Source organism: Kitasatospora sp. Ki12 (assembly GCF_054601375.1).
The window spans coordinates 1425403-1482251 of sequence record NZ_BAAIHT010000003.1 but is presented as its reverse complement, the minus strand read 5'-3'; the positions used below and the strand labels follow the sequence as shown (position 1 = coordinate 1482251).

The 56849-nt window shown below is 73.6% G+C and carries 51 protein-coding genes and 1 pseudogene (2 of these 52 only partly in view); 29 read left to right on the top strand and 23 right to left on the bottom strand.

Features of this window, described 5'->3' with window-relative positions; genetic code table 11:
• The 6 genes from ACYP53_RS37110 to ACYP53_RS37085 form a co-directional block, all read right to left on the bottom strand.
• A protein-coding gene (locus ACYP53_RS37110) for a nucleobase:cation symporter-2 family protein (RefSeq protein WP_459650634.1) crosses the window boundary here: on the bottom strand, positions 1-66 show its 5' portion. It extends 1410 nt beyond the left edge of the window; the window shows 66 of its 1476 coding nt (coding positions 1-66); it begins with the start codon at positions 64-66; the stop codon falls past the left edge of the window.
• Between the two features lie 266 nt (positions 67-332).
• Positions 333-1253, bottom strand: a complete 921-nt coding sequence (pucL, locus tag ACYP53_RS37105) for a factor-independent urate hydroxylase (RefSeq protein ID WP_189913739.1) — start codon at positions 1251-1253, stop codon at positions 333-335.
• A 32-nt stretch (positions 1254-1285) separates the two neighbouring features.
• Complete coding sequence (gene uraH / locus ACYP53_RS37100; RefSeq protein WP_189913738.1) at positions 1286-1621, bottom strand: hydroxyisourate hydrolase; 336 nt, start codon at positions 1619-1621, stop codon at positions 1286-1288.
• A 116-nt stretch (positions 1622-1737) separates the two neighbouring features.
• Positions 1738-2241 (bottom strand): 2-oxo-4-hydroxy-4-carboxy-5-ureidoimidazoline decarboxylase, encoded by a 504-nt coding sequence (gene uraD / locus ACYP53_RS37095; RefSeq protein ID WP_189913737.1) that lies wholly within the window; start codon positions 2239-2241, stop codon positions 1738-1740.
• Between the two features lie 226 nt (positions 2242-2467).
• Positions 2468-2851 carry a helix-turn-helix domain-containing protein gene (locus tag ACYP53_RS37090; protein ID WP_229928293.1) on the bottom strand — a complete coding sequence of 128 codons (384 nt, stop codon included), beginning with the start codon at positions 2849-2851 and terminating at the stop codon, positions 2468-2470.
• The gene (locus ACYP53_RS37085; RefSeq protein WP_189914085.1) at positions 2848-3093 is read right to left on the bottom strand and encodes a thiamine-binding protein; all 246 of its coding nucleotides are present in this window, start codon (positions 3091-3093) and stop codon (positions 2848-2850) included. The genes ACYP53_RS37090 and ACYP53_RS37085 overlap by 4 nt, the downstream gene beginning before the upstream one ends.
• Before the next feature lie 214 nt (positions 3094-3307).
• On the opposite strand from ACYP53_RS37085, the gene ACYP53_RS37080 reads away from it, so the two are divergent.
• The 14 genes and pseudogenes from ACYP53_RS37080 (at position 3308) to ACYP53_RS37015 (ending at position 18628) form a co-directional block, all read left to right on the top strand.
• Positions 3308-4156 (top strand): TIM barrel protein, encoded by an 849-nt coding sequence (locus ACYP53_RS37080; protein ID WP_459650633.1) that lies wholly within the window; start codon positions 3308-3310, stop codon positions 4154-4156.
• A gap of 57 nt (positions 4157-4213) precedes the next feature.
• The gene (locus ACYP53_RS37075) at positions 4214-5101 is read left to right on the top strand and encodes a 2-hydroxy-3-oxopropionate reductase (RefSeq protein WP_189913735.1); all 888 of its coding nucleotides are present in this window, start codon (positions 4214-4216) and stop codon (positions 5099-5101) included.
• A 382-nt stretch (positions 5102-5483) separates the two neighbouring features.
• Positions 5484-6626, top strand: a complete 1143-nt coding sequence (locus tag ACYP53_RS37070) for a glycerate kinase (RefSeq protein WP_459650632.1) — start codon at positions 5484-5486, stop codon at positions 6624-6626.
• Between the two features lie 125 nt (positions 6627-6751).
• Positions 6752-8179, top strand: a complete 1428-nt coding sequence (gene allB, locus ACYP53_RS37065) for an allantoinase AllB (RefSeq protein ID WP_459650631.1) — start codon at positions 6752-6754, stop codon at positions 8177-8179.
• 72 nt (positions 8180-8251) lie between these two features.
• Positions 8252-9298: pseudogene (gene alc / locus ACYP53_RS37060) on the top strand (allantoicase); the annotation flags it as partial.
• A gap of 306 nt (positions 9299-9604) precedes the next feature.
• Positions 9605-11065, top strand: a complete 1461-nt coding sequence (locus tag ACYP53_RS37055; protein ID WP_459650630.1) for a catalase — start codon at positions 9605-9607, stop codon at positions 11063-11065.
• Between the two features lie 305 nt (positions 11066-11370).
• On the top strand, positions 11371-12150 hold the full coding sequence (locus ACYP53_RS37050; RefSeq protein ID WP_189913730.1) for an IclR family transcriptional regulator: 780 nt from the start codon (positions 11371-11373) through the stop codon (positions 12148-12150).
• Between the two features lie 221 nt (positions 12151-12371).
• Positions 12372-13286, top strand: coding sequence for a metal-dependent hydrolase (locus ACYP53_RS37045; RefSeq protein WP_459650629.1), 915 nt, complete (start codon positions 12372-12374; stop codon positions 13284-13286).
• 159 nt (positions 13287-13445) lie between these two features.
• A complete protein-coding gene (locus tag ACYP53_RS37040) occupies positions 13446-14552 on the top strand; it encodes a PDR/VanB family oxidoreductase (RefSeq protein WP_459650628.1) in 1107 nt (368 codons plus the stop codon).
• A gap of 16 nt (positions 14553-14568) precedes the next feature.
• Positions 14569-15501 carry a M24 family metallopeptidase gene (locus tag ACYP53_RS37035; RefSeq protein WP_459650627.1) on the top strand — a complete coding sequence of 311 codons (933 nt, stop codon included), beginning with the start codon at positions 14569-14571 and terminating at the stop codon, positions 15499-15501.
• On the top strand, positions 15498-17264 hold the full coding sequence (locus ACYP53_RS37030; RefSeq protein ID WP_459650626.1) for an SDR family oxidoreductase: 1767 nt from the start codon (positions 15498-15500) through the stop codon (positions 17262-17264). The genes ACYP53_RS37035 and ACYP53_RS37030 overlap by 4 nt, the downstream gene beginning before the upstream one ends.
• A gap of 91 nt (positions 17265-17355) precedes the next feature.
• Positions 17356-17553 (top strand): type II toxin-antitoxin system VapB family antitoxin, encoded by a 198-nt coding sequence (locus ACYP53_RS37025; RefSeq protein ID WP_459650625.1) that lies wholly within the window; start codon positions 17356-17358, stop codon positions 17551-17553.
• Entirely contained in the window at positions 17546-17962 is a 417-nt protein-coding gene (locus ACYP53_RS37020; protein ID WP_189913724.1) for a PIN domain nuclease, read from the top strand. Before ACYP53_RS37025 ends, ACYP53_RS37020 begins: the two co-directional genes overlap by 8 nt.
• A 45-nt stretch (positions 17963-18007) precedes the next feature.
• Entirely contained in the window at positions 18008-18628 is a 621-nt protein-coding gene (locus tag ACYP53_RS37015) for a LysE family translocator (RefSeq protein ID WP_459650624.1), read from the top strand.
• A gap of 8 nt (positions 18629-18636) precedes the next feature.
• Here the strand turns inward: ACYP53_RS37015 and ACYP53_RS37010 are convergent, their stop codons facing one another.
• From ACYP53_RS37010 to ACYP53_RS36985, 6 genes are all read right to left on the bottom strand, one after another.
• Positions 18637-18930 carry a hypothetical protein gene (locus ACYP53_RS37010; RefSeq protein WP_459650623.1) on the bottom strand — a complete coding sequence of 98 codons (294 nt, stop codon included), beginning with the start codon at positions 18928-18930 and terminating at the stop codon, positions 18637-18639.
• 77 nt (positions 18931-19007) lie between these two features.
• Complete coding sequence (locus tag ACYP53_RS37005) at positions 19008-20195, bottom strand: XdhC family protein (protein ID WP_459650622.1); 1188 nt, start codon at positions 20193-20195, stop codon at positions 19008-19010.
• A 140-nt stretch (positions 20196-20335) separates the two neighbouring features.
• Positions 20336-21817 (bottom strand): NCS2 family permease, encoded by a 1482-nt coding sequence (locus ACYP53_RS37000; protein ID WP_459650621.1) that lies wholly within the window; start codon positions 21815-21817, stop codon positions 20336-20338.
• 291 nt (positions 21818-22108) lie between these two features.
• Positions 22109-24475 (bottom strand): xanthine dehydrogenase subunit D, encoded by a 2367-nt coding sequence (gene pucD, locus ACYP53_RS36995; protein ID WP_189913719.1) that lies wholly within the window; start codon positions 24473-24475, stop codon positions 22109-22111.
• Positions 24472-24957: a (2Fe-2S)-binding protein gene (locus ACYP53_RS36990; RefSeq protein WP_189913718.1), complete on the bottom strand. Its 486-nt coding sequence runs from the start codon at positions 24955-24957 to the stop codon at positions 24472-24474. Before ACYP53_RS36990 ends, pucD begins: the two co-directional genes overlap by 4 nt.
• Entirely contained in the window at positions 24954-25841 is an 888-nt protein-coding gene (locus tag ACYP53_RS36985; RefSeq protein WP_189913717.1) for an FAD binding domain-containing protein, read from the bottom strand. The genes ACYP53_RS36990 and ACYP53_RS36985 overlap by 4 nt, the downstream gene beginning before the upstream one ends.
• A gap of 397 nt (positions 25842-26238) precedes the next feature.
• On the opposite strand from ACYP53_RS36985, the gene ACYP53_RS36980 reads away from it, so the two are divergent.
• Positions 26239-27867 (top strand): PucR family transcriptional regulator, encoded by a 1629-nt coding sequence (locus ACYP53_RS36980; protein WP_189913716.1) that lies wholly within the window; start codon positions 26239-26241, stop codon positions 27865-27867.
• Positions 27868-28004: 137 nt separating this feature from the next.
• On the opposite strand, the gene ACYP53_RS36975 is transcribed toward ACYP53_RS36980, so the two are convergent.
• A complete protein-coding gene (locus tag ACYP53_RS36975; RefSeq protein WP_459650620.1) occupies positions 28005-29084 on the bottom strand; it encodes an alpha/beta hydrolase in 1080 nt (359 codons plus the stop codon).
• Positions 29085-29446: 362 nt separating this feature from the next.
• Here ACYP53_RS36975 and ACYP53_RS36970 point away from each other — a divergent pair, with 362 nt between their 5' ends.
• From ACYP53_RS36970 to ACYP53_RS36940, 7 genes are all read left to right on the top strand, one after another.
• Complete coding sequence (locus tag ACYP53_RS36970; protein WP_189913714.1) at positions 29447-30466, top strand: substrate-binding domain-containing protein; 1020 nt, start codon at positions 29447-29449, stop codon at positions 30464-30466.
• Positions 30463-31509, top strand: a complete 1047-nt coding sequence (locus ACYP53_RS36965) for an ABC transporter permease (RefSeq protein WP_189913713.1) — start codon at positions 30463-30465, stop codon at positions 31507-31509. Before ACYP53_RS36970 ends, ACYP53_RS36965 begins: the two co-directional genes overlap by 4 nt.
• A 41-nt stretch (positions 31510-31550) precedes the next feature.
• Complete coding sequence (locus ACYP53_RS36960) at positions 31551-32399, top strand: ATP-binding cassette domain-containing protein (RefSeq protein ID WP_189914084.1); 849 nt, start codon at positions 31551-31553, stop codon at positions 32397-32399.
• Between the two features lie 41 nt (positions 32400-32440).
• Positions 32441-33502 carry an ROK family glucokinase gene (locus ACYP53_RS36955; RefSeq protein ID WP_459650965.1) on the top strand — a complete coding sequence of 354 codons (1062 nt, stop codon included), beginning with the start codon at positions 32441-32443 and terminating at the stop codon, positions 33500-33502.
• A 229-nt stretch (positions 33503-33731) separates the two neighbouring features.
• The gene (gene ggt, locus ACYP53_RS36950) at positions 33732-35522 is read left to right on the top strand and encodes a gamma-glutamyltransferase (protein WP_459650619.1); all 1791 of its coding nucleotides are present in this window, start codon (positions 33732-33734) and stop codon (positions 35520-35522) included.
• A gap of 178 nt (positions 35523-35700) precedes the next feature.
• The gene (locus ACYP53_RS36945; protein WP_189913711.1) at positions 35701-36504 is read left to right on the top strand and encodes an exodeoxyribonuclease III; all 804 of its coding nucleotides are present in this window, start codon (positions 35701-35703) and stop codon (positions 36502-36504) included.
• Between the two features lie 224 nt (positions 36505-36728).
• Positions 36729-37316 (top strand): hypothetical protein, encoded by a 588-nt coding sequence (locus tag ACYP53_RS36940; RefSeq protein ID WP_189913710.1) that lies wholly within the window; start codon positions 36729-36731, stop codon positions 37314-37316.
• Between the two features lie 92 nt (positions 37317-37408).
• On the opposite strand, the gene ACYP53_RS36935 is transcribed toward ACYP53_RS36940, so the two are convergent.
• Entirely contained in the window at positions 37409-38116 is a 708-nt protein-coding gene (locus tag ACYP53_RS36935; protein WP_189913709.1) for a lysoplasmalogenase, read from the bottom strand.
• A 340-nt stretch (positions 38117-38456) separates the two neighbouring features.
• Here ACYP53_RS36935 and ACYP53_RS36930 point away from each other — a divergent pair, with 340 nt between their 5' ends.
• Complete coding sequence (locus ACYP53_RS36930; RefSeq protein WP_189913708.1) at positions 38457-40313, top strand: DUF2398 family protein; 1857 nt, start codon at positions 38457-38459, stop codon at positions 40311-40313.
• A 129-nt stretch (positions 40314-40442) separates the two neighbouring features.
• On the opposite strand, the gene ACYP53_RS36925 is transcribed toward ACYP53_RS36930, so the two are convergent.
• The 4 genes from ACYP53_RS36925 to ACYP53_RS36910 form a co-directional block, all read right to left on the bottom strand.
• Entirely contained in the window at positions 40443-40622 is a 180-nt protein-coding gene (locus ACYP53_RS36925) for a hypothetical protein (RefSeq protein WP_459650618.1), read from the bottom strand.
• A gap of 125 nt (positions 40623-40747) precedes the next feature.
• A complete protein-coding gene (locus ACYP53_RS36920) occupies positions 40748-42373 on the bottom strand; it encodes a BCCT family transporter (protein WP_189913706.1) in 1626 nt (541 codons plus the stop codon).
• Between the two features lie 115 nt (positions 42374-42488).
• Positions 42489-42920, bottom strand: coding sequence for a MerR family transcriptional regulator (locus ACYP53_RS36915; RefSeq protein ID WP_459650617.1), 432 nt, complete (start codon positions 42918-42920; stop codon positions 42489-42491).
• A 42-nt stretch (positions 42921-42962) separates the two neighbouring features.
• Positions 42963-43739, bottom strand: coding sequence for an alpha/beta fold hydrolase (locus ACYP53_RS36910; RefSeq protein WP_459650616.1), 777 nt, complete (start codon positions 43737-43739; stop codon positions 42963-42965).
• Between the two features lie 172 nt (positions 43740-43911).
• Between ACYP53_RS36910 and ACYP53_RS36905 the strand changes: the two genes are divergently transcribed.
• Complete coding sequence (locus ACYP53_RS36905) at positions 43912-45309, top strand: sulfite oxidase (RefSeq protein WP_459650615.1); 1398 nt, start codon at positions 43912-43914, stop codon at positions 45307-45309.
• A gap of 186 nt (positions 45310-45495) precedes the next feature.
• Here ACYP53_RS36905 and ACYP53_RS36900 read toward each other — a convergent pair whose 3' ends face one another.
• Positions 45496-46146, bottom strand: a complete 651-nt coding sequence (locus tag ACYP53_RS36900; protein ID WP_229928290.1) for a TetR/AcrR family transcriptional regulator — start codon at positions 46144-46146, stop codon at positions 45496-45498.
• 137 nt (positions 46147-46283) lie between these two features.
• Positions 46284-47192 (bottom strand): acyl-CoA thioesterase, encoded by a 909-nt coding sequence (locus tag ACYP53_RS36895; protein WP_308437522.1) that lies wholly within the window; start codon positions 47190-47192, stop codon positions 46284-46286.
• 148 nt (positions 47193-47340) lie between these two features.
• On the opposite strand from ACYP53_RS36895, the gene ACYP53_RS36890 reads away from it, so the two are divergent.
• Positions 47341-48699, top strand: coding sequence for an SWIM zinc finger family protein (locus tag ACYP53_RS36890; RefSeq protein WP_459650614.1), 1359 nt, complete (start codon positions 47341-47343; stop codon positions 48697-48699).
• The gene (locus ACYP53_RS36885; RefSeq protein ID WP_459650613.1) at positions 48696-51431 is read left to right on the top strand and encodes a DUF6493 family protein; all 2736 of its coding nucleotides are present in this window, start codon (positions 48696-48698) and stop codon (positions 51429-51431) included. The genes ACYP53_RS36890 and ACYP53_RS36885 overlap by 4 nt, the downstream gene beginning before the upstream one ends.
• A gap of 85 nt (positions 51432-51516) precedes the next feature.
• Here ACYP53_RS36885 and ACYP53_RS36880 read toward each other — a convergent pair whose 3' ends face one another.
• The 3 genes from ACYP53_RS36880 to ACYP53_RS36870 form a co-directional block, all read right to left on the bottom strand.
• Entirely contained in the window at positions 51517-52722 is a 1206-nt protein-coding gene (locus tag ACYP53_RS36880; RefSeq protein WP_459650964.1) for an MBL fold metallo-hydrolase, read from the bottom strand.
• Positions 52723-53046: 324 nt separating this feature from the next.
• On the bottom strand, positions 53047-53499 hold the full coding sequence (locus ACYP53_RS36875; RefSeq protein WP_189913699.1) for a MaoC family dehydratase: 453 nt from the start codon (positions 53497-53499) through the stop codon (positions 53047-53049).
• Between the two features lie 59 nt (positions 53500-53558).
• A complete protein-coding gene (locus ACYP53_RS36870; RefSeq protein WP_189913698.1) occupies positions 53559-54014 on the bottom strand; it encodes a pyridoxamine 5'-phosphate oxidase family protein in 456 nt (151 codons plus the stop codon).
• A 308-nt stretch (positions 54015-54322) separates the two neighbouring features.
• On the opposite strand from ACYP53_RS36870, the gene ACYP53_RS36865 reads away from it, so the two are divergent.
• The 3 genes from ACYP53_RS36865 to ACYP53_RS36855 form a co-directional block, all read left to right on the top strand.
• Positions 54323-55174 (top strand): hypothetical protein, encoded by an 852-nt coding sequence (locus ACYP53_RS36865; RefSeq protein ID WP_459650612.1) that lies wholly within the window; start codon positions 54323-54325, stop codon positions 55172-55174.
• 137 nt (positions 55175-55311) lie between these two features.
• Positions 55312-55935, top strand: a complete 624-nt coding sequence (locus ACYP53_RS36860; protein WP_189913696.1) for a hypothetical protein — start codon at positions 55312-55314, stop codon at positions 55933-55935.
• On the top strand, positions 55929-56849 hold the 5' portion of the coding sequence (locus ACYP53_RS36855; RefSeq protein WP_459650611.1) for a hypothetical protein. It continues 27 nt past the right edge of the window; the window shows 921 of its 948 coding nt (coding positions 1-921); it begins with the start codon at positions 55929-55931; the stop codon falls past the right edge of the window. The genes ACYP53_RS36860 and ACYP53_RS36855 overlap by 7 nt, the downstream gene beginning before the upstream one ends.

Genomic DNA, 56849 nt, shown 5'->3' with positions numbered 1-56849 from the left:
GTCCGGGCCAGGGGGTCTTGCAGGGGTGGAACCGCCGTCTGTACTGCTGGTGCTGCTGGGTGCCATGTCGAGCCCCTCTTGTGCCCGTGGCTCCCGGCGCGCCCGTGGCGCTGGAGACCCCCCGAGGACGGGACGGCGGAGCAAGGATTCCCCGGGGTGCTTCTCCAGTGCCCCGGGCCGGCCGCCGCGAGGCAGGCACGAACTCCGGTTGGTGGGGGTGGAGAAACAGGTGGTGCTGATCATGCGGGTGGTGCGGCCCGCCCGGGCTCGACCGGCCCGTGGGGGCCGGAGGGTGCGGCGATTCCGGGCGGAGTCCATGGAGGCGGGAGGGGTCAGACGACCGGGATGACCGGGACGACGCCCTCGCGGTGCACGGTGCCCTCGATCAGGCCGTACATGCGGTCCGCGGCGTAGTAGACCTCGTTCTCGTTCTTGAGGCCGAAGGGCTCCAGGTCGACGAGGAAGTGGTGCTTGTTGGGCAGTTCGAGGCGTACCTCGTCCACCTCGGCGCGGTTGTTGAGGACCCGGGTGCCCATCGCGTGCAGGGTCTGCTGCAGCGAGTAGGAGTAGGTCTCGGCGAACGCCTCCAGCAGGTGGCGGCGCACGTGGGTGTAGGAGCGGTTCCAGTTGGGCTGGGCCTCGCCGTCCTTGCCGCTGTAGTTGTACTTCCAGCGGGCGGTGACCTGGGTGGCGAGGATGCGGTCGTACGCCTCCTGCAGGGTGGTGTACTTGTCCTTGATGTAGCCCCAGAACTCCGAGTTGGTGGAGTTCAGCACCACGAGGTCCTTCAGGCCGGAGATGACCTGGACGGACTCGCCGTCGTAGAAGATCTCGGTGGTGCGGACCTCCTGGCCGTTGCGGACGAAGGAGTGGCCGACCTCCTCCGAGCCGATGAAACGGGCCGAGCTGTCCGGCGTCCGGATCCGGTCCCAGGAGTACTCCTCGATCCGGATCCGGGCGCCGTGCACGACGCCGCGCTCGGTGTCGTCGACGAAGTGGCGGGCCAGGACGATGCCGAAGGCCTCGGCCGACTCGATGCCGTACTCCTTGGCGAAGGCGTAGACGGTGTTCTTGGTGGTGTCGGTGGGGAGGCAGTTGGCGTTGGACCCGGTGAGGTGGACGTCCTCGAACTCACCCTGGAGGGAGACCGAGACGTTCAGGTCCTTGATCTCGTGCCGGGTGGAGTCGCGGTAGATCCGGACGATGCGGTTCTCCGCCTTGCCGTACTGGTTCTGACCGAGCACGTGGGCCATGACGTGGCTCCTAGAGCTTCCAGGTCGGTCTACTAGCTTCCGCGGTAGACCGAGTATCCGAACGGGTTGAGCAGCAGCGGCACGTGGTAGTGGTGCTGTTCGGGCGCGACCGTGAAGACGATCGAGACCTCGGGGAAGAACGGCGGCTCCGTCGACTTGAGCGCGTAGTACGCGTTGGTGTCGAAGAGCAGCCGGACGACCGAGCCCGCCTCCACGGCCGGCAGGTCCTTGACCCGGCCGTCGGAGTCCGTGGCGGAGGTGCCGAGCACCTGCCAGCCACCCTCGGTGTGCAGTGCGAGCTCGACCGGGACACCCTCGGCCGGGCGGCCGAGGCTGGTGTCGAGCACGTGGGTGGAGATGCCAGTCATGGGTGAAGTGACCTTACTGATGGCAGATGTGATGGTGCGTCATATCGCGTTCGACATGCCCGGCGGTCGACCGCGACGAAACCACGACGGTACGTCAGGAATGTGTCGGTGACGTGTCAGGAACCGTCGAGCAGGCGGCCGAGCCGGATGTCGTTGATCTTGCGCAGCTCCCCGCGGACGATCTCCGCCTCGGTGGCGGCGTCGTTGGGGTGGCGTTCGCGCAGGGCGGCGAGCATGCCGGTCGCGGTGCGGCCGGTCGCGCAGATCAGGAACACGTGGCCGAACTTCGCCTCGTAGGCGGCGTTGGCCTCGCGCAGTTCGTCGAGGACCGCTCGGTCCACGCCCTGGATTCCGGCCTGCTCGCGCTCGGAGGTGGCGTCGCCCGCCTTGGGCGTGCCGATCCGGGCGTGGCCGGCCATCGCGTCGCGCAGGTCCCCGGCCGTCAGTGACGCCATGGCCGCCGCGTTGGCGGCGAACAGGGACTCGCGGTCGGACCAGGGCTTGGCCGCCGCGACCGCGGCGGCCCAACGGGGGCTGGAGCATACCTCCAGCAGGATCGCCTCCAGTTCCGCGGCATCGGCCGCGGCCAGGGCGTCAAGGGCGTGGGGGTGGTTGGTCACGGGTGGACCTCCTGAAGAGTGGTGCCACCCGGAAAAGCTAGATCGACCCCACCCGGCCGTCAACACTTTGTTGAACGGTTGGTGGTTACGTTTTGAACCGGCCCGCGCTGCCGGGCCCTTTCGTGTGCGATTCGCCAAGTGTGCCCCGCCGAGGGCCGGTCCAGACTGGCCGTACCGGCGGGGTCACCCGTTCGGAAGGTCTCCGTCGAGGGCGCCGGGGCGGCTCTCAGGAGGTCTTCGAGCCGTCCTGGCGGTTCAGGTAGTTGTACACCGTGAACCGGCTGACGCCCAGGGCCGAGGCGACCGTCTCGACGCCGTGGCGGACGGTGAAGGCGCCGCGCTCCTCCAGCAGGGCGACGACCCGCTGCTTCTCCAGCCGGTCCAGCTCGGCCAGCGGGCGGCCGTCGAACTGGCGGGCCATCTCGGCCAGCAGCCGGTCCAGCGCACTGCTCAGGTGCGGCAGCCGGACGGCCAGGGCCGGCCGGCCCTCCCACTCCAGGACGACGTCCTCGGCCTTCGCCTCGCCCAGCGGGACGGGCGTCGCGCCGACCGCGTCCAGCAGCGGCTTCACCGCCGCGGCGAGCTGGTGCTCCACGTGCTGCTCGGTCACGGCGTACCGCCCTCCTCGCCCAGGACGCTCACCTGGACCGAGATGCGGGTCGCCCCGGCGTCCAGGGTCTCCCGGAGCAGCCTGGTCACCGCGTCGAGGACCTGCTCGGCCTCGCCCTCGGCGCCGGTGCCGAACGGGCCGACCGACACGGCCAGGCCCGCCTCGTCGACGACCTTGCGGGCCGCCGCGGCGTGCTCGGGGAACGTGTCCAGTTCGAACGGTTCTGTCGTGAACTCCACCATCAATCGCACGGCATCACTGTATCGAGCGGGGGTGCGGGCGGGCAGGGGCTGGGCGATCGGACGGGTGGTTCCCGGTGTCGGCGCACCCCACGGGCGTCTTCAACAAAATGTTGCGGCGCCCTTGACACGTCCTTCAGTGTCCGGAGATGCTTCCACCACACAGAATCCCTCTTCCGGATCGTGGAAGTTGCGGATGACGGAAGAGAGATGAGAGGTGAGTGACGTGACGGCCGCTGCCAAGCACCGCTACACGGTCAACCTGTCGATCCTGTTCGGCGAGCTGCCCCTTCTGGAGCGCCCCGCCGCGGCCGCCGCGGCCGGCTTCACCGCCGCCGAGCTCTGGTGGCCCTTCGGTGAGGAGCACGACCCCTCCGCGGCCGAACTGGACGCGCTCCGCAAGGCGTTCACCGACTCCGGAGTACGGCTCACCGGGCTCAACTTCCTGGACGACCTGAGCCGGGGCGCCCGCGGTACCGTCTCGGTGCCGTCCGAGCGGGACCGCTTCCGGGCCAACGTCCCGGTCGCCGCGGAGCTCGCCGCCTCGCTCGGCACCAAGGCGCTCAACGCGCTCTACGGCAACCGGGTCGAGGGCGTGGACCCGGCCGAGCAGGACACGCTCGCCCTGGAGAACCTGGTGATCGCGGCCAAGGCCGCGCACGAGGTCGGCGCGATCCTGCTGATCGAGGCCCTGAACGCGGCCGAGTCCCCGGACTACCCGCTGGTCTCGGCCGACGCCGCGGTCGAGGTGGTCGACAAGGTCAACGCCGCCACCGGCCTGGGCAACGCCAGGTTCCTGTGCGACCTCTACCACCTGGCCAAGAACGGCGAGGACCTCGCCCGGGTCATCGACACCCACGCCGACCGCATCGGCCACGTGCAGATCGCCGACAACCCGGGCCGCAACGAGCCCGGCACCGGCGGACTGGACTTCGAGGACCTGTTCGCCCGGCTCACCGCCGCCGGCTACACGGGCCCGATCGGCCTGGAGTACCGCCCCTCCACCGGCGTCAGCGCCGACAGCTTCGGGTGGCTGCCGCGCGAGCTGCGCGGCGCCCAGGCCTAGGCCCCCGAGCGCCCACAAGCCTCCCCACCCCACGAACGACGTAAGGAACTCGACGCGATGAGCCGCAAGATCGCCTTCATCGGCCTCGGCATCATGGGCAGCCCGATGGCCGCCAACCTGGTCAAGGCCGGCCACCACGTCACCGGCTTCAACCTCACCCAGCCGCAGATCGACGCCCTGGTCGCGGCCGGCGGCCACGGCGCCGCCTCCATCGCCGAGGCGGTGAAGGACGCCGAGGTGGTCATCACCATGGTCCCGGCCGACCCCCAGGTCGAGCAGGTCATCCTCGGCGAGGGCGGCGTGCTGGAGAACGCCGCGCCCGGCACCCTGGTGATCGACATGTCCTCGATCACCCCGCAGACCTCGATCAAGGTCGAGGCCGCCGCCAAGGAGAGGGGCGTCCGCACCCTGGACGCGCCGGTCTCCGGCGGCGAGGCCGGCGCCGTCGAGGCCGTCCTGTCGATCATGGTCGGCGGCGCCGCCGAGGACTTCGCCGAGGCCAAGCCGCTGTTCGACGCGCTCGGCACCACGGTCGTCCACGTCGGCCCGGCCGGCGCCGGCCAGACCGTCAAGGCCGCCAACCAGCTGATCGTCGCCGTGAACATCCAGGTGCTCGCCGAGGCCGTGGTGTTCCTGGAGAACGCCGGCGTCGACCTCGGGGCCGCGCTGGACGTGCTCGGCGGCGGCCTGGCCGGCTCGACCGTGCTCAACCGCAAGAAGGCGAACATGCTGAACCGCGAGTTCGCCCCCGGCTTCCGGATCGACCTGCACCACAAGGACATGGGCATCGTCACCGACGCCGCCCGCGCCGTGGGCGCCGCGCTGCCGGTCGGCGCCGTGGTGGCCCAGCTGGTCGCCTCCGCCCGCGCCAACGGCGACGGCTCCCTCGACCACTCGGCGCTGCTGCGCGGCGTCGAGCGGCTCTCCGGCCGCGAGGTCGCGTAACACCCGAGGCGTGACACCCGAGGTCACGTAACACCCCGGGGGCTCCTGAGCGGAGCCCCCGCCCCAAGCTCCTCCTGGCGGCGTGTACCCATCCGGTCGTGCCCGCGCCGTCAGGAGGCCGGACCCGACCGGCGCGCGGGCCGGGGCTCATCCGCCCGCCCGCCGGTCGAACCAGCCGGTGACGCGTAACCCCTCCCGAGGGGGCACTTCGGTCGTGCCCACGCGTCGCCTGGCCCCCTCCCCGCCGAGGGGAGCCCCCCGTACGTCGGAAGCGGGACGGGGGGAACGGCGGGGAGGGGGTCGCACCCCCCGATTCCCGGGCACATGCTTGACGCACGTCGCAGTACCGCCGCCAGACCCGTACGGAAGCGAGGACCGCACCATGCCCCCCACCCCTCACCAGGGCCATGTGGTCGTCGCCCCCGACAAGTTCAAGGGCACCCTGGAGGGCGCCGAGGTCGCGGCCCGGATCGCCGCCGGCATCCGCCGCGTCGCGCCCGGTACCGAGGTGCGGGAGCTGCCCGTCGCCGACGGCGGCGAGGGGACCCTGGCCGCCGCGCTCGCGGCCGGCTTCGACCGCGTCCCGGCCAAGGTGGCCGGCCCGACCGGCCTGCCGGTGGACGCCGCGCTCGCCGTCAAGGGCGACACCGCCGTGGTCGAGCTGGCGCAGGCCTCCGGGCTCGCCCGGCTGCCCGGCGGCCGGACCGCCCCGCTCACGGCCGGGTCCTTCGGGGTCGGCCAGCTGATCGGCCGGGCCGTGTCGCTCGGCGTCAAGCGGATCGTGCTGGGCCTCGGCGGCAGCGCCGGTACGGACGGCGGCGCGGGCATGGTGCAGGCGCTCGGAGTGCGCCTGCGCGACGCCGACGGCGCCGAACTCCCGCCCGGCGGGGCCGCGTTGCGCAGGCTCGCGGAGATCGACCCGGGGCCGCTGGCCGACGCGCTGGGCGGGGTCGAGATCGTGGTCGCCTGCGACGTGGACAACCCGCTGCTCGGGCCGCGCGGCGCCGCCGCCGTCTACGGCCCGCAGAAGGGCGCCGACGAGGACGACCTGGTGGTCCTGGAGGAAGGCCTGGCCCGGTTCGCCGACCTGGTCGCCGGGGTCACCGGCCGGGACCTCAGGGAGGCCCCCGGCGCCGGCGCCGCGGGCGGGGTGGGCTTCGCCGCCCTCGCCCTGCTCGGCGCCACCATGCGACCCGGCATCGAGCTGCTGCTCGATCTGCTGGGCTTCGACGAGGCCGTGCGTGGGGCACGCCTCGTCGTGACCGGCGAGGGCTGCCTGGACGCACAGACGCTCCACGGCAAGGCCCCCGCCGGAGTCGCCGCGGCGGCCGCCCGGGCGGGGGTTCGGGTGGCCGCCGTGGCAGGTCGGCTGGAACTCGCCGAACCCGAGTGGCGGGCGGCCGGCTTCGCCGCCGCGATCGCGCTGACCGACCTGGCCGAACAGCCGGGGGACAGCATGACCAGGGCCGCCGAGCTGGCCGAGGTGGCGGGGGAGAAGTTGGCCGGAGAGCTGCTGCCGGGCTGAGCCCTCGTACGTTCATCCATTGACGTTTTGTTGAAGGCGGGCCTAGGCTCCCCGGCAATCCCTCACCTCCCCGGGTCCGGCCCACCCCCCAACCACCCCCGACTCCCAGGTTCCGGAGGTCTCCCATGCCTTTCAGCCAACCCACGGTGATCCGCTCCCGGCGGGTGGTCCTGCCCGACGGAGAGCGCCCCGCGGACGTGCTGATCCGGGACGGGAGGATCGAGCAGGTCGTCGCCCACGGCTCGCTCGCGGTTGGCGACCGCAAGCTCGGCGACCGCAAGCTCGCCGACCGCGAACTCGTCGACCTCGGCGACACCGCCCTGCTGCCCGGCCTGGTCGACACCCACGTGCACGTCAACGAGCCCGGCCGCACCGAGTGGGAGGGCTTCGCCACCGCCACCCGGGCCGCCGCGGCCGGCGGTGTCACCACGATCATCGACATGCCGCTCAACTCGATCCCGCCCACCACCACGGTGGAGGGACTGCGGGTCAAGCGGAAGACCGCCGAGGGCCAGGCCTGGGTCGACCTCGGCTTCTGGGGCGGCGCCGTCCCCGGCAACGTCGCGGACCTCGAACCCCTGTACCGCGAGGGCGTGTTCGGCTTCAAGAGCTTCCTCGCCCCCTCCGGCGTGGACGAGTTCCCGCACGTCGAGGGCCCCGACCTGGAGGCCGCGCTGGCCGAGCAGGCCCGGATCGGCGCACTGGCGATCATCCACGCCGAGGATCCGGCCGTCCTCGCCGCCGCCCCGCAGCAACCCGGCGTCCACTACCGGGACTTCCTCGCCTCCCGCCCCGCCGACGCGGAGACCGCGGCCGTTGCCCACCTGCTCGACACGGCCCGGCGCACCGGCGCCCGGGTCCACATCCTGCACGTCTCCTCCGCCGCCGTCCTGCCGCTGCTGCGCCGGGCGCGCGAGGACGGCGTCCGGGTGACCGCCGAGACCTGTCCGCACTACCTGACCCTCGCGGCCGAGCAGGTGCCCGACGGCGACACCGCCTTCAAGTGCTGCCCGCCGATCCGCGACGAGTCCAACCGGGACGCGCTCTGGGAGGCCCTGGCGAACGGCGAGTTCATCGCCGTCGTCTCCGACCACTCGCCGTCCACCCCCGACCTCAAGCTGCTGCCCGAGTACGGCGGCAGCGGGGACTTCGCGGCCGCCTGGGGCGGGATCGCCTCGCTGCAGCTCGGCCTGCCGGCCGTCTGGACGGAGGCCCGCCGCCGCGGCCACAGCCTGTCCGACGTGGTGCGCTGGATGTCCGCCGGACCGGCCGAACTGGTCGGCCTCACCGGCACCAAGGGCGCCATCGCCCCCGGCCACGACGCCGACCTGGTCGCCTTCGACCCCGACGGCGAGTTCGCCGTCCGGGCGAGCGGCCTGCACCACCGCAACCCCGTGACCCCGTACGCGGGCCGGACCCTCACCGGCGCGGTGCGCGGCACCTGGCTGCGCGGCCGCGAGGTGGACACCGGCGCCCGGCCCTTCGGCCGGCAGCTCGTCCGGCCCGCCGACTCCCTTTCCGACAGCGCCGGCCGAACCGACAGCGCCTTCTGAACCGCCAGCGCCGTCCGAACCGACACCGCTTTCCGAGCCTTCCGAACCGACACCGCCTCCTGAGGAGAGCCAGTGACCACTGCCGACACCCCGAGCGCTCCCTTCACCGAGCTGGTCAACCTGGCCTCCCGGCTGCTCGGCGCGGGCGTCGTCGCCACCAACGAGGACACCTTCGCGGACGCGGAGAACCTGCTGGTCGCCAAGCCCGCCGAGTTCCGCCCGCACACCTTCGGCCACAAGGGCCAGATCATGGACGGCTGGGAGTCCAAGCGCCGCCGCGGCGTCTCCGCCGAGCAGCCGCACCCCACCGACCTGGACCACGACTGGGCGGTCGTCCGGCTCGGCGTCGGCGGCGTGATCCGCGGCGTCATCGTGGACACCGCCCACTTCACCGGCAACTACCCGGAGTCCGGCTCCGTCGAGGCCGCGTCCGTACCCGGCCACCCCTCGCCCGAGGAGCTGGCGGACGCCGAGTGGACCGCGATCGTGCCGCGCACCCCGCTGCGGGGGAACACCGCCCACGAGTTCGCCGTCGAGGACGCCACCCGCTACACCCACGTACGGCTCAACATCTTCCCGGACGGCGGCGTGGCCCGGCTGCGGGTGCACGGCGAGGTGCTGCCCGACCCGCGCGAACTGGACGGCCTCACCTTCGACCTGGCCGCCCAGGAGTACGGCGGCGTGGCCGAGGCGGCGTCCGACCGCTACTTCTCCTCCCCGCACAACCTGAACGCTCCCGGCCGCGCCTCCGTCATGGGCGAGGGCTGGGAGACCCGGCGTCGGCGCGACAAGGCCAACGACTGGGTGCAGATCGCCCTGGCCGGGGGCGGCGAGGTCCTGGCCGCCGAGGTGGACACCACCCACTTCGTCGCCAACGCCCCCGGCTGGGCCGACCTGATCGGCTTCGACGCCTCGACCGGGGCGGACCCGGCCGACGGCGAATGGTTCGAGCTACTGCCGCGCACCCGGCTGCAGCCCGACACCCGGCACCGCTTCCGGCTCGACCCGGGCCGCCCGGTGACCCACGTGCGCATCAACGTCTACCCGGACGGCGGGCTCGCCCGCCTCCGGCTCACCGGCCGCCTCACCGAGGCCGGCCGCGCGGCCCTCGCGCTGCGCTGGTTCGACGCCGTCCCGGCCGCCGAGGCCGCCGCGGCCCTCACCGAGGCCGGGCTGACCGCGGACGAGGCCGCCGCCCTGGCCGCCGCCCGCCCGCTGGCGGACCCGGCCGCGGCCGGCGCCGCCGTCGCGGCGCTCCGGCCGGCCGACGGCCCCGACGGCGAGCACTCCTCCCGCCGCCGCTCGGCGGTCTGGCGCCTGCTCGGCGTCTGAGGCCGCATCCGAGGCCGTACCTGAGGCCGCATCCTGACGATCGGTCAGACCCCTCTCCACGCACCGCCCTTATCGACACCTGAAGGACCCTCCATGTCCAAGATCCTGACCACGGAGTCCGGCGCCCCGATCGCCGACAACCAGAACTCGGCCTCGGCCGGCGAGTACGGCCCGCTGCTGATCCAGGACCAGCAGCTGCTGGAGAAGCTGGCCCGGTTCAATCGCGAGCGCATCCCGGAGCGCGTGGTGCACGCCCGCGGCTCCGGCGCGTACGGCTACTTCGAGGTCACCGACGAGGTCTCGCGGTACACCCGGGCGGGCTTCCTCTCCGAGGTCGGCAAGCGCACCGAGGTCTTCCTGCGGTTCTCCACCGTGGCCGGCAACCTGGGCGCCAGCGACGCGGTGCGTGACCCGCGCGGCTTCGCGCTGAAGTTCTACACCGAGGAGGGCAACTACGACCTCGTCGGCAACAACACCCCGGTGTTCTTCATCAAGGACCCGGTCAAGTTCCCCGACTTCATTCACTCCCAGAAGCGCGACCCGTACACCGGCGTGCAGGAGGCGGACAACGTCTGGGACTTCTGGGCGCACTCGCCCGCCTCGACCCACCAGATCACCTGGCTGTTCGGCGACCGCGGCATCCCGGCCTCCTACCGCCACATGAACGGCTACGGCTCGCACACCTACCAGTGGGTCAACGCCGAGGGCGACGCGTACTGGGTGAAGTACCACTTCAAGACCAACCAGGGCATCCGCTCCCTGGACGGCGGCCAGGCCGCCGAGGTGGTCGGCGCCGACGCCGACTCGCACCAGCGCGACCTGCACCAGGCCATCGAGCGCGGGGTGTTCCCGTCCTGGACCCTCTACGTCCAGCTGATGCCGGTCGCCGAGGCCGCGGACTACCGCTTCAACCCCTTCGACCTCACCAAGGTCTGGCCGCACGCCGACTACCCGCTGGTCAAGGTCGGGCGCCTGGTGCTCAACAAGAACCCGGAGAACGTCTTCGCCGAGGTCGAGCAGTCCGCGTTCTCGCCGAACAACTTCGTGCCCGGCATCGGCCCCTCCCCGGACAAGATGCTCCAGGGCCGGCTGTTCGCCTACGCCGACGCCCAGCGCTACCGCCTCGGCGTCAACCACACCCAGCTGCCGGTGAACGCCCCGCGCGCCACCGAGGCCAGCAACTACGGCCGCGACGGCCTGATGGCCGTCAACACCGCCGGCCGCGGCAAGAACTACGAGCCCAACTCGTACGACGGCCCGGCCCAGACCGACAACGCGCTCGCCGCGCCGGTCAAGGTCGACGGCCACACCGGCACCTACACCACGCCGGCCCACAGCAAGGACGACGACTTCTTCCAGGCCGGCGAGCTCTACCGGCTGATGTCGGCCGGGGAGAAGACCCGCCTGATCGAGAACATCGCGGGCTTCCTGGCGCAGGTGTCGCGCGACGACATCGTCGAGAAGAACCTCGCCCACTTCCACGCCGCCGACGAGGAGTACGGCGCCCGCCTGGCCGCCGCCGTCGCCGAGCTGCGCGCGGGCGACGAGGGCTGACCGTCGCTCACCAGGACCGGCCCCTCCCCCCGGGCAGTGGGGGAGGGGCCGGTCCTGTTTCCTGGTTTCCGGCCTGCCTGGGCCCGCCGGGGCGGGAGGGGCCTGCGGTGGCCTGCGGTGGCCGCCGGGGTCCGGGGACGCGGCTCCCGCTCCGTGATGGCCGGGTCGGGTTTCCCCAGGTCGACCGGAGGTTGCTGCACGGAATGTTCACGGATATTCACGGACGGCAGTCGTCCGAGCCGCCGGGTGGATAGGCTGGTGCGTGCCCGCGGTCGCTCCGTGGGGGGACATCGGAAGGGGACGACATGTCGACACCAGCCCCGGGTCGTCACGCCGCGCTGGACCAGGGCCCGACCGGCCCGTTCACCTCCCTGCAGCACGCCCTCAGACTGCTGGAGGCGGTCGACCGCCACCCCGACGGCGCCACCCTGGTGGGCCTCGCGCGGGAGACCTCGCTCGGATTGCCCACGGTGCGCCGGCTCGCGGAGATCCTCGAGATCGAGGGCTACCTCCAGTGCCAGGACGGCGGTTGGGTGCTCGGCGGCACCTTCGCCCTGCTCGGGCAGAACAACCGCGAGCAGTTGGTCAAGGCCCGGCTCGACCGCAAACTCGCCGAACTCCGAGACGAGTTGGGCGCCGCGGTGTACTTCACCCGGTACCACGACGGCGAGTTGTCGGTGGAGGCGGTCGCGGCGGCCGACTACGCGCCGGCCGTGCAGGAGTGGGTCGACTTCCGGGCCACCGCGCACGCCAGTGCGATCGGCAAGTGCCTGCTCAGCCAGCTGGACGCGGACGGCCGGCGCGACCACCTCTCCCGGCACCCGGTCGCCCGGCTCACCTCCCGCACCGTGACCGACGCCGACCAGCTGATGCACCGTCTGGAGCGGCAGCCGGCCACGGTGCCGGTGCTGGACATCCAGGAGTACGCGCTGGGCACGGTGTGCGCCGCCGTGCCGATCACGGCGGGCAGCACGGTCGGCTGTCTGGCCACCTCGATGCCGGTGGACAACATCCACAAGCTGAAGGCCGCCGCCGAGCTGCTGGCGGCCCGGGCGGCACCGCTGATGCTGGCGATGGCGGTCTGAGTCGTACGGCCGTCCGCCACGTGCCGTCCGCCACGTGAAGAGCCCCGCCGGGATCCGGCGGGGCTCGCGTGTTTCCCGGAAGGTTTCCGGGGGTGCCGTGCGGTGCACATCACTTATTAGACTCGATGTCGATAAGAGCCGCCGAACCCCTTGTCCCCGACGCTACCCGCGAGTACGTTTCCTGGAGCCGAGCCGCCGCCCCCAGGTCAGGAGGGCCTGCCATGCCCCGTCCCACCCCCGTCCCCGCCCTCGCCGCACCCGCCGCGCGCGTGCACGACAGCCTCGTCCTGGAGCCCCGGGACGTCCGCTTCGACTGGGCCCGGCTGCCGTTGCACTGGATCCCGGACGAGCCGATGGCCACCCACATCCTCAACGTCCTCCACCTCCTCCTCCCCGAGGGCGAGCGCTGGTTCGTCAAGGTGTTCAAGGAGGCCCTGCCGCTCATTCGGGACGAGCAACTCCGGGAGGAGGTCCTCGGGTTCATCGGCCAGGAGGCCATCCACGCGGAGGCGCACCAGGAAGTCCTCGACCACCTGCTCGGCCAGGGGCTCGACCCCCGCCCGTACGTGCGCCAGGTCGCCTGGGTCTTCCAGCGCGTGCTCGGCGAACGGCCCGGGCTGACCCCCGCGAAGCGGCGCGAGGCCCTCATCGAGCGGATCGCCGCCATCGCGGCGATCGAGCACTACACCGCCTTCCTCGGCAACTGGATCCTCAACTCCCCGGGACTGGACCGCGCCAAGGCCGACCCGACGATGCTCGACCTGCTGCGCTGGCACGGCGCCGAGGAGGTCGAACACCGCAGCGTCGCCTTCGACCTGCTGGTCCACCTCGACCCCGGGTACGGGCGCCGGGTGCGCACCATGGCGATGGCCGGCCCGCTGCTGGTCCACCTCTGGGTGCGCGGCGTGCGCTTCCTGCTGGCCGCCGACCCGACCCTCGACGGGCGGCTGCGCCCGAGCTGGCGCGAGGCGTACCGGATCGCCAAGCGCGGCCTGCTGCCCGACCCGGTCAAGTCGGTCCGTTCCGGTCTGCGCTACCTGCGCCCCGGCTACCACCCCACCCAGGAGGGCTCCTCCAGTCAGGCGCTCGGCTACCTCGCCACCTCTCCGGCCGCCCGCGCGGCCGCCGGGCTCTGACGGGTTTCAGTCGACAACGTTCAGCCGACGGATGTCAGCTGACAGAGTTCAGCAGACAGATTTCAGATAACAGATAACGTCATCTGTTATCTGTCAGCTGAAATCTGACATCCGTCCGCTGTCGCCCGTTCGCCCCCCTCCCACGCCAAGGACCGCCGGATGGACCTGCTCACCCCGCCCCCCGACCTCTACGGACGTCCCCGCGCGGACCGCTTCCTGCGAGGCCTCACCGCACTCCAGGACCGCTACGTGCAGGCCCTCGGCGGCCCCCTGCTGCGCCGCAACCCCCGCCGTCCGCTCAGCCGCCCCCTCCCGCCGCTGCAGCTGGTCGTCACAGCGCGCCGCGAACTCGCCGCCGACGTCATCGAGTTGCGGCTCGCCGACCCCTCCGGCGGCCCGCTGCCGGCCTGGCAGCCCGGCGCCCACCTGCGCCTCACCCTGCCCTCCGGCCGCGAGCGCCACTACTCCCTCAGCGGCGACCCGGCCGACCGCGCCGGCTACCGCATCGCCGTCCGGCGGCTGCCCGGAGGCGGCGGCGGGTCCGTCGAGATCCACGACACCCTGCACCCCGGCACCCGGATCACCGCCCGCCGCCCGCGCAACGGCTTCGCCTTCTGCGCCGAACCCGCCGTCCTCCTGCTGGCCGGCGGCATCGGCATCACCCCGCTGCTCCCGATGGCCCGGGAGGCGCAGCGGCACGGTCTGGACTGGCGCCTGGTGCACGTCGGCCGCAGCGCCGACACCCTCCCGTACGCGGACGAGCTGCGCGCCCTCGACCCGCACCGCGTGGTGCTGCGCACCGACGACGAGCACGGCGGCGTCCCCACCGGCGCCGAGCTGCTGGCCCACGCCCCGCGCGGCGCCGCCGTCTACTGCTGCGGCCCCGCCCCGATGCTCACCGCCGTGCAGCGGGCCCTGGACGGTGGCCCGGTGGGGTCCGGCGGGCCGGCCACCGCCCTGCACTTCGAGCGCTTCGGCGCGGCGCCGATCACCGACGGCGCGCCCTTCGCCGTCCGCCTCGGCGCCGACGGCCCGACCCTCGACGTGCCCGCCGACCGGTCCGCCCTGGACGTGCTGCGCGAGGCCCGCCCGGACCTCCCGTACTCCTGCCACCAGGGCTTCTGCGGCACCTGCGAGGTCCGGGTGCTGGCCGGCTCGCCCGACCACCGGGACCGCCGCCTCGCCCCCGAGCAGCGCGCCGACGGCGCCCTGCTGCCCTGCGTCTCCCGGGCCGCCGAGGGCGAGACCCTCGTGCTCGACGTCTAGAAGGAGAGCCCCCGCCATGGCGAACGCGACCCCCGCCTTCCGCTACACCGAGCGCGACCTCGCCCGGTTCCGCGAGACCCAGCAACTCGCCTACCACTGCGCCGAACAGGTCGCCGCGTGGATCGAGCCCGGCGTCACCGAGCGGCAGGCCACCGCCGAGCTGCGCCGCTGCCTGGTCGCCGCCGGGGTGGAGGACTTCTTCCACGTCCCCTTCGCCTGGTTCGGCGACCGTACGGCGTTCCGGCACTTCCACACCCCGCTGCAGTTCTTCGCCGGCAACCGCCGCCTGGAGGAGGGCATGCCGTACGTGCTGGACTGCGCGCCCGTCGTGGACGGCTACACCGCGGACATCGGCTACGGCGGCAAGGTCGGCGAGAACCGGATCTGGGACCGCCTGGCCGCCGACCTCAAGGTCTACCGCGAGCTGATCCTCGCCGAGGTGCGGGCCCGCAAGCCGCTCGACGAGGTGTACGCGGCGGTGGACGCGCAGCTCGCCGCGCACGGCTACGACAACCGCCACCAGGTCTACCCGGGCCGGGTGATCGGCCACCAGGTCACCCGCACCGTCACCCGCGGCCCGGCCGGGGTGAACGTCTTCGGCTTCGGCGTGCGCACCCTGCAGACCCTCGGGCGCGAGCTCATCTCCGAGCGCCTGCACGGCCGTTCGCCGCTCTGGGCGGACGGCCGCTCGTCCCGGCACGCGCCCACCCCGGGCCTGTGGGCGGTCGAGCCGCACATCGGCTTCCGCGGGGTGGGCATCAAGTTCGAGGAGCTGCTGGTGGTCACCGAGGACGACGCCTACTGGCTGGACGACGACCTTCCCCACGTGCGCCGCTGGACCACCGACGCGACGACGGAGCAGACTGCCGCCACCGAGCCGTCCGCCACCGCGCCGCACGCGGCCGACCCGACCGCCACCGCGCCGACCGCCCTGGAGGCCACCCAATGACGCCCCCGACGACGCCCCCGACGACCCCCCGGACCAGCCGCCGGACCGTCCACTCCGGCGGCCTGCCGCTCGCCGTCTTCGAGCAGGGCGACCCGGAGGCCCCCACCGTCCTCCTCGTCCACGGCTACCCCGACACCCACGCCGTCTGGGACGACATCGCCGCCGACCTCGCCCGCGACCACCACGTGGTCCGCTACGACGTGCGCGGCGCCGGCGAGTCCGGCGTCCCCGCGGACCGCGACGGCTACCGGCTGGAGCACCTGGCCGAGGACCTGTTCGCCGTCGCCGACGCGGTCAGCCCGGACCGCCCGGTCCACCTGGTGGCCCACGACTGGGGCTCGATCCAGTCCTGGGAGGCCGTCACCGCGCCGGGCGCCGAACGCCGGATCGCCTCGTACACCACGATGTCCGGCCCCAGCCTGGACCACATGGGGTACTGGCTGCGCCACCGGCTGCGCCGCCCCACCCCGCGCCACCTGGGGCAGCTGCTCCACCAGGGCCTGCACTCCTGGTACATCACCGCCTTCCACCTGCCCTACCTGGCCCCCGGCGTCTGGCGCCTCGGCCTCGCCCGGGCCTGGCCGCGGGTGCTGCGCGGCCTGGAGCACGTCACCCCGCGCGCCGACCACCCGCAGCGCAGCCTGCGCCGCGACGCGGTCCGCGGCATCGAGCTGTACCGGGCCAACTTCCGCCCGACCATGGGCAGTCCGCGCGAGCGGCCGACCGAGGTGCCGGTCCAGCTGATCACCCTCACCCGGGACCGCTACGTCGGCACCTACCTCTCCGAGGGCCTGGAGCGCTGGGCGCCGAAGCTGACCCGCAGGACGCTGCACGCCGGCCACTGGTCGGCGCTGCTGGAGAAGGGAGCCACTGTGGCCGGGATGGTCCGCGAGTTCACCGCCCGCAACGAGCCGGGGAGCGCCGACGCGGCCGCCGGCGGGGCACCCGCGCTGGACGACGGCCGGCTGGTCGTGGTGACCGGCGGCGGCAGCGGCATCGGACGGGCCACCGCGCTCGCCTTCGCCGAGGAAGGCGCCCGGGTGGTGGTCTGCGACCTCGACCTCGCGGCCGCCGAGCGCACCGCCGAACTCGCCTCGCTGATCGGCCCGGCGGCGCACGCCTACCGGGTGGACGTCTCCGACGGCGCCGCGGTGGACGCCTTCGCGCAGACCGTCGCCGCCGAGCACGGGGTGCCCGACGTGGTGGTCAACAACGCGGGCATCGGCCACTCCGGGACCTTCCTGCAGACCACCGAGAAGGAGTGGCAGCGGGTCCTGGACGTCAACCTCTGGGGCGTGATCCACGGCTGCCGCGCCTTCGGCACCCTGATGGCCGACCGCGGCCAGGGCGGCCACATCGTCAACGTCTCCTCGGCCGCCGCCTACCTGCCCTCGAAGGCGCTCACCGCCTACGCCACCAGCAAGGCCGCCGTCTTCATGCTCTCCGACTGCCTGCGCGCCGAGTTCGTCGGCCACGGCATCGGCGTCTCCACCATCTGCCCGGGCATCGTCAACACCAACATCACCCGCACCTCCACGTTCTCCGCCACCTCCTCCGCCGAACAGGCCGCCAAGCAGGCCCGCGCCGCCAAGCTCTACGCCCGCCGCGGCTTCCCCCCGGAGAAGGTCGCCACCGCCATCCTCGCGGCGGTCCGCACCGGCAAGTCCATCGTCCCGGTCACCCCCGAGGCCAAGGCCGCCCGCCTCCTCTCCCGCCTCAGCCCCGGCCTCCTCCGCCTCGCCGCCCGCCTCAACATCACCTGACCGGGCGAATATCACCGGAACGGACCAGTGGGGCCCGTGATATCAAGTATTCTCGGTATTGATATCGCAGGCCCGCTCCGGGAGGTCGACCATGGCCCGTACCGTGATAGACGTCAACGACGAACTGCTCGCTGAGGCGGCCGAGATCTTCGGTACGACGACGAAGGTCGCCACCGTCAACGCCGCACTTGAGGATGTGGTGAAGCGCCGCAAGCGCGAGGCCTTCATGGCCTGGCTCGCCGAGGGTGGGCTGCCCGACCTCACCGGGCCGGTGGAAGAGGGTGAGTGAGCGCTTCCTGATCGACAAGTCGGCCTTTGCCCGCTTCTCCAAGCCGGCGGTGAGGACGGTCCTCAAGCCCCTGATCATCAGGGGAGTGGTCGCGATCTGCGGGGCTGTCGAGCTTGAGATCATGCACAGCGCCCGGTCCAAGGCCGACGCCCTTCGGATCCGGGAAGGTTTGAGCGGCTTCGACTGGCTGCCCACCCCTGACGAGGTCTGGGACCGCGCAATCGAGGTGCAGGCCATGCTCACCACCGGGGGCAACTGGCGGGCGCCGTCGGTCGCGGACCTCGTCATCGCGGCCACTGCCGAGCGCCACGGCGCCACCGTGCTCCACTACGACGGCGACTACGACATGATCGCCGCCGTCACCGGTCAGCCGACCGAGTGGGTCGTGCCGCCGGGTACCGCGGACTGACGCCGCCCGGGGCACTGTCGGGGGGCTGTGAGAGCATCCGGGGCCATGGAGATGACAACCGCGCTGTGGTCCTTCGCCCTCGTCGTGGGGCTGCTGACGTTGACACCCGGGCTGGACACGGCCCTGGTCCTGCGGACGTCCGCGTCGGGGCGGCGGAGGCAGGCCTGGGGGGTCGTGCTCGGGATCCAGACCGGGACGCTGGCGTGGGGGACGCTGACCTCGGCGGGGGTGACGGCGCTGCTGACCGCCTCGCAGGTGGCGTACGAGGTGCTGCGCTGGGCGGGCGTCGCGTACCTGGTGTGGATGGGCGTCGGGATGCTGCGTGCCCGGGGCGCCGATGCGGCGGCCGAGGACGAGCAGCAGGAGGGCGGGTTCGGGCACGGCTGGCGACGGGGCACGCTGACCAACCTGCTGAACCCCAAGGTCGGGGTGTTCTACGTGGCCGTGCTGCCGCAGTTCATCCCCGCCGGCGTCCCGCACTTCGCCGCCGGCGTGGCGCTGACCTGCGTGCACGTCGTGGAGGGGCTGCTCTGGTCGACGGTCCTGGTGGGCTTCGCCCGGGTGTTGCGCGGCTGGCTGCGCCGGCCGGCCGCGCGCAGGCTGATGGACCGGGTGACCGGCGCGGTCGTGGTGGGGTTCGGCGTGAAGCTGGCGCTGAGCGACTGATCCGGCTCTCAGGAGCCCAGCCGCCGTAGGCCTTCCATGAGCTCGTCGGCGTTCATGCACGGGTGGATGTCGACCCTGGCGTTCGACTGGAGCCAGAACGGCTCGGCGATGGACGGGATCGAGGCCTCGTCGGCGATGTCGATGACGGCGATCATCGTGCGGTGCCCGTTGCGGGCGAAGTAGTAGGACGCCTCCGGTTTCAGCTGGGCCAGGGCTTGCTGGATGCCCTCCGCCATCTTCCCGTCGGTGATGGCCTTGTTGCCGGCCTCGGTGTCGAGTTCGATTTCCAGCAGGGCGCGCATCGTCCCGCTCCTTCCCCGGGCTCGGGGTGAGTCCGCAACTCCAGCGTCCCGCCGCCCCGGTGGCCACGCAACGTGACTCAGGCGGCGTGGCTCCGGGGCTCCCGGGGTTCGGCCGGGGCGGCGGGCAGGTCCGTGTCGTGGTGGATCGGTCCGTCCCCGGCGCTCAGCGGCAGGCAGCTGCCGCCGCGCCGGTGGGCGATGATCTCGGCGGCGACCGAGACGGCCGTCTCCTCGGGGGTGCGCGAGCCCAGGTCGAGGCCGATGGGGGAGCGCAGCCGGGCCAGTTCGGCGCTGGTCAGCCCGGCCTCGCGGAGCTTGGCCTCGCGGTCCCGGTGGGTGCGTCGCGAGCCCATGGCGCCGACGTAGCCGACCGGCAGCCGCAGGGCGCGTTCCAGCAGCGGGATGTCGAACTTGGCGTCGTGGGTGAGGACGCAGAGCACGGTGCGGCCGTCGATCCGGCCGAGCTGGGAGTCGAGGTAGCGGTGCGGCCAGTCGACGACGACCTCGTCGGCCGCGGGGAAGCGGCGGGCGGTGGCGAAGACGGGCCGGGCGTCGCAGACGGTGACGTGGTAGCCGAGGAACTTGCCGATCCGCACCACCGCGGCCGCGAAGTCGATGGCCCCGAATACCAGCATCCGCGGCGCGGGCACGTAGGACTCGACGAAGCAGGTGACGGTGCCCTGCCCGTGCTCGTCGCAGGGGCGCCCGTCCAGGCCGAGGACGAGTCGGCCGGTGCGTCCGGCCTCCAGCATGGCCCGGCTCTCGGCGACGATCGCCCGTTCCAGCGCGCCGACCGTGGTCGGGCCGACGGAGAGCGCTCCGGAGACGCCGTCGGCGGTGACGGCGAGGGTGGCGCCGAGCAGTCCGGCCGGGCCGTCGATCACCCGCGCCAGGGCCACCGGCGTCCCGTCGGCGATGTGCGCGATCCCGGCGTCCAGTCCGGGGTCGGTTCCGGGTACGACCGGCTGGACGAACACGTCGAGGATCCCGCCGCAGGTCAGGCCGACGGCGAAGGCGTCCTCGTCGCTGAAGCCGAAGCGTTCCAGCACCGGCTCGCCGCTCTCGATCGCGGCCTGGCACAGCTCGTACACCGCGCCTTCGACGCAGCCGCCGGAGACGCTGCCGATCGCCTCGCCGTCCGTGTCCACGGCCAGGGCCGCGCCGGGGTCGCGCGGAGCGCTGCCGGAGACGCCGACCACGGTGGCCACGGCGAAGGCGCGCCCGGCCGTGTGCCAGGCCTGCAGCTGCTCGGCGATGTCCTGCATGGCGCATGCTCCTTACACGGTTCGACAGTAGCGGGGGACGCCGCCGTACGGGAAACGATCCCGTACGGCGGCGGTGGTGCGTCAAGGCGGTGCAGCAGGTCCGCAGGTCAGCAGGCCGGCGCAGTGCGCCGGCGCCGGCGCTAGTGCACGCCGAGCCAGGACTTGATCGGCGTGAGCGCGAAGTACAGCACGAACACCCCGGTGAGGATCCACATCAGCACCCCGGGCTCGCGCCAGCGTCCGACCCCGGCCTTGATGACCGTGTACGAGATGACGCCTGCCGCGACGCCCGCCGTGATGCTGTACGTGAACGGCATCAGCACGCAGGTGAGGAAGGCCGGGATGGCCACCTCGCGGTCGGACCAGTCGATGTGCCGGGCCTGGCTCATCATCATCGAGCCGATCACGACGAGGGCGGCGGAGGCCACCTCGACCGGCACGATGCCGGCGATCGGCGAGAAGAACAGCATCAGCGCGAACAGTCCGCCGGTGACGGCGGAGGCGAGCCCGGTGCGGGCGCCGTCGCCGACGCCGGTGGCCGACTCGACGAAGACGGTCTGGCCGGAGGCGCCGGCCAGGCCGCCGACCGCGCCGCCGGCGCCGTCGATGAACAGCGCCTTGGACAGTCCGGGCATCCGGCCCTGCTTGTCGGCCAGTCCGGCCTCGGTGCCGACGCCGATGATGGTGGCCATCGCGTCGAAGAAGCCGGCCAGGACGAGGGTGAACACGGCGACCGAGGCGCTGATCGCCCCCATGCCCTTGCCGCCGAAGGCCCCGAACAGGTCGACGTGGCCGAACAGGCTGAAGTCAGGGGCGGAGACCGGGCTGCCGGGCCACACCGGGACGGAGTTCTTCCAGGCGGCGGCCGGTACGTTCGCGACCTGGTTGACGATCACCGCGAGCACGGTGCCGCCGGCGATGCCGATCAGGATGGCGCCGCGGACGCCGCGGGCCATCAGGACGAAGATCGCGAGCAGGGTGACGCAGAAGATCAGCACCGGCCAGCCGGCCAGCTCTCCGCTCGGGCCGAGCGACAGCGGGGTGGGGCCGCCGGTGTGCACGAACCCGGCCTTGTAGAGGCCGATCACCGTGACGAACAGGCCGATGCCGATGGTGATCGCGTGCTTGAGCGGCAGCGGGATGCCGTTCATGATCTTCTCGCGCAGTCCGGAGACCACCAGCAGGACGATCAGCAGGCCGTAGATCACGCACAGGCCCATGGCCTGGGCCCAGGTGGTGTGCGGGACGACGAGTGCGGAGACCGCGCCGGAGACCGAGAGGCCGGCCGCGAGGGCGAGCGGCACGTTGCCGACGACGCCCATCAGGATGGTGGTGACGGCCGCCGCCAGGGCGGTGGCGGTGGTGAGCGCGGCGTGGTCCAGCTTGACGCCGGTGACGTCCGCGCCGCTCAGGATGAGCGGGTTGAGCAGGATGATGTACGCCATCGCCATGAAGGTGGTGAGACCACCGCGTAGCTCGTTGGCGAGCGTCGAGCCCCGGGCCGAGATCTTGAAGTAGGCGTCCAGTGCGCTGTTCGAGCGTGCTGCCGGGGTCGACGGGTGGGTGTCGTCCTCGGCGGGTCTGTCTTCTGTGGTGCCGGGCTCCGTGGGGATCCTGGTCATGTCCACTCCCAAGTGTCAAAGGGGGTTGGGGTGGGCGAGCCGACCTGACTGCCGGTCAACGAAGCGGCGTAGGGGGACGTATCGACTCACTGAGGGGCACTTCGATGAGGGGGAGTGCCCGCGGTGCGATTGCGATTGCTGGTGCTGCTGGTGGTGCGTTCACGAATGGGTGTTCGCGAGTGGTGCGCACCGCTGCGGAGCCCCGGCGTGGGTGGGGCAGCGGGTGTGGGGTGGTGCCCCGGGGCGGCGGGGAAGACGGTCGCCGCCCCGGGGAAGCGTGAACCTCCGGGTTCAGCCGGGCTGTTCGGTGGTCAGGTGCTCCGGCCGGACGGGGATCCGGTTGAGCGCGAGTCCGGTGGCGTTGCGGATGGCGGCCACGATGGACGGCGTCGCCGAGACGGTCGGCGCCTCGCCGACCCCGCGCAGCCCGTACGGCGCGTGGGGGTCGGGCAGTTCGAGGATCTCCACCGGGATCGGCGGGGTGTCCAGGATGGTGGGGATGAGGTAGTCGGTGAAGGAGGCGTTGCGGACCTTGCCGTCCCGCACGATGATCTCCTCCATCACGGCCAGGCCGAGCGCCTGGGTGCAGCCGCCCTGGATCTGGCCGACCACGGAGAGCGGGTTGAGCGCCTTGCCGACGTCCTGGACGGCGGTGAGCTCGACCACCTTGACCAGGCCCAGCTCCACGTCGACGTCCACCACCGCGCGGTTGGCGCAGAAGGTGTACTGGACGTGGCCGAAGCCCTGTCCGGTCTCCTTGTCGAAGGCCTGGGTGGGCCGGTGGTGGTGCTCGCGGGTGAGGTCGACGGCCTCGTCGCCGAGCAGGTCCACCATGGAGACCAGGACGCCGGCGCTCTCCGAGACGACCTTGCCGCCGGCCAGCGTGATGTCCTGGTGGGTCCAGCCGTAGCGGCGGCGGCCCTTCTCGATCAGCTCCCGCCGGACGGCCTCGGCGGCCAGCTTCACCGCGCCGCCGGTCATGTACGTCTGGCGCGACGCGGAGGTCGAACCGGCCGACCCCACCTCGGTGTTGGCCGGGTGGATGGTGACCTGCTCGACGCCCAGCTCGGTGCGGGCGATCTGGGCGTGCACGGTGACGCCGCCCTGGCCGACCTCGGCCATCGCGGTGTGCACCATGGCGACCGGCTCGCCGCCGATGACCTCCAGCCGCACCCGGGCGGTGGAGTAGTCGTCGAAGCCCTCGGAGAAGCCGACGTTCTTGATGCCGACCGAGTAGCCGACGCCCCGGACGATGCCCTCGCCGTGCGAGGTGTTGGACAGCGCGCCGGGCAGCTGGCGCACGTCCAGGTGCTCGGTGTCCAGCGGCGGCGGCAGCGGCATGTCCTTGACCCGGCGCAGCAGTTCGGCCACCGGCGCGGGCGAGTCGATCTGCTGGCCGGTGGGCATGAAGTCGCCCTCCGACATCGCGTTCAGCTGCCGCAACTCCACCGGGTCCATGCCCAGTTCGGCCGCCAGCTTGTCCATCTGCGACTCGTAGCCGAACGCGGCCTGCACCGCGCCGAAGCCGCGCATCGCCCCGCAGGACGGGTTGTTGCTGTAGAGCGCGATGGCGTGCATCTTCACGTTCGGGATCACGTACGGGCCGTGTCCGAGCGAGGCCGCGTTGCCGACCACGGCCGGCGAGGCGGAGGCGTACGCGCCGCCGTCCAGCACGATCCGGCAGTCGGCGAAGACCAGCTTGCCGTCGCGGGTGGCGCCGTGCTCGTAGTGCATCCGGGCCGGGTGGCGGTGCACGTGGCCGTAGAAGGACTCGTCCCGGGAGTAGACGATCTTGACCGGCTTGCCGGTGTGCTGGGCCAGCAGGCAGGCGTGGATCTGCATCGAGATGTCCTCGCGGCCGCCGAAGGCGCCGCCGACGCCGGCCAGGGTGAGCCGGACCTTCTCCTCGGGCAGGTCGAGCACGGGGGCCATCTGCTCGCGGTCCACGTGCAGCCACTGGGTGGCGATGTAGAGGTCGATGCCGCCGTCCTCGGCGGGCACGGCCAGGCCGGACTCGGGGCCGAGGAAGGCCTGGTCCTGCATGCCGACCTCGTAGTCGCCGCTGACGATGACGTCGGCCAGCGCCCGTACCTCGTCGGTCACGCCGAGGCCCGAGACCAGCCGCTGCTCGTGGCAGACGTTGCCGTACGCGTGGGACTTGTACTCGTGCGGCTCGTGGACGTAGCCGTGCGTCTCCGGGTCGAGGCACTGCTCCTCGGTGACGATCGGGGTGAGCACCTCGTACTCGACCGCGATCTTCTTCACCGCGCGGCGGGCCGTCTCCGGGTGGTCGGCGGCGACCAGCGCGATCGCCTCGCCGTGGTACCGGATCTTGTCGATGGCCAGGGCCGGCTGGTCCTGGATCTCCAGGCCGTAGTACTTGGCGCCGGGGATGTCCTCGTGCGTCAGCACCGCGTACACGCCGGGCACCTTGAGCGCCTCGGAGATGTCCACCGAGAGGATGTTGGCGCGGGGGTGCGGCGAGCGCAGCGCCATACCCCACAGCATGTCCTCGTGCCACAGGTCCGAGGAGTAGGCGAACTCGCCCTTGACCTTCAGGTTGCCGTCCGGGCGCAGCGGCGAGCCGCCGATGCCGTCCTTGGACGCCTGGTTGATGTTCTGCAGGTTCTTCTGGCCCTGGATCGTGCGCGTGGTCATGCCGAACCCTTCCCGGCGCACTTGCGGGCCGAGGCGAGCCGCACCGCGTCCATGATCTTCTCGTAGCCGGTGCAGCGGCACAGGTTGCCGGACAGCGCCTCGCGGATGTCGTTGTCGCTCGGCTGGGCGTCGGACTCCAGCAGGGCGTCGGTCTGCACCAGCAGACCGGGCGTGCAGAACCCGCACTGGACGGCCCCGGCGTCGATGAACGCCTGCTGGACCAGGCCCAGTTCGCCGTCCTCCGCGGCCAGGCCCTCGACCGTGCGGACCTCGCGGTCCTGCACCTGGCCGGCCGCGACCAGGCAGGAGCAGACCGGGACGCCGTCCAGGTACACCGTGCAGGAGCCGCACTCGCCCTGCTCGCAGGCGTTCTTCGAACCCGGCAGGCCGACCCGCTCGCGCAGTACGTAGAGCAGGCTCTCGCCCTCCCACACGTCGTCGGCCTCGACCGGCTTGCCGTTGGCGGTGAAAGTGACCCTCATGCCGCACTCCTGATCTGCTTGCTGTAGTCGTTCCAACACCAGGTGAGGGTGCGGCGGGCCATCACGGCCAGGGAGTGCCGCCGGTACTCGGCGGTGCCCCGGACGTCGTCGATCGGCGAGGCCGCGGCCTTCACCAGCTCGCCGAACCGCTGGACCACCTCGGCGCCCAGCAGGTCGCCGGACTCCCAGAGCCCGCGCTCGGCGAGCACGTCCCGCAGGTACTCCTCGGCCTCGACGGCGCGGCGCGGCGTGGGGGCGGCCGAACCGATGCCGGTGCCGACCGTCCCGTTCTTCGGGTGGAGGGCGAAGCCGAACGCGCAGACCGCGATCACCATGGCGTTGCGGGTGCCGATCTTCGAGAACTGCTGGGGGCCGTCCGCCACCGGGATGTGCACCGCCCGGATCAGCTCGTCCGCCGCCAGGCTGTTGCGCTTCACGCCGACGTAGAACTCGTCGATCGGGATCATCCGGGTGCCGCGCACCGAGGCGGCCTCCACGAACACGTCCCGCCCGGCCGCCAGCAGCGCGGGGTGCGCGTCACCGGCCGGGGAGGCGCCGCCGAGGTTGCCGCCGACGCCGCCGCGGTTGCGGATCTGCGGCGAGCCGACGGTGTGCGCCGCCAGCGCGAGCCCGGGCAGCGGCCCGGACAGCTCCTCGATGATCCGGGTGTAGGGGACCGAGGCGCCGAGCCTGACGACGCTGCCGTCGTTGGACCATTCGGTGAGCTCGGTGATGCGGTTCAGGTCGAGAATCGCGGATGGCCGGTGCACGTCGAAGTTCATCTCGACCATGACGTCCGTGCCGCCCGAGATGGGCAGCGCGGTCGGGTACTCAGCCTTCGCCGCGAGTGCCTCGTCCCAGGTGGCGGGCCGAAGGAACTCCATGCGGGTGTCTCCTCAAGTCGTCGCCCGCCGGGTGTCCGGCGGCGTGTCGCCCAGTGAACTCCTGTGACGGGGGCCACTGGCAGTCACCGATGGCATGAAGCCCCGGCTGTGGTCCCGCCCGGCATCCTGTACGTTCCTCTAAGGAGCAGAATTTCGCAGTCCAGGTCTCCGCCGAGTGTTACCTACGACCGTAATCCGGCCGTGACGGGAGGGCTACGGGCCCGTGACGCGGCCGCCCGCTGGTACGTAACACCGAGCACGGATGTTCGGGCACACTGTGACCCCCGGACCGAAGGCCCGGCCCCCACCCTCCCCCCGATCCGACCTCCGAGCCCTCTCCAGATCCCCCCTCCAGATCCCCCCGATCTGCCCCGATCCAGCACGAAGGAGTCCGCGGATGCGTGTCCGTGACCTGCTCGCCCCCGGCGCCCCGCGACTGCGCCTGCTCGCGGCCGAGGAAGAGCTGGACCGGCAGGTCAGCGGCGTGATGACGACGGACCTGCAGGACCCCGGCCGGTACCTGCACGGCGGTGAACTGGTGCTCACCGGCATGCTCTGGCGCACCGTCCCGGCCGACTCCGAGCGCTTCGTGCGGACCATCGCGGCCGGCGGCGCGGTCGCCCTCGCGGCCGGCGAGGCCGAGGTCGGCCCGGTGCCCGAGGACCTGGTCGAGGCCTGCCGCCGGCACCGGATGCCGCTGTTGGCCGTCCCCGACGACATCGCCTTCGGCACCGTCACCGAGTTCATCGGCCGCCAGGTCTCCGCCGACCGCGCCGCCGACCTCGCCGCCCTGGTCGACCGGCACCGGCTGCTGGTCTCGGCGGCCGGCGGCGGCGGCCTGGACGCGGTGCTGGACCTGCTCGGCGGCGACCTCGACCTGGACTGCTGGGTGCTCGCCCCCACCGGCGCGGTGATCGCCGGCCCCGCCGACCGGCTCTCCGCCGAGGACCGCGACCAGCTCGTCCGCGCCCACCTCGCCGCCCAGCGCCAGCGCCGCCGGCCCCCGCACCGGGCCCGGCTGGCGGCCGGCTCCTACTCGCTGCTGCCCGCCGCCGCCTCCGCGTCCTCCGCCTCCGCGTCCGCCGAGCAGGAGGTGTCGCAGTCCGGCACTCCGCTGGCCGACTGGATGCTCGTGGTGGCCGGCGACGTCACCGAGTGGACCACCAAGCGCCAGCAGCTCGCCGAGAACCTCGCCCGCCTGGTCGCCGCCGAACGCCACCGCCGCGACGAGGGCCGCCGGCTGCGCCGCCGCCTCGCCGACGAGGTGCTCGCCCTGCTGCGCCGCGACGCCGATCCGGCCGAGATCAGCCGCACCCTGTACGCCTCCTCGGCGATGGCCGCCCGCTACGAGAGCCCCGAGTCCAAGTCCCAGGCCGGGGAGGGCTCCTGGCTGATCCTCAGCGCCGAGGGCACCGGCCTGCCCGAGGGCACCGTCCGGGCCGTCCTGGAGGAGGCGCTCGGCGTCACCGGCGACCGCGCCCTGGTCGCCGGGACGGGCACCGGCGCGGTCGTGGTGCTGCCCGCCCCGGACAGCCCGGTGCCCGCCGACGCCCTGCGCGACCTGCTCGCCCCGCTGGAGGCCGGCCTCGGCTCCGAGGGCCGGATCACCCTCGGCGTCTCCGCCCCCGCCTCCGAGGCCGGCGGCCTGCGCGGCGCCCTGGAGGAGGCCCGGCACGCCCGCCGGATCGCCGCCTCCCGGGTCGGCCGGGTCTGCGTCGCGGGCCCCGAGGAACTCGCCTCGCACGTCCTGCTGCTGGCCGCCGTCCCGGACGAGGTCCGCCGCGCCTTCCGCAGCCGGCTGCTGGACAAGGTGATCGCGTACGACATCGAGCACCAGGCGGACCTGGTCCGCACCCTGGAGGCCTTCCTGCGCTCGGACGGCTCCTGGACCCGCTGCGCCGCGCAGCTGCACGTCCACGTCAACACCCTGCGCTACCGGATCGGCCGGATCGAGGAGCTGACCGGGCGTGACCTCTCCCGGCTGGAGGACCGGGTGGACTTCTACCTGGCGCTGGAACTGGCCTGACGGACCGGCCGCCTGACGGACCGGCCGGTCGACGGGCCGGTCGACGGGCCGGCCGCCTCCATGGCACACGACGAGGGCCCGCCGCGAAGCGATCGCGGCGGGCCCTCGTCGTACGGTCGTCTGTTGCTGCTCCGCCGCTACTGAGCCGGGATGATCGAGGTCAGCCACTGGAAGGCGCCCGGGACCATCTTCTTCCACATCTCGGTGGTGTGCGGGCCGGTGCCCTCCTCGACCTGGACGGTGGTCGGGGCCTTGGCGGCGGCGCGGATCGCCTCGCCGTCCTCGTAGCCGTCGCCCTTGGCGCCGCTGATCAGCATGGCGACCTTCGGCGGCTGCTGGGCGGCCTTGAGGATGTTGACCGGGTTGTTGGCGTCGCGCAGCTTCGGGTCCTTGCCGACCAGCGAGTCCTTCTCGGTCGCGGGGTCGTTGTAGCCGGACATCGAGATGGCGGCCCGGTAGCGGTTGGGGTGGGCCAGCGCCAGCTTGGACGCGCAGTGCGCGCCGGCCGAGTAGCCGGCGATCGCCCAGCGGTCCGAGGACGGGTCGGCGCGGAAGTTGTCCAGCACCATCTGCGGGACGTCCCGGGTGATCCAGGCGTCGGCGTTGATCTTGCCGGCGATGTCGGTGCAGCCCGCGTCCTGGCTGCTGCCGAGCAGCAGGGTGCGCGGCGAGACCAGGATGAACGGGGCGACCTTGCCCTGCTGCATCAGCGGCTTGAGCTGCTCGGAGACCTTGAGCGTGCCGTACCAGGTGGAGGAGGAGCCCGGGAAGCCCGGGATCAGCTCGACCACGGGGAACTTCTTGTCCTTGTACGCCGGGTCGTTGTACTGGGGCGGCAGCCAGACCAGGACCTCGCCGTCGACGCCGGAGACCTGGCCCTTGAGCTCGGTCTTCTGCACGTCGTTGGGCACCGCCGGGTCGTTCACGCCGCCGAAGCTCTGCTTCACCTTCGGCGGCTCCTTGGCGGCGTCACCGCCGCCGCCCGGGTTGGTGCCCGGGTCCGCCGGCGGGATCGGGGGCACGGCGCGGACGTGGTTGCCGGTGCCGAGCAGGTCGTCCCAGTTGCCGTAGATCAGGTTGGCGTTGTTGACCATCACGAAGACCATCAGGACGGCCGTGACCTGGCAGAACATGATCATGACGATCCGGGTGAGGGTCTTCACCGGCTGGGGGCCGCCGACCTTCCCCCAGAACAGAAGCGCCACTGTGATGGACACCGGCACAAGGATGACGGTGAGGAGGAAGAATGGCGTGCCTGTCAGTTCCATCGAGTTCTCGTATCCGGGTCGCTCGCCGCCCGGGCCCCAGTCGCCCGAACGCACGTCAATGGCATCAGACGGCCGATAACCGATGATCGGTTGCCGTCCGAATCTGTGCGGAACCTGAGAGGAACATCACGTACGTGTGATGAACCCCCTTCGGATCGGCGCCCAGTCTGTCACTCGGACGGCGGTCGTCCGGGCCAGATGTTCAGCGAACTTCCAGGAAAGGTCCCCCGGGGCACCTTACCTTCCGGGCCGTTCGCGCCGCTGGGCGAGGCGGTGTGAGTCCGTGCGACCCGGCCAGGGAGACTATAGGGATGAGCAGAAGCCGCTTTCGTTTGTCCCGCCGCTTGTGGCCCGTGTGCGCCGTCCTGGCCCTCGCGGTCACCGCGGCCGGTTGCAGCAGTACCGGAGGCAGACGCGCCGAGGAGGCCCGGGCCAAGGCCGCGGCCGCCGGCGGCAGCGCCGTCACCACGCCCCGCTGGAAGGTCGCCATGGTGACCCACTCCGGCCCGGGCGACGCCTTCTGGGACACCGTGCGCAAGGGCGCCGAGCAGGCCGCTGCCAAGGACAACATCACCTTCCTGTACTCCAACGACGCGCAGACCCAGAACCAGGTCCAGCTCGTCCAGGCCGCCATCGACCAGAAGGTCGACGGCCTGCTGGTCACCCTCGCCAAGGGCGACGCCATGGCCGACGTCCTCGCCAAGGCGAAGGCGGCCGGGATCCCGGTGATCACCATCAACTCCGGCCAGGACTACTCGCAGAAGTTCGGCGCGCTCACCCACATCGGCCAGGACGAGTCCACCGCCGGCCAGGCGGCCGGCACCCAGCTGTCCGCCCGCGGCCGCAAGAACGTGCTCTGTGTCATCCACGAGCAGGGCAACGTCGGCCAGGAGCAGCGCTGCTCGGGCGCCCAGTCCAAGGCCGCCGGCTCCTTCCAGGTGCTCTACGTCAACGGTGTCGACATGCCCGACGCCCGCGCCGCGATCTCCGCCAAGCTCCAGGCCGACCCGGCCATCGACACCGTGCTCACCCTCTCCGGTTCGATGGCCGCCACCGGCCTGCAGGCGATCCAGGACACCCACCGCCCGGTCGAGCTGGACACCTTCGACCTCGGCCAGCAGGTGGTGGCCGGGCTCAAGTCCGGCAGCGTCGGCTTCGCCGTCGACCAGCAGCCCTACCTCCAGGGCTACGAGGGCGTCGACCTGCTCTGGCTGTACCGGTCCAACCTGGACATGCTCGGCGGCGGCAAGCCCGTCGAGACCGGCCCGCAGATCCTCACCAAGGACAACGCCGACGCGCTCGCCGAGTACGTCGCGAGGGGGACCAGGTGAGCAGCCCGGACCTCCTCGCCCAGGACGGCCTCGTCCAGGACCGTCCGGCGGCCCTGCGGCGGATCCTCGCCCGGCCCGAGCTGGGCTCGCTGATCGCCGCCGTCGCGGTCTTCCTGGTCTTCGCCGTCGTCGCCGAGCCCTTCCTGCGGGTCTCCTCGCTGGGCACCGTGCTGTACGCGGCCTCCACCATCGGGATCATGGCGGTGCCGGTCTCGCTGCTGATGATCGGCGGCGAGTTCGACCTCTCGGCCGGCGTGCTGGTCACCACCGCCGCGCTGACCTCGTCGATGGTCTCGTACCAGTTCACCGCGGTGACCTGGGTCGGCGTGCTCGTCTCGCTCGCGACCACGCTGGCGATCGGGTGGTTCAACGGCTGGATGCTCGGGCGCACCAAGCTGCCCAGCTTCATCGTCACCCTCGGCACCTTCCTGATGCTGACCGGCGCCAACCTGGGCCTCACCAAGGCGATCTCCGGCACCGTCTCCACCAAGTCGATCGCCGACATGGAGGGCTTCGAGACCTGCCGCCGGCTGTTCGCCTCCGAGGTCACCGTCGGCGGCCTGACGATCAAGGCCACCGTCTGGTGGTGGCTCGGCCTGCTGGTGATCGGCAGCTGGGTGCTGATGCGCACCCGCTTCGGCAACTGGATCTTCGCCGTCGGCGGCGACGCGGCCGCCGCCCGCGCGGTCGGCGTGCCGGTCGCCCGGACGAAGACCCTGCTCTACCTGGGCGTCGGCTTCGGCGCGTGGGTGCTGGGCCAGCACCTGCTGTTCTCCTTCGACACCGTGCAGTCCGGCGAGGGCGTCGGCAACGAGCTGATCTACATCGTCGCGGCCGTCATCGGCGGCTGCCTGATCACCGGCGGCTACGGCTCGGTGGTCGGCTCCGCGCTCGGCGCGCTGATCTTCGGCATGGCGAGCAAGGGGATCATCTACGCCCAGTGGAACCCCGACTGGTTCAAGTTCTTCCTCGGCGCGATGCTGTTGCTGGCCGCGCTGCTCAACGCCTACGTGAAGCGCCGGGCCGAACGGGGGCCGCGATGAGCGGCGAGACGAAGATCGACGAAGCGAAGACTGACGGACCGATGAACGGCGAACTCCTCTCCCTCGAAGGCGTCGGCAAGAGCTACGGCACCGTCCGGGCGCTCCAGGACGTCTCACTGACCCTGCGGGCCGGCGAGATCAGCTGCGTGCTCGGCGACAACGGCGCCGGCAAGTCCACCCTGATCAAGATCATCTCCGGGCTGCACCGGCACGACGAGGGCACCTACACCCTGGAGGGCGAGGAAGTCCGCTTCGACTCCCCGCGCCAGGCCCTGGACCGCGGCATCGCCACCGTCTACCAGGACCTCGCCGTCGTCCCGCTGATGCCGGTCTGGCGCAACTTCTTCCTCGGCGCCGAGCAGGGCCTGCGCCGCTGGGGCGGCCTGCGCCTGGACGCCGACGGCATGCGCGCCACCACCCGGGAGGCGCTCGCCAAGCTCGGCATCGACCTGCACGACGTGGACCGGCCGATCGGCACCCTCTCCGGCGGCCAGCGCCAGTGCGTGGCGATCGCCCGCGCGGTGCACTTCGGCGCCAAGGTGCTGATCCTGGACGAGCCCACCGCCGCGCTCGGCGTCAAGCAGTCCGGTGTGGTGCTCAAGTACGTCACCGCCGCCCGCGACGCCGGGCTCGGGGTCGTGCTGATCACCCACAACCCGCACCACGCGTACCTGGTCGGCGACCACTTCACCCTGCTCAAGCGGGGCCGGATGGCGGGCAGCCACCCGCGGGCCGAGATCGGCCTGGAACAGCTCACCACCGAGATGGCCGGCGGCTCCGACCTCGCCGAGCTCTCGCACGAGCTGGCCCGCCCCGGTCTTCCCGACTCTCCCTCCGACCCCCTTTCCGACTCCCTTCCCGACTCCCGTGAGGAGCGCTCGCAGCCGTGACCACCCCTCAAGGCAGCACCCGGCCGCCCGTCCTGCCCGCGCTGCTCGGCCTCGGCCCGCGCGCCGAGCGCCGCCGCCGCGCCCTGCCGGCGGGGATACTGCGACTGCCCACCATCGGTATCGACATCGGCGGCACCAAGGTGGTCGCCGGAGTGGTGGACGGCGAGGGCAAGGTGCTGGAGAAGCTCCGCACCGACACGCCGGACAAGAGCAAGAGCCCCAAGGTGGTCGAGGACGTCATCGTCGAGCTGGTGCTGCAGCTCGCCGACCGGCACGACGTCCACGCCGTCGGTATCGGCGCGGCCGGCTGGGTCGACGCCGAACGCTCCCGGGTGCTGTTCGCCCCGCACCTCAACTGGCGCAACGAGCCGCTCCAGGAGGCGCTCAGCTCGCGGCTGCGGTTCCCGGTGATCGTCGAGAACGACGCCAACGCGGCCGCCTGGGCCGAGTGGCGCTTCGGCGCCGGGCGCGGCGAGGACCACATGGTGATGCTCACCCTGGGCACCGGCATCGGTGGCGCGGTGGTCCGCGACGGCTACGTCGACCGCGGCAAGTACGGCCTGGCGGGCGAGTTCGGGCACATGCAGGTGCTGCCCGGCGGCCACCGCTGCCCGTGCGGCAACCGAGGCTGCTGGGAGCAGTACTCCTCCGGCAACGCGCTGGTGCGCGACGCCCGGGAGCTGGTCGCCGAGGAGTCCCCGGTGGTGCAGCCGCTGCTCGCCCGGGCGGGCGGCACGGTCGAGGGCATCACCGGCCCGCTGGTCACCGAGGCCGCCCGGGAGGGCGACCCGACCGCCATCGAGCTGCTGTACGAGGTCGGCACCTGGCTCGGCGTCGGCATCGCCAACCTGGCCGCCGGTCTGGACCCGGGCCGCTTCGTCATCGGCGGCGGCGTCTCCGAGGCCGGCGACCTGCTGCTCGGCCCGGCCCGGGACACCTTCCGCCGCACCCTCACCGGGCGCGGCTTCCGCCCGGAGGCCGCGATCGTGCACGCCGCGCTCGGCAACGAGGCCGGTCTGGTCGGCGCCGCCGACCTCGCCCGCCAGGTGGCCCGCCGCTTCCGCACCATCAAGCGCCGCCGGGTGGAGCGCACCGCGCTGTAGGCGGGGGCGGTCGGCGGGGTTCGGCCGGCGGAGCTCAGCGAACAGATGTCAGCGAACAGAGTTCAGCGGACAGATTTCATCATCTGTCCGCTGAACTCTGTCAGCTGTTCGCTTCCCGCCGCTTCCCGCCACCGCCCCTGTCAACTACCCGTTGGTAGCGGCACCGTGTGGTTGTCTGATCATCCCGCCTGTGGAACAACTGAGTTGACGTCGACTCAGGAGGACTCGGATGAGGGCTCTGGCCCGTCTGGCACCACCACTGCTGCTCACCACCGCGCTGGTGTGGTCCACCGCGCTGCCGGCCGGGGCCGCGGCCCCGCCGCCGAAGACGCCCGAGGCGGTGGGCTGGGGCGGAGCGGTGGCCACCGTCGACGCCGATGCCACCGCGGCCGGGATCCAGGTGCTGCGCGAGGGCGGCAACGCCGTGGACGCGGCGGTCGCCGCCGCGGCCACCCTCGGGGTCACCGAGCCGTACTCCTCCGGCATCGGCGGCGGCGGGTACTTCGTCTACTACGACCACGCCACCGGCCGGGTGCACACCATCGACGGCCGCGAGACGGCCGGCCGGAGCGCCGACACCGGGCTGTTCCTGGAGGACGGCAAGCCGCTGGCCTTCGCCGACGCCGTCACCAGCGGCCTGTCCGTCGGGGTCCCCGGCACCCCCGCCACCTGGGACGCCGCCCTGCGGAACTGGGGCACCCGTTCGCTCGCCCGCAACCTCGCCCCGGCCCAGCGGGTCGCCGACGAGGGCTTCGTGGTGGACGAGACCTTCCGCGGCCAGACCGCCGACAACCAGGCCCGGTTCAAGGACTTCCCGGCCACCGCCAAGCTCTATCTGCCCGGCGGCAAGCCCCCCGAGGTCGGCAGCGTCCTGCGCAACCCGGACCTCGCCGCCACCTACCGACTGCTCGGCAAGGACGGCGTCAAGGCCTTCTACCAGGGGCCGTTGGCCCAGGACGTCGTCAACACCCTGCAGCACCCGCCGGTCGACCCGGCCTCCGGCCGCAACGCCCGCCCGGGCCGGATCGACACCACTGACCTCGCCGCCTACCGGGTCCGCGAGCAGGCGCCCACCCACGTGGCCCACGGCGACTACGACGTCTACTCGATGGCCCCCTCCAGCTCCGGCGGCACCACCGTCGGCGAGGCGCTCAACATCCTGGAGGACGGCGGCGAGGTCTCCGGCTACAGCGCCACGCAGTACTACCACCACTTCCTGGAGGCCTCCCGGATCGCCTTCGCCGACCGCAACCGCTGGGTCGGCGACCCGGCCGCCGTCGACGTGCCCACCAAGCAGCTGCTCTCCGAGCGCTACGCCGCCTCCCGGGCCTGCCTGATCAGCCCCGACCACGCGCTCACCAGCCCGCTCGCCCCCGGCGACCCGCGCCACCCGGCGGACTGCGCCGACACCGGCCAGGCCGTCGCCGAGCCGTACGAGGGCCCCAACACCACCCACCTGACGGTCGCCGACCGCTGGGGCAACATCGTCTCGTACACCCTCACCATCGAGCAGACCGGCGGCAGCGGCATCACCGTCCCCGGCCGGGGCTTCCTGCTCAACAACGAGCTGACCGACTTCGACTTCGCCCCGCTCGCCGCGGGCGTCCCCGACCCCAACCTGCCGGGCCCGGGCAAGCGGCCGCGCTCCTCGATGTCGCCGACCGTCGTGCTGCGCGACGGCGAGCCGTTCCTCGCCACCGGCAGCCCCGGCGGCGCGACCATCATCACCACCACCCTCCAGGTGCTGCTCGGCCGGCTGGACCGCGGCCTCAGCCTGGAGCAGGCCATCGCCGCGCCGCGCGCCAGCCAGCGCAACACCGCCGCGACCCAGGCCGAGCCCGGCTTCCTCGCCCTGCCCGAACGGGCCGGGCTGGAGGGGCTCGGGCACGCCTTCGCCGCGGTGGCCGAGATCGGTGCCGCCACCGGCGTGGAACGGCTGCCGGACGGGCGCTGGGTGGCCGCCGCGGAACCGGTGCGCCGGGGCGGCGGTTCGGCGGCGGTGGTCAAGCCCGCGCGCTGACCGGTCCGGCCCGCGCGGCGGCGCCGGGGTCCGGCCCCGCACGCGGTGGCGAGGCTGGGGCCGAGGCCGTCCGGATTGTCAGTGCCGGGCGGTATGTTCGGGGTGGGTCTCCCTCGCGAGGGGCGGCCCACCCCGTCCGTACCCCGTCCGTACCGAACCACCGGGAAGGCCGCCCGCCGTGACCGTCCGCATCGCCACCTGGAACATCAACTCCGTCACCGCGCGGCTGCCCAAGCTCCTGGAGTGGCTGGAGAGCGCCAAGCCCGACGTGCTCTGCCTCCAGGAGCTCAAGTGCGCGGCCGACGCCTTCCCGTACGACGAGGTCCGCGAGCTCGGCTACGAGACGGCCGCGCACGGCACCGGCCGGTGGAACGGCGTGGCCATCGTCTCCCGGCTCGGCCTGGAGGACGTCGTGCGCGACCTCCCCGGCCAGCCTGGCTACCTCGCCGACGGCGCCCTGCTGCCCGACGTCGAGCCGCGCGCCATCGCGGCCACCTGCGGCCCGGTCCGGGTCTGGTCGGTGTACGTGCCCAACGGCCGCGAGGTCGACCACGCCCACTACCACTACAAGCTGGAGTGGCTGGAGGCGCTGCGCAAGGCCTCCGTCGAGGACGCGGCCGGCCCCCGCCCGTTCGCCGTCCTCGGGGACTTCAACATCGCCCCGGCCGACGAGGACGTCTTCGACGTCGCCGCCTTCGAGGGCCTGACCCACGTCACCCCGGTGGAGCGCGCCGCGCTGGCGGCCCTCGGCGAGATCGGCCTGCAGGACGTGGTGCCGCGCCCGCTGAAGTACGACCGCCCGTACACCTACTGGGACTACCGCCAGCTGGCCTTCCCCAAGAACCGGGGCATGCGGATCGACCTCACCTACGCCAACAAGGCCTTCGCCGACGCCGTCACCGACAGCTACGTCGACCGCGAGGCCCGCAAGGGCAAGGGCACCTCGGACCACGCGCCGGTCGTGGTGGACCTCGACCTGTGAGCCCGCAGGGGCCGTCCGCACGGGCTGCGCAGCGGCCGTCCGTGCGGGCCGTCCGCACGGGCCGTCCGTGCGGTGACCCCGGGTGACGGGCCGTAACCCGAACGGTCCTGAGCGGTGGCTGGGCCCCGGGCGCGTGCCTACCGTCGGTGAGTGACCGGGTGCAGTTGATCGACCAGTGGACATGGGAGTCCCCGGCTGCGCCCGAGAATCCCGGAGGTTCCGGCATGCGCCCCTTGCGTACGGCCGCCGCCGTCCTGATCGGCGCGACGGCGCTGACCGGCCTGACGGCCCCCCTCGCTTCCGCCAGGGACGGCTCGGCCTCGGTCAGCCCGTCCCAGGCCGCACCGGGCCAGACCGTGACGGTCACGGTCTCCTGCGAGAAGTCGGACAAGCCCGAAGGCAAGACCATCACCGCCCGCTCGGCCGCCTTCGAGGGCGGTCCCGCGACCCTCACCCTGGGCTCCGACGGCAAGCACACCGGCTCCGCCCGGCTGGCCTCCCAGCACTCCGGGGACAGCAAGGTCGACGGCACCTGCCCGGACGGCGGTGCCTTCGCCACCACGGTGACGGTCACCACCGTCGCCGCCACCACCCCCGACAAGAGCCTCGGTGACTGGGGCAAGGCGGCGGGGGAGTGGGCCGGCTCGCTCGGGCAGTCCGGCGCCGGGAGCCAGCAGGTCGCCCCGCACGGCTCCGTGCAGACCGGCCTCGGCGGCTCGGTCGCGGAGAACCCGGCGGAGCTGGCCGGCGGCCTCGCGCTGGTCCTGGGCGGGGTCGGCGGTTTCTGGCTGCTCCGGAGGCGCGGTGCCTGAAGGCCGCGCCCCAGCAGCCAACCCCAGCCGTGCCCCCGCCGCACCCTCGCCGCGCCGCCGGACCCTGACGGGACCGGCGGCGCGGCGACGTCTCAGGACTGCCGCTCCCGCTGGAACTCCTCCTCGTGCGCGAGGATGCCGGTGGCCAGCAGGTACTGGGCCAGCACATAGGTCGCCATGATCCAGAACTGATGCCCCGGCAGCTCCCGCCACTTCGCCAGCTTGGTGGCGATCAGCGTGTCCGAGAGCAGGAACAGCGCCCCGCCCAGCCCCGTCCGCCAGCCCAGCCCGGCCGAGGTGACGGCCGTCGAGGTGAGCAGCAGGCTGTAGCCGGCCACCGGGACCCGCAGGTCCCCGAGGTCCGGCCAGAGCTCGCCGACCAGGGCCACCCAGGCCGTCGCGTACGCCGCCGCGACCACCAGGGCCCGACGGCGGTCGGTGAGCGCGCCGCGCTGGACGAACATCGTCACGTAGCAGACGTGCGCCGCCGCGAAGGAGCCCATGCCGGCCAGGAACGCCGGGTCGTTCTTCAGCTGGAGCAGCACGTCGCCACCCGTGCTCAGCAGCAGCGCCGGCGCCAGCAGCTTCGGCGCCTCCCGCTCGGCCGCCTTGGCCGCCGCCACGCTGTGGGCGGCCAGCAGCGGCATCAGCGCCGGCTTGGTGGCGTTCCGCAGCACCGGGGCGCCGGACAGGATCGACCCCAGGTGCGCCGCCGAGGTGGCCGCGAAGCCCCCCAGCAGGCCGCCGGCCGACCGCAGGCGCGCGCCGAGGACGGTACGGGTGGTCGTACGAATGCTCATGCGCACCTCTTGGTGACTCGCCCGCCGGGTCCGCTCGCGCTGCGGCCGCCGACGGTCGGACGGTGGGGTAGCCGCGCCGGCCCCGGGGAGCGGGGCGTGCGGCGGAAAGACAGGTTACCGGTGCGTAACCCGGGTGGGGCCCGGCGGGTGACGGCACGGCCGGGAAGCGGCCGGGAAGCGGCAGGGGAGCGGCGCGGGGGAGCCGAGGGGCGGGCGCGGAACGAGGCCCGGCAGCGGAGCGGAGGACGGGCGGCCGGTTCGAGGGCTCTTGCGGAGACTTCCTCAGGAGGGCGGTTGCTGCCACCGGGTGACCCGGGCACCGTCTACTCTTGACCCCGACATGGATCAGCAGGAGTACGCGGTCGGCGCCACCAGAGTGGCCGCCGGCAGGCCGGACGGACGTACGGGCGGGGCAGGTCGGGGGACCGCCGCGGCCGTCCTCGCCGTACGCGTAGCCGTACCGGCCGGCGCTGTCGAACACGTCGACGCCGTCGAGCGAGCCGAGGGCGCAGGCACCGCCGGTGCCGCCGGTGCCGCTGACACGGGACCTGGCGTCGCTCCCGCGGGCCGTGTTGACGACGCGCAGGCCGCCGCCACTCCCGAGCCCACCGCGCCCCATGGCACCGCCTCCTGCGGCACCGCCCTCTCTCCCGACCCGGGACTGCTGCGGTTGGCCCACTGGTTCGCCGCCGCCACCCCCGGCACCGCCGACGACCTGTGCGCCGCCTCCTTCGGCCTCTACCCCGCCCGTCACCTCGGCGCGCACGCCGAACCCGCCGACCCGGACGTCAGCTGGTGGCACGGCCCCACCGCGCCCGCCTCGCCGACCCCGCGTTCCCGGGGGGCCCGCGTCGACGGCGGCCCGCGCCGCGCCCGGCGCGACTCCGCCGCCCTGCCCGTCGTCCGGTCAGGCGCCAAGCCCGGCGGGCCCGGCAAGCACCGCAAACCCGAACGCGCCCGGACCGCGCCGGAAGCGGTCGGAGCCGTCCAGCTCGTCCTCCCGCTGGTCACGCAGGATCGTTCCGGCGAGGAACTACCCACCGCCGAACGCCGCATCGCCGCCCGGCTGCTCCTCGCCCACCCGCTCGTCACCGCCTCCGGCCCGCACGCCGACGGCTTCCCGCTGATCCGCCGTCACCGCGACTGGCTCGCCGAACGCTTCGACACCCTGCTCGGCTACCGCCTCGACGTCGGGCCCTGGCACGCCCGGCTCTGCAAGGCCGGCCTCGGCCCCGACGCCGCCCGCCGCCTCGAACACCCCGCCACCGGCACCCCGCTCACCCCCGGCGGCTATGCCCAACTCGCCCTCGCGCTCGCCCTGCTGGTCGACGCCCCGGAGGAGCTCGACTACCGGCGCCTGCTCGACGCGATGCACGACGCGGCGCCCGAACTGGCCGCCGAACCGGCCGACCTCGACGCGGCGCTCGCCACCCTGGCCGGATGGCAGGTGCTCGGCGACCTGCCGGCCGGCCCCGCCGGCGACACCTTCGTCCTGACCGTCGACCGCGAACTCGCCCGAGCCGTCCCGGCCCGCCCGCCCGCCCTCGCCGCCGACGCCGCCGACCTCATCCGCGGCGCCGCCGAAGCCGAACCCGCCACCGCCGTCCGCCGCCTCCTCGCCGAGACCCCCGCGGTCCTCGCCGCCGACCTCACCGAGGACCGCCGCGCCTGGCTGCACGAGCACCGGCTCACCGGCCCCGCCGCGCTCGCCGACTTCCTCGGCCTGGAAGCCGAACTGCGGGCCGAGGGCGTCGCCCTGCTCGACCCGGCCGCCGAACTCACCGACCTCGCCCTCCCCGGCGCCGGCACCCTCGCCCAGGCCACCCTGCTGCTGGTCGAGCGCCTGGTCGAGGAGGTCCGGCCGCTGCCAGGCGAGCCCGGCGACGGGGACGTCCCGATCCCGGACGCGCTGATAGACGGGGTCCTCGGCGACATCACCGACGAGTACGGCCTCCCCGCCCGCTACCTCTCCGACCGCACCGCCCTGCGCCGCGACGCCCTGGACCTCCTCCAGCGGCTCGGCCTGATCACCCCCACCCCCCAGCCGAAGCGCCCCCCGACCTGGCACCTCCGCCCCCACGCGGCCCGCTTCGCCCCGGCCCCCGACCTCCAGCCCACCCCGGGCACCGGCCGCCACTCCCGCCCGACCCCCCTTGTCCCGCCCCCACCGGGCCCCCGCACCGGACGGCGCGCGTAGCGGACGGGGTCGCGGCGCGGGGTGGTCGGCGAGCCCCGAGCCCCGCCCCCTGGCGCTGGGACGGCCCCGGGAAAGCGGAAGCACCGCGCCCGGAGTGCCGGGCGGCGGTGCTGGGGAGGGTGGGTGCGGTTACTTGCTGGCGGTGGTGCTGGAGAGGGGGCCGTGTTCGACGGTCTCCACGGTGGCGCCGACGCCCAGGGTGCCGAGGGCGATGGAGGAGAGGACGGCGATGCACGCGAGGAGGCGGCGGTGCCGTTGGGGGAGCGGGAAGCGCGGTTCCTGGTAGGGCGCCCGAGGGATGGCGTTCATGACAGGGAGGTTCCCAGGGCGTCGTGAACGGCCGGTACGCGCGGGTGAAGTCCGGACGGGGGTTGGGCGTCGGTTGGCCGCGTACGCCCCACCGGTCGGGAGTGGGGCGTACGCGCAGGTCAGCGCTATGGGGTCCGGTCGCCGACGGTGGCCCGGACGGCGTCCCGCAGGCCGTGTGCGGGGTGGAAGCGGGAGGGGGCGGCGGCCGGGTCCTCGCGGAGCTCCTTCACCAGGGAGACGCACAGCAGCAGCATCACCACGACGAACGGCAGCGCGACCAGGATGGTGGCGTTCTGCAGGGCGGTGAGTCCGCCGGCGAGCAGCAGGGCCGCGGCGACCCCGCCCATCAGGACACCCCAGACGACCACCAGCGGGGTGCGCGGGTGCAGCGAGCCGCGGCTGGAGAGCGAGCCGAGCACGAGGGAGGCGGAGTCGGCGCTGGTGATGAAGAAGGTCATGACGAGCAGGACCGCGACGACGCTGGTCACCGAGCCGAGCGGCAGCGAGCGCAGCATCTCGAACAGCGAGGCTTCCGCACCCTGCGGGATGGTGGCGACCAGGTCGGCGGTGCCGGTGGTGACGAGGCGGATCGCGGTGCCGCCCATCACGCAGAACCAGATGACGGTCGCCCCGCTGGGTACCAGCAGGACGCCGAGCAGGAACTGACGGATGGTGCGGCCGCGCGAGATGCGGGCGATGAAGGTGCCGACGAAGGGCGCCCAGGAGAGCCACCAGGCCCAGTAGAAGATCGTCCAGCTGCCGAGCCAGCTCTCGTCGGTGAACGCCCCGGTCTGGCTGGACATGGCGACCAGGTCGGAGAGGTAGCCGCCGACGGTGGACGGGATCGCGTCGAGGGTGAAGACGGTCGGGCCGAAGACGAAGACGAAGAGCATGATCAGCGAGGCCAGGACGACGTTCGCGGTGGAGAGCCACTTCACGCCCTTGTGCACCCCGGAGAAGGCGGAGAGCACGAACGCGGCCGTCAGCGAGCCGATGATGACCAGCTGGGCGTTCTGGGTGTTGCGGACGGAGGAGATGTAGCCGAGGCCGTCGGCGACCTGCAGCGCGCCGAGGCCGAGGCTGGTCGCGGAGCCGAAGACGGTGGCGAAGACGGCGAGCAGGTCGATGGTCCGGCCGGCCCAGCCGTCCGCGCCGCGCTGTCCGATCAGCGGGACGAAGGCGGCGGAGATCCGGTTGCCGCGGCCCTTGCGGAAGGTGGTGTAGGCGAGGGCGAGGCCGCCGACCGCGTAGATCGCCCACGGGTGCAGGGTCCAGTGGAAGAGCGAGAACTCCAGGGCCTGCTGGGCGGCACCCGCGCTCTGCGGGGCCGCTCCGGAGCCGGGCTGCGGGGTGGCGAAGAGCTGGAGCGGCTCGCCGACGCCGTAGAACATCAGGCCGATGCCCATGCCGGCGCTGAACATCATGGCGACCCAGGCGAGGGTGGAGAACTCGGGTTCGTCGTCGTCCCGGCCGAGCCGGATCCGGCCGAAGCGGCTGAAGGCGAGCAGCACGGTGAGGACGAGGAAAACGTCGGCGGCGACCACGAACAGCCAGCCGAAGTTGTGCAGGACCCAGCGGAGCGCGGTGCCGGAGGTACGGCCGAGCGAGTCCTCGGCGAAGACGCCCCAGGCGACCACGGCCAGCACCAGGACGGCGCTGATGCCGAAGACCGCCCGGTCGGTGGGGAGGGTCGCGGCGGGTTCGTCGGGCTCCTTCACGCGCCGGTCGGACTGCGGCGGCTGGCTGCTCATCGGGCGGGCCTCTCGACATGCGTGGATTCGGTCTGCATGTCGCACTATGTCCAGTCGGTTCCGCGCGTGGCGGGACGGCGCGCCGGGCGGGCGCCGGGTCGGGACCTACGTCCCGTCAGGCGGCGTGCTCCCGGACGGGCTCGTACGCCGCTTCGTACGTCGATCCGTACGCCGCTCCGCCCGCGGGCTCGTACGCGGGTTCCCGCGCGGTGGAGAGGTAGTGGGAGAGCGCCTGGCGGCTGCGGGAGAGGTCGTCGATCCGGGCGTCCAGGTCGGCGAGTTCGCCGCGCAGGGTGGCCAGCAGGTCCGGGCAGGCCTCCAGGACCGGGACGGGGCCGGTGGCGCAGGGCAGCAGCTCGGCGATGACCCGGGTGCTCAGGCCGGCCGCGAGCAGGCTGCGGATCTGCCAGACCCGGACGGTGTCCTCCTCGCCGTACTCGCGGTAGCCCGCCGTGGTGCGGGCGGGCCGCAGCAGCCCCTGCTCCTCGTAGTAGCGGAGCAGGCGGGTGGACACCCCGGTCAGGCGGGCGAGTTCTCCGATGCGCATGATCGGGCGAACGCCGCGGCCCGCCGGGGTGTTCCCGGCCGCTCAGTGCTCGTCGAGGCCCTTCACGAACTCCAGGGCCACGTCGCGCAGTTCGGGCAGCGTCTCGACCATCGGCAGGTGGCCGGAGGGGAGGGCGACGAAGCGCGCGCCGGGTATGCCCTCGGCCAGCAGGCGGTGCTGGGACGGCGGGACGAGCATGTCCTCGGCGGTGCCGACCACCAGGGTCGGCACGGTGATCGCGGCGAGTTCGGCACGGACGTCGGCCTCGCCGGCGAGCCGGAACTGCTGGGCGAGTCCGGCCGGCTGAGGGCCCGTGAGCGCCTGCCGGAGCCCGGCGAGCTGGTCGGCGGGCAGCGCGTCCACCCAGCTCCCGCCGAACACGACGGCGAGCATCAGCCGGGCGAGGTCGTCGGGCCGCGCCTCCAGGTCGACGATCAGGTCGGAGAGCATCCGCATCCGCGCCGAGCCGCCGGCCACGCCCGCGAGCAGCAGCAGCGAGCGGACCCGCCCGGGGTGGCGGGTGGCGATCCGGACGGCGACGGCGGCGCCGAGCGAGTAGCCGGCCAGGTCGAAGGTGTCCAGGCCCTCCTCGTCGGCGGCGGCGACCAGCCGCTCGGCCAGTTCGTCCAGGGTGGGCGCGTCGGCCTCGTACGGGCTGTCGCCGGAGCCGGGGTAGTCGGGGGCGACGACGGTGCGGTGCACGGCGAGGTCGGGCAGCAGCGGGCCCCAGTTGTCCCGGGCGCTGCCGCCGGCGCCGTGGGCGAGCAGCAGGCCGGGGCCGGAGCCCTGGACGATCCGGGCGAGCGGGGTGGCTGACATGGGGTGCTCCAATGCGGGCTGGGGTTTCGCCGACAGTGGGAACGGTAGGAGTTCACACCGGTGAGAAGGTCAAGCCGGGGAGGGGGAGGTCCCGTCCGGGCAGGTCCCGGGCCCCGGCCGTGGTCGCGCGCACCGCTGAACCGCCTACGCTGAGACGGAAGGGATTCCGCTGATGGACGACGAGGTCCACACCCGGCCCGCATCCGACGCCCGGCCCGCAGCCGACACCCGGAACGACGCGGCCCCGGAACGAACCACCGCCCGGCCCGGGGGCCGCGCCGAGGGCGTGGACCGCCGGACGCTGCTGCGGATGGTCTCCGCCGCCGGGGCGCTCGCCGCGCCCGCCCTGGCCGGCCCGGCCCAGGCCGCGCCGGCGCCGGCGCAGGCGTCGGCGTCGGCGGGCCGGGCGGCCGCCGAGGAGGTGCCCGTGCCCGCGTTCGAGCCCAAACCCGTGCCGGGGATCGTCAAGCCGCTGCCGGCCGAGTGGTTCGTGCCGCGCGGCACCAATGCCGAGATGCGCTGGGACGCCTTCCGCGACGCCGACGCCGACGGCGCGGCGGTGGTCGGCCGGCACGTGCCGGTGGAGCGGTTCTTCGTGCGCAACCACACCGGCACTCCGCTGATCGACGCCGACACCTGGACCCTCAAGCTGTTCGGCAGCGGCCTGCGCGGCGCGCCGACGGCGCAGGATCCGGTCGAGTTCGGACTGGACGACCTGCGGGCGCTGCCGTCCACCCGGATCAGCGCGCTGATCGAGTGCGCCGGCAACGCCCGCAGCTACTACCTCAACCAGCAGGACCAGCCGGTGCCCGGCACGCCGTGGACGCTCGGCGGCGTGGGCTCGGCGGGCTGGCGGGGTGTGCGGCTGGCCGACCTCCTCCGGGCGGCCGGGCTGACCGGGGCGGCGGTCGACGTGCTGCCCACCGGCCTCGACCCGGACTACGTCGTGGGCGGCACCAACTACGGCCCGGTGCGCCGGCCGCTGCCGATCGCCAAGGCGCTGGACGACGCGCTGGTGGCGTACGAGATGAACGGCGAGCCGCTGACCCCCGACCACGGCGCCCCGGCCCGGCTGGTGGTGCCCGGCTGGGTGGGCATCGCCTCGATCAAGTGGGTGGGCAGCATCGAGGTCGCCGACCACCCGCTCCACTCGCCGTGGAACACCGACTTCTACCGGATGTTCGGGCCGGACTACCCGCCCGGCGGCGGCGCCCCGCTCACCGAGCAGGTGGTCAAGTGCGCCTTCGAGCTGGCCGCGGGTGCGCGGCTGGCGGCCGGTCGCGGCCACCGGCTGTACGGGCGCGCGTGGTCGGGCGCGGCGGCGGTGCGCCGGGTCGAGGTGAGCACCGACGGCGGCCGGAGCTGGCGGCGCGCCGAGCTGCGCGACGAGCCGCGGGCCGACGACTGGACGCGCTGGAGCGTCGACTGGCGGCCCGAGGGGCCCGGCCGGTACGAGCTGCGGGCGCGCGCGACGGACCGCCGGGGCAACGGCCAGCCCGAGCGGGCGGTGTTCAACCGGGAGGGCTACCTGTTCGGCGCGGTGGTGGCCCACCCGGTGACGGTGGTCTGACCCCCGGACCAGGCCCCGGACCCGGCACTGGTCCCGGCCCCGGCCCCGGGCCCGGCCCCGGACCTGGTCGGGGCCGGACCCTGGCCGGACCGGGGCCGGGACCCGCCGCGGGCGCGCGCGGCCGGGCCGGACCCGCCCGGGGAGGACCCGCCTGAGGGTCACCCGGTGGGCGGGACCGCCCGGCGCTCAGCCGGTGGACTGGACCTCGTAGGGAGCCGGGTACCGCGTCTCGTACGGCGTCAGCACCAGCCGCACCACGTCCTCGAGGCGCCGCCGGGCGTCGCCGAGGGTGGTGCGGCCGGTCACCCAGGCGGTCAGCTCGCCCTGCCAGGCGTGGGCGACGATGTGCCGCACCAGGTCGCTCGACGCGGCCGGCACGTCGGCCGTCACCGCCTGGAGGGCGGTGCTGTCGGCCCGGGCCATGCCCTGGAGGGCCTCGCTGGCGAAGGGGTCGGTGGAGGCGGCCACGGCCACCCGCAGCCGGGCGAGCTCGGGCTGCCGCTGGTAGGCCCGCATCCCGCCCCGGACGAACCGGACCGCCCGGTCGGTGTCCCCCAGCCCGGCCCGCGGCCCGCGCAGCTCGGCCACCAGGTCGGCCAGCAGCAGGCGGTGCCACTCGGCGATCGCCGCCGCCAGGAGGTGGTCCTTGGAGGAGAAGTAGCGGTACGCCGTCCCCAGGGCGACTCCGGACCGCTCGCAGACCTGCTTCATCTGCAGCCGCTCGACGCCGATCTCGTTCACCAGGGCGAGCGCGGCCGCGATCAGGCTTTCGCGGCGTTCGAGCTGACGCGGAGACATCGCCTCCACCGGCCGTGGTGACAGGTCAACCTTGGTCACCCGCACCATGATACGGGCCGGGGCCGCTCAGGAGTATGTCGCCGACCGGCCCCCTTCCGTTCGTCCGGCGGTCACCCGGGTCCGGAAGCGGCCGGGGGCCGTCGTCGAGCCCCCGCCCGCGGGGCGGCGCCGGGGCCCTACGACTGCCGGCGGATCAGGGCCTCCTGGACGGCCGAGGCGACCAGCCGGCCGTCCCGGTCGTAGAACTCGCCGTGGGCCAGGCCGCGGCCGTCCGAGGAGGACGGGCTGCGCTGGGCGAACAGCAGCCACTCGTCGGCCCGGAAGGGGCGGTGGAACCACATCGCGTGGTCCAGTGAGGCCATCAGCAGCGTGGGCGGCTCGGTGCGCTGGAAGAAGTTCGGCTGCTCGTCCAGTCCGGCGGTGGAGGCCAGGGTGAGGTCGGACAGGTAGGTGAGCGCGGCGGCGTGCAGCAGCGGGTCGCCGTCCGGCAGCCGGGAGGCGGTGCGCATCCAGACGAAGTGCTGGAGCAGCCCGGGGACGGCCGGCGGCACCCCCGGGGTCTCCGGCGGGACGAAGCGCACGTCGAGGTCGCGGAAGCCGCCGGTGGCGGCGACCGCCCTGCGGACCTCCTCGGGCGCGCCGGCCACGGCGTCCGGAAGGGACTCCGGGCCGGGCAGCGGCGGCATCTCGCGGTGGCGGTCGGGGCCGGGCTCGGCGTGCTTGAGGGAGACGGTGAGCGAGAAGATCTCGTTCCGCTTCTGCACCGCCGTCACCCGGCGGGTGGTGTACGAGACGCCCTCGCGCAGCCGCTCGACCACGTAGTCGATCGGGCGGGTCGGGGTGCCCGGCAGCAGGAAGTAGCCGTGCAGCGAGTGCACCGGGCGGCGGTCCTCGCAGGTGCGCCCGGCGGCGACGAGCGCCTGGGCGGCGACGTGGCCGCCGAAGGCGCGCATCGGGGCGCCGGCGTGGCAGTAGCCCCGGAACGTGTTCTCGTCCAGCCGTTCGAGCTCCAGCAGCTCGGCGAACGGGGAGGACGGGCGGGCGTCCCGGGCGGCCGGGGCAATCGGTTCGGTCAGGTCGGTCACGAGGTCATAGTGGCAGAAGCCAACCGTGCGGTGGTGTGACGTGGGTAACTCGTCCGGCAGTCGGTCGCCCTGTAGAACACGTTCCAGTCGCGTGCCGGTCCGACGCCGGCCCGGTGCACTGTCAGACCCCTCACCTAGCGTGCTCGGCATGACGCAATCCGCACACGCGTACGCCTATCTGCGCCCGTCGGCCGTCCTGGACGGCGCCGGGGGCCGACGCCTCGACCTGGCCACCTCCGGCGGCGCCACCCCGCTCGGCGCGGCCGCCAACCCGCGCTTCTTCGCGGGCTTCCTGGCCGACCCGGCGCCGGCCGCCGCGGCGCTGCTCGCGGTCGCGGACGTCGCCGCCGCGCGCTACCACCAGCCGCGGCTGCGCGCCTCGCTCGACCCGGTGGTCACCGCCAACGGGGACCGGCTGCGCTTCGAGTCCTTCTCCGGCTGCTGCGGCGTCTACGCCCGGCTCGACGTGCTGGAGGCCGGGCTCGACGGCGACGAGATCGGCCACGGCACCACCAACGTGGACGTCAACAACCCGCTGCGCGAGGCGCTGACCAGGATCGGCCCGGCCGACCCGCTGCACCTCGCGGTCGGGCCGGACGCGCTGGAGGTCACCAGCTTCGACGGCCCGCTGGTCGAGAAGAAGGTGCCGCTGCCGGAGCGCTGGCTGCGCGGCTTCGCCGAGACCCAGGTGGTCGCGGCCGGCTTCGAGCCGCGCGCCGAGCTGCCCGTGGCCGAGGCGGTGCGCTTCCTGCGCTCGCTGCCGCGCGGCGGGCGCGGCGGCGTCGGCTGGGTCGTCCCGGCCGGGCGGACGTTGCGGCCGACCACCCGCCCGGTGCCCGGCGCGGTCTGCCTGCCCGGGCCCGAGCGGCTGGTGGCGCTGCAACGGGTGCTGCGGCACGCGCTCGCCCTGCGGGTGTACGGGCCGGTGGCCGCCGGGGCGCCGGCCGCCTCCGCCTGGGAGGCCGTGCTGCCCGGCATGCGGCTCACCCTGACGCTCTCGCCCGACGCCTCCCGGGGCTTCTCCGGCGAGGGCGGGGTGCTCGACGCGCTCGCCACCGGAACGGCCGAGCAGGACGCCGAGCTGGTGTCGGTGCTGCTCGCCTGGGAGCCGCGGATCGAGGTCGGGGACCTCGCCGCGCAGTCCGGCCTGAGCCCCGAGCGGGTCCGCGCCGCGCTCACCCGGCTCGGCACCGCCGGGCAGATCGGCTACGACACGGCCGAGGCCGCCTACTTCCACCGGCAGCTCCCGTACGACGCCGGGCGCGCCGAGGCCGCCAACCCGCGGCTGCGGGCGGCCCGGGCGCTGGTCGAGGCGGGCGCGGTGCGGCTGGAGGAGGGCGGCGCGACGGCCGTCGTCACGGTCGACGACCACATCCAGCGGGTGCGGACGGACGAGGCGGGGCGGCTGAGCTGCACCTGCCTGTGGTGGGGCACGTACCGGGGCGGGCGCGGGCCGTGCAAGCACGCGCTGGCGGTCGGGATGGTGCGGGGGGAGTCGGGAGCGTGAGGACGGTGGAGGACACGGTGGCCGGTGTGGCGGCGGACCCGGTGGAGGAACTGCGCGCGGCCGTCCGGAGCGGGTTCGTCGAGGCGGTACCGGGACTGCTGGCCGGACTGGACCGGGCGCAGCGGCGGGCCTGCCTGGCCGCGCTCAAGGAACTGCGCAAGGAGCTCAGGGACGACTGGACGCCCACCGCGATCGAGGCCAAGGGCGCCCTGCTGGTGGCCGGGGCCGGGTGCCACCCGGGCCCGGCGGGCGCCGCCGCCTGGCTGGCCGGCGGCGACTTCACGTCCCGGGAGTGGGCCCGCTACCCCGAACTGCACGCGGTCGTCGAGGCGCAGCCGCGGGAGTGGCAGATCGAGGTGGCCACCCGGCTGGCCGCCCGGCCGACCCGGGCCTGGGGCTGGTCGATGTACCAGCTCATCGAGGCCGTCGTCCGGCGCACCGGCTGCGAGGTGCCGACCGGCGAGTCCTTCGTCCGGGACTGGCTGAACCGCTCCGTCGACCTGGGCGGCCCGCGCCCCACCCTGGCCGACAAGCTGCGGGCCGACGCCTTCACCCCGGTGCTGCTGCCACTGCTGTTCGAACTCGCCGACGTCGGCCACACCCTGACGTTCCGGCTGAGCCCGCGCCCCGGCGACCTCTGGACGGAGGCGATCGGCGAACTGGCCGCCGCCGGGGTGGTGGACCGGGCGGCCGTGATCGACCGCTGCCTGGCCCGGCTGCTGCGCGGCGGCCGCCCGGCCGACCAGCGGGCCTTCCTGGACGTGCTGCGGGCGCTCGCCCCGACGCCCGCGGAGTACGCGGCCCGGGTCCGGGACGTGGTGGCGCTGCTGGACGGCCTGTCGGTGATCGCCGGGCACGCCCAGGGAGTGCTCGCGCAGCTGGACGAGGCCGGGCTGATCGAGCCCGAGGTGCTCCACGAGGCCTCGGCGGTGGTGCTCTTCCGGACCGAGAAGAAGCTGGTGCGCGCCCAGCTGGGCTGGCTGGACCGGGCCGCCCGGCGCGCGCCCGAACGCTCCGGAGCGGTGGTGCTCTCGGCGGCCGAGGCGTTCGGGTACGCGGACCAGGGCGTCCAGGAACGGGCGCTGAACGTGGTGGCCCGGCACCGCGCGGCGGCGGGCGAGGCGGTGCTGCCGGAGCTGCGGTTCGCCGCCGAGGCGCTGAACCCGGTCCACCACGGGCGGGCCGGCGAGCTGCTCGGCGTGTCCCTCGGTGTGCTCTCGGGCGGGGAGGGCGACGACCCGGACAACGGGTGGAACGAACTCCTCCCGCCGGTCCCGGTGCCGAGCCCGCTCGGCGCGCCGGTCGCCTCGGCGGCCGAGCTCGCGGAGGAACTGTCCGCCCTGCTCGTGGACCGGGAGCCGGGGGTCGCGGCCTTCGAACGGGTCCTGGACGGCCTGGTCCGGCAGGCCCGCCTGGACCGGGCCGGGCTGATCGAGGCACTGGAGCCGGTCCGCCGTGAGCACCCCTGGAACGGCGCCGGCCAGTGGGGGGACTGCACGCCCTGGGGCGTCCAGTTCGTGGTGGCCGCGGTCGCCGGCGAGACGGCGCCGCGCCGGCTCTGGGACGCCCTCTGCGGCAAGGGCCGCTCCCCGCTGCGCGGCCCGCACACCACCGTCCACGGCGCGGTGCTCGCCGCCCGGATGGAGGAGGCCGCCTGGCAGCTGACCGCCACCCGGCCGCCGTACCTGCTCGCCACCCCGACCGACGCCACCGGCGCGCTGGCGGCGGCCGTGCTGGTCGAGCGGCTCGCCGGCTACGAGGCGGCGGGCGTCCCCGCCGGGCCGGTCGACCTGTCCGCGGCCCTGCTGAGGGTCGGCCCGGGCGCGGACGAGGCGGTCCTTGCGGCCGCCGCGGCGCTCACCTCCCCGGCCGGGCGCTGGGCCGCGCACTGGCTGCGCACCGGCGGCCTGCCCGGTCAGCCGTCCGAGCGGGTGCTGTTCGCGCCCGGCCAGGGCGTGCGGCGCGCCAACGCCTACGGGGACCGCTGGTGGGAGGACGTCGAGCGGGTCGCGGTCGCCCAGCCGGGCATCGGCCCCGGCCCGGAGGGGCCGGCCGGCGAGCGGCTCGCCCCCGAGTTCCGGGCGCTGCTGGACGGCACCGAGCCCAGCGTCGCCCGCGCCCGCAAGGTGGACGACTGGAGCCGACGGCCGGTCACGCACTGGTCCGCGATGCTGCCCTGGCACCGGGAGGAGCTGGCCGCCCGCTGGCTCGACACCTTCGCCCAGGGCGCCGACCGGGACGAGCGCGGCGCGGGCCGCCACCTTCCGCTGCTCGCCGAGGCCGGCGGCCCGGCCGGGCTCGCGCTGCACCTGGCGCTGGCGTACGGCCTGGGCGCCCGGCACGCCGAGGACCGGACGGCGGCGGTGGACGCCCTGCTGGTGCTCGCCGCGCGCGGGGAACTGGACGGCGGGCTGCTCGGCCGGGAGCTGGGCGGACTGGTGGCCTGCGGCACGGTCCTGGCCGGCCGGCTGGGTGCGGCGCTCGCCATGGCGGCGGAGACCGGCGCCCGGGCGACGGTCTGGTCGGTGCTCGGGCCGGCGCTGCCGGGGCTGCTGGGCGAGGCCGGCCCGTCCGTGCGCGGACTGGGCGACCTGATCGCACTGGCCGCGGACTGCGCCCGGCGCACCGGGGCCCGCGGTCCGGTGGCCGAGGTGACGGCGACGGCGGCGCGGGCGGGGTCGGGCCGGGTGGTCAAGGAGGCGCGGGCGCTGCGGGACGTTCTCGCGGGGTGACGGGGGCGGATGACGGATTTCGGCGAACAGATTTCAAAGTCTGTTCGCTGAAAGTTGTCGGCTGAACTCTGTCGGTTGAAAGTTGTCAGCTGAACTCGGTCACCTGTTCCCTCGGCGCCTCCGCCGTCTCCGCTGCCACCTGCGCCGCCGCTGCCGCCTCGGCCGCCGGTTCGGGTGTGCCGACCACCGGTTCGATCGCGGGCGGGGTGGCGGTGACGGCGCGCCACCACAGGCGCAGGGCGGGCGGATCGGCGGGCTCGAAGGGCTTGCCCGGGCGCGGCACCGCGAGGCGGGCGCCCTGCGCCTGGGCGGCGGCGACCACCCGCTCGGCCGGCTCCTCCCACGGGTGCAGCGCCAGGTTGAAGGTGCACCAGTGGATCGGCAGCAGCAGTTCGCCGCCCAGGTCCAGGTGCGCCCGTACGCCCTCCTCGGGCGTCATGTGCACCTCGGGCCAGAAGTCGCTGTAGGCGCCGACCTGCATCATCGTCGCGTCGAACGGGCCGAGCCGGCTGCCGATCTCGGCGAAGCCGGGGAAGTAGCCGGTGTCCCCGCTGTGGAAGATCCGGTGTCCGCCGCCGGACACCACCCAGGACGCCCAGAGGAACAGCGAGCTGGTGCGCGGGCCGCGGCTGCAGTAGTGCCGGGCCGGGGTGGCGGTCAGGGTCAGTCCGGCGACCTCGGCGGACTCCCACCAGTCCAGCTCGACGATCCGTCCGGCCGGCACACCCCAGTGCTCCAGGTGGGCGCCGACCCCGAGCGGGACGGCGAACACCGCGTCCGTCCCGATCAGTGCCCGGACGGTGGCCATGTCCAGGTGGTCGTAGTGGTCGTGGGAGACCACCACGACGTCCACCGGCCCGAGTTCGGACAGCGGCAGCGGTACGGGGTGCAGCCGCTTGGGGCCGGTCCAGGCGAACGGGGAGCAGCGGTCGCCCCAGACCGGGTCGAGCAGGACGCGCCGGCCGCCGATCTCGGCGAGCACGGTGGCGTGGCCGAGCCAGGTGAGCCGCAGCCCGGACTCGGGCGGCGCGGCCAGGTCGGCCGGGAGCAGCCGGTGCACCGGTACGGCGGCGGCGGGGAACCGGCGGGTCTTGTCCCCGGTCAGCTGGGCGCGGGTGATCTCCAGCGGGCTGCGCTCGTAGACCAGGCGGCGGGTCGGCACGGGGTTGCGGAAGGCGCCGTCGGCGAACTGCGGGGAGCGGCGGATCCGGGCGAGCCGTTCGCCCCGGGGGTCGGCGCCGAAGGCGTCCGTCCGGACCCGGTGCCAGGCGGCCCGGGACAGCCCGGCCAGTCCGGGGACGGCGCGGTCGGCGGCGCGGTCGGCGGGCGGCGGGGCGAACTGCGAGGACAGACCGGCGAGGCGGGAGAACCACGGGACGGGGCGGGGCACGGCTCCTCCAAGGACGGTCACGGCTACCGGGCATGCCGGGGCGCGCACCGCAGCGACGGCCGAGGTCGCAGCGATACGACAACCATCTCGTCGGAGATTACTCGCCGTGGGCCGTCCGGACCTGGTGGAGGGCCCGGCGCGGTCCAATCGGCGTACCCGGCCGGGCTCCGCCGGCGGCAGCGGGCAGGGCCCGGTCCCGGGCCCGGCCCCCGGCCCCGGGACCCGTCAGGCGTAGAAGCGGGTGATCGTCTCCGCGACGCAGTGCGGCTTGGCGCTCCGCTCGCTCGTGACGGTGAAGCGCACCACGGCCTGGACGCCGCCGGGCACCTCGGTGGCCGAGACCAACTCGGCGGTGGCCCGGATCGCCGTACCCACCGGCACCGGCGCCGGGAAGCGCACCTTCTCGGAGCCGTAGTTCAGCGCCATCCGCACGCCCTCGACGGCGTAGCACTCCTTGGCCAGCACCGGGATCATCGACTGGGTCAGGTAGCCGTGCGCGATGGTCGAGCCGAACTGGCTCTCCTTGGCCCGCTCCGGGTCGACGTGGATCCACTGGTGGTCGCCGGTCGCCTCGGCGAACAGGTCGATCTGCCGCTGCTCGATGGTGTGCCACTCGCTGGTGCCCAGTTCGGTGCCGACGGCGGAGGTCAGCTCGGCGAGGGAGGCGAAGGTCGTCACGGGTGCGCTCCTGGAGGGGGACGGGCCCGGGGAGGGGCCAGGACGCCGGAAGCGTATGCCTACCCACCGGTATCTGTCAGGAGCCCTCGGGAGGAAACCCCGCCCGGCCCGGTCGGGAACAGCCGGCGGCCGCTGACCAGCTCCGGCGCCAGGGCGATGAACAGCGGCTCCGGGTCGCCCACCCACGGCCGCAGGCCGGAGCGCAGCACCCGCCGCACCTGTTCGGGGTCCTTCACCGCGTCGGCCCGCCCGTGCACCAGGACGCTCCACCCGGTGCGGGTCACCGGGTCCAGCAGATCGGCCTGGAAGGCGACCACCGTGCCGTCGAGCCCGCGCGCGGTGGTGCTCCCCCGGCGCACGGCGAGCACCAGCCGCCCGTCCAGGACCTCGAAGGAGACCGGCAGGACGGCCGGAAGTGCGTGTTCGGTGTACACCACGCGCCCGACGGGCACGGTGCTGAGCAGCCGCAGGCACTCGGCCTCGCTCAGGGTCTCCACACGGTCCTCGCGCTCCATGCGTCCGATCGTCCTCCGGTCGGCGCGCGCGTCGATAGGGCCCATGGTCCCTGGGCGGAGGGCCGGGAGCCCCGTCGGCGTCCGTCCGGGGCGATAGCCTGCCCGGCGGCGGAACGGTGACGCGAAGCCGGAACGGTGCCGCGGGGCCGGGTCGGTGACGCGAAGCCGGAACGGGCACGTGAACGCACGTGACCGGTGACGCGAGCGCTGAGGCGAGAGGTGGGACCGCCCGCGAACCACGCGGCGGACGGACCACAGCGGCGGGCTGCGGCCCCGGGTGCGCCGGGGCCGGCCAGGAGGGGGGAGCGATGGCGGGCGGGGTCGATCTGGTGGTGATCGGGGCGGACGGCGGGCCGGACCGGGCCTTCGGCGGTGCGGCGCTCGCGCCGGACGGCGCCCGGCTGCTGGCCGAGGTGCTGCCCGGGATGTGCTTCGACACCGGGGCGGCGGGCTGCCGGGTCACCACGGCGGCGCCGGACGCGGACGCCAACGCGATGCTGACCGCCGTCCGGGACGCGGCCCAGCACCCCGGCCGCTGGCTGGTGGTGTGCCTGGTCGGCCAGTTGGTGGCCGACCCGCGCGGGCGCCGGCTCGCCCTGGTCACCGGCGGCAGCACCCCCGACAACGCCTACCGCAGGGGCCTGGCCTGGGACTGGGTGGTCAGCGCGATGGTGCACGGCGACCAGGAAGAGGCCCTGCTGCTGGTCGACGCGGTGGCCGACCGGGACACCTGGACGGCGCTGGAGCGCGGCGGCGAGGACAGTGCCGGCGAACTGCTGAGCTACCCGCGGGTCCCGCTGTGGGGCCGGATCGGGCGCTACGCCCCGGGCAGACGGGGCCGGGACGCCGTCCTGCCGGGCGGTGAGGGCTCGTTCAGCCGGGCCCTGACCACCGTCCTGCGCGAGGGCGTCCCGGGAGCCCCCGCGGCCGTCGCCCCGCTCGATCTCCAGCCCGCCGTGGCGGCGCTGACGGACGGCGGGGAGTCGGCCGGTAGTTCGGGTGCGCCGGGCGCGCGCCTGCTCGTTCCGCCGCACGGTGGGCGCCTGTTGATGCGCAATCGGGCCGCGGTTCGGGGCGCATTGGCCGGATTGTCGCTTTCCGAAGAACTGTTGGCCGTTCTGTGGCGGGAAAGTGCCCCGACGGAACCGCCTTCCGCGTAAGGTCAGGGGGCCTGAGGTGTTGCCGTGATGGGGTGGGTTGGCGAAGAATCGATCCCCAGCGGAAAGACCGGCGGGACAGCGGAATTCTTCTGGCGGCCGTGGATCACGGATCGACTCGGTCGCGACGAGGTGGGGCGATGCGGCAGCGCGGAAATGTGTTGCGCCCTGGGGCGGTCGGGGTCGGCGGGGCGGTTCTGGTGTTGCTGCTCGGCGCTTGTGCGAGCGGTGGTGCCGACGGTTCCCTCGATCATCTCGGGACGGCGGCGCCCACTGTCGCGGGAGTGGGCCCGGTAACTCCTTCGGGTGGTTCGGCAAACGCCTCGATCGCGCCGACCGACGGCCCGGAAGGGGCGCTGGCCCGGGTGGCGCTGAAGGCGTATCAGGACTGGTGGCAGGTCCAGGCCGAGGTCTTCGGGCGATCGGATTCGGACGGTTACGCGCTGGAGCAGTACTCCTCCGGGCGGGCGCTGTCCGACACCCTCGCCGGCCTCCGTCAACTGCGCGACGCCAAAGTGGTGATGGCCGGAACGCCGCGCAATTCCCCGGTGGTCAAGTCCGTCGACCTGAAAGCCGATCCGCAGACCGCGGTGATCGAGGACTGCGTCGATCTCACCGGCTGGCACCGCGTGGACGCCGTCACCGGGGCCGCGAAGGATCCGGCCCAGCGGCTGAACAGGTATGTCGCGACCACGTCCCTCCGAATGTTCCAAGCGCATTGGCTGATCTACGAGTTCAAGCGGGAGGTGGACCGGACATGCTGAACGCGCGGAAACCGGCTCGGCGGTTCGCGGTCGTCGCGTCGACGGCGGCCGGGTTGCTGTTGTCCTCGGCGGTGACGGCGACGGCGGACGAACCACCGAGCGGCGGGGCCGAGCAGTGCTTCCCGAACGTGATCTGCTCCGACGCCAATTCCGGTGGAAAGACCCCCGGACCGGGGTCGACGAAACCGAGTGGCGGCGGAGGTGGCGGTTCGGACTCCGGCCCGCAGCTCTGCAGCTACCACGGCGTCCCGTGGGCCTGCTACGACCCCCAGTGGGGCTGGTTCGACAGCGGCCAGGGCTGCTACTTCCGCGAGTTGGACAAGCCGCCGGCCGCGGGCGACCCGGCGTGGGAGGGCCACGACCCCAAGGACGGCGCGCTCTACTCGAAGGTCTGCCCGCAGACCGGCGGGGGCCAGGACGGCGCCCAGGTCGTCTTCCTCGCCACCGGGCCGGCCGGGCCGACCATGCTGGACGACTCCAGGGCCGTCGAGCAGGCGAAGAACAGGGTCGTCTTCGGCAAGCCGGTGGGCCGGGTGGCGCCCGCCGGCACGGCGGTGGTCAACTCGCCGGTCTGGCTCTGGGCCGACAACGCCGCCACGCCCGCTCCGGGGACCGCGGCGGTGAACGGCATCTCGGTCACCGTCACCCCCCGACTGGTCGAGGCCTACTGGGACTTCGGCACCGGCGTCGCGACCACCTGTACGACGGCCGGCACGCCGTACGACCCCAAGTACGGCGCCGCGGCGTCCCCGGACTGCGGCTTCGTGTTCAAGGCCGCGTCCGGCAAGCAGAAGGACGGGGCGTACTCCGCCACGGTGACGATGAAGTGGGAGGCCACCGTCGTCGTCGGGGGGCCGAACCCGCGGACCTTCAAGATCCCCATGCAGCAGACCAGTCCGGTCTTCACGCTCAAG

What these genes read in the sequence shown, in the direction of transcription:
- pucL (WP_189913739.1), bottom strand. Translation starts at nt 1,253, where the DNA reads ATGGCCCACGTGCTCGGTCAGAACCAGTACGGCAAGGCGGAGAACCGC.
- uraH (WP_189913738.1), bottom strand. Translation starts at nt 1,621, where the DNA reads ATGACTGGCATCTCCACCCACGTGCTCGACACCAGCCTCGGCCGCCCG.
- ACYP53_RS37085 (WP_189914085.1), bottom strand. Translation starts at nt 3,093, where the DNA reads ATGGTGGAGTTCACGACAGAACCGTTCGAACTGGACACGTTCCCCGAG.
- ACYP53_RS37075 (WP_189913735.1), top strand. Translation starts at nt 4,214, where the DNA reads ATGAGCCGCAAGATCGCCTTCATCGGCCTCGGCATCATGGGCAGCCCG.
- ACYP53_RS37070 (WP_459650632.1), top strand. Translation starts at nt 5,484, where the DNA reads ATGCCCCCCACCCCTCACCAGGGCCATGTGGTCGTCGCCCCCGACAAG.
- allB (WP_459650631.1), top strand. Translation starts at nt 6,752, where the DNA reads ATGCCTTTCAGCCAACCCACGGTGATCCGCTCCCGGCGGGTGGTCCTG.
- ACYP53_RS37055 (WP_459650630.1), top strand. Translation starts at nt 9,605, where the DNA reads ATGTCCAAGATCCTGACCACGGAGTCCGGCGCCCCGATCGCCGACAAC.
- ACYP53_RS37050 (WP_189913730.1), top strand. Translation starts at nt 11,371, where the DNA reads ATGTCGACACCAGCCCCGGGTCGTCACGCCGCGCTGGACCAGGGCCCG.
- ACYP53_RS37045 (WP_459650629.1), top strand. Translation starts at nt 12,372, where the DNA reads ATGCCCCGTCCCACCCCCGTCCCCGCCCTCGCCGCACCCGCCGCGCGC.
- ACYP53_RS37040 (WP_459650628.1), top strand. Translation starts at nt 13,446, where the DNA reads ATGGACCTGCTCACCCCGCCCCCCGACCTCTACGGACGTCCCCGCGCG.
- ACYP53_RS37035 (WP_459650627.1), top strand. Translation starts at nt 14,569, where the DNA reads ATGGCGAACGCGACCCCCGCCTTCCGCTACACCGAGCGCGACCTCGCC.
- ACYP53_RS37030 (WP_459650626.1), top strand. Translation starts at nt 15,498, where the DNA reads ATGACGCCCCCGACGACGCCCCCGACGACCCCCCGGACCAGCCGCCGG.
- ACYP53_RS37025 (WP_459650625.1), top strand. Translation starts at nt 17,356, where the DNA reads ATGGCCCGTACCGTGATAGACGTCAACGACGAACTGCTCGCTGAGGCG.
- ACYP53_RS37015 (WP_459650624.1), top strand. Translation starts at nt 18,008, where the DNA reads ATGGAGATGACAACCGCGCTGTGGTCCTTCGCCCTCGTCGTGGGGCTG.
- ACYP53_RS37010 (WP_459650623.1), bottom strand. Translation starts at nt 18,930, where the DNA reads ATGCGCGCCCTGCTGGAAATCGAACTCGACACCGAGGCCGGCAACAAG.
- ACYP53_RS37005 (WP_459650622.1), bottom strand. Translation starts at nt 20,195, where the DNA reads ATGCAGGACATCGCCGAGCAGCTGCAGGCCTGGCACACGGCCGGGCGC.
- ACYP53_RS37000 (WP_459650621.1), bottom strand. Translation starts at nt 21,817, where the DNA reads ATGACCAGGATCCCCACGGAGCCCGGCACCACAGAAGACAGACCCGCC.
- pucD (WP_189913719.1), bottom strand. Translation starts at nt 24,475, where the DNA reads ATGACCACGCGCACGATCCAGGGCCAGAAGAACCTGCAGAACATCAAC.
- ACYP53_RS36990 (WP_189913718.1), bottom strand. Translation starts at nt 24,957, where the DNA reads ATGAGGGTCACTTTCACCGCCAACGGCAAGCCGGTCGAGGCCGACGAC.
- ACYP53_RS36985 (WP_189913717.1), bottom strand. Translation starts at nt 25,841, where the DNA reads ATGGAGTTCCTTCGGCCCGCCACCTGGGACGAGGCACTCGCGGCGAAG.
- ACYP53_RS36980 (WP_189913716.1), top strand. Translation starts at nt 26,239, where the DNA reads ATGCGTGTCCGTGACCTGCTCGCCCCCGGCGCCCCGCGACTGCGCCTG.
- ACYP53_RS36970 (WP_189913714.1), top strand. Translation starts at nt 29,447, where the DNA reads ATGAGCAGAAGCCGCTTTCGTTTGTCCCGCCGCTTGTGGCCCGTGTGC.
- ACYP53_RS36960 (WP_189914084.1), top strand. Translation starts at nt 31,551, where the DNA reads ATGAACGGCGAACTCCTCTCCCTCGAAGGCGTCGGCAAGAGCTACGGC.
- ggt (WP_459650619.1), top strand. Translation starts at nt 33,732, where the DNA reads ATGAGGGCTCTGGCCCGTCTGGCACCACCACTGCTGCTCACCACCGCG.
- ACYP53_RS36940 (WP_189913710.1), top strand. Translation starts at nt 36,729, where the DNA reads ATGCGCCCCTTGCGTACGGCCGCCGCCGTCCTGATCGGCGCGACGGCG.
- ACYP53_RS36935 (WP_189913709.1), bottom strand. Translation starts at nt 38,116, where the DNA reads ATGAGCATTCGTACGACCACCCGTACCGTCCTCGGCGCGCGCCTGCGG.
- ACYP53_RS36930 (WP_189913708.1), top strand. Translation starts at nt 38,457, where the DNA reads ATGGATCAGCAGGAGTACGCGGTCGGCGCCACCAGAGTGGCCGCCGGC.
- ACYP53_RS36925 (WP_459650618.1), bottom strand. Translation starts at nt 40,622, where the DNA reads ATGAACGCCATCCCTCGGGCGCCCTACCAGGAACCGCGCTTCCCGCTC.
- ACYP53_RS36920 (WP_189913706.1), bottom strand. Translation starts at nt 42,373, where the DNA reads ATGAGCAGCCAGCCGCCGCAGTCCGACCGGCGCGTGAAGGAGCCCGAC.
- ACYP53_RS36915 (WP_459650617.1), bottom strand. Translation starts at nt 42,920, where the DNA reads ATGCGCATCGGAGAACTCGCCCGCCTGACCGGGGTGTCCACCCGCCTG.
- ACYP53_RS36910 (WP_459650616.1), bottom strand. Translation starts at nt 43,739, where the DNA reads ATGTCAGCCACCCCGCTCGCCCGGATCGTCCAGGGCTCCGGCCCCGGC.
- ACYP53_RS36905 (WP_459650615.1), top strand. Translation starts at nt 43,912, where the DNA reads ATGGACGACGAGGTCCACACCCGGCCCGCATCCGACGCCCGGCCCGCA.
- ACYP53_RS36890 (WP_459650614.1), top strand. Translation starts at nt 47,341, where the DNA reads ATGACGCAATCCGCACACGCGTACGCCTATCTGCGCCCGTCGGCCGTC.
- ACYP53_RS36870 (WP_189913698.1), bottom strand. Translation starts at nt 54,014, where the DNA reads ATGGAGCGCGAGGACCGTGTGGAGACCCTGAGCGAGGCCGAGTGCCTG.
- ACYP53_RS36865 (WP_459650612.1), top strand. Translation starts at nt 54,323, where the DNA reads ATGGCGGGCGGGGTCGATCTGGTGGTGATCGGGGCGGACGGCGGGCCG.
- ACYP53_RS36860 (WP_189913696.1), top strand. Translation starts at nt 55,312, where the DNA reads ATGCGGCAGCGCGGAAATGTGTTGCGCCCTGGGGCGGTCGGGGTCGGC.